This is a genomic window from Verrucomicrobium sp. BvORR034 (genome assembly GCF_000739635.1).
Lineage (GTDB): Bacteria > Verrucomicrobiota > Verrucomicrobiia > Verrucomicrobiales > Verrucomicrobiaceae > Verrucomicrobium.
Genome location: NZ_BATQ01000014.1, coordinates 1 through 57671, shown reverse-complemented (window position 1 = coordinate 57671; position 57671 = coordinate 1). Strand labels below are relative to the sequence as shown.

Sequence of the window (57671 nt, the reverse complement as noted above, 5' to 3'; positions counted from 1 at the left end):
CGACACGCATCTCCGCTGCAAAGATGGACATGGGCGGGTAATAAACAGAGCCTGCTGACAGACCGGAACCCGCGGGCGGAGCTGCGGCAGGCACAGCGTTGAGGTCATCGCCGATGTAAACTCGCAAGGGAGCCATGATCGAAAGTCCCTGGGTGAAAGGCGTGAGGTCCTGCCCTTTTCTCACAATCACACACATGTCCACGGCAGTGGGCGGCGACGAAAAGGGTCTCACTGTCAGGGGATCGGCCTCCGGGGCGGTCGAAAAATGGTAGCTGTTGTTCACGGCCACCGTCGCCCCCCCTTTTGATTGCAACCAGGCATCGACCAGCGCGGGATAGAACGTCACACAGGAGCGGTTGCTGTTGGTGAGTTCAGTTTGAAACGGCATCGCCTCCCCTCCGGCCTCAAGCAGGGTGGGCCAGTTCTGACCCCTCTGAAGAATCATCTCGGTGACTGTGCCTGCCGGGTTTGCGAAACGCACCCGAAGCTTCACAGGCGTCTGGTCATCAATGCTCACCATGGCCAGCGCCTCGACCGAAACTTTGCAGTTCCTGCCGCCACCGACATAGGTATCCCAAGTGGTCGGAGTGCCAGCAGGCCGGGTCAGGAAAGCGGGACCAGTGGGGATGGGGAAAAAGACCACCCGTCCAGAGTTCGCGGAAAGTGCCACTGGCAGCGCGCTGGTCCCCAGCTCCGCCTGCATGCGCTCCCGCACGCCGAGTTTGTCAAAGTCATCGGTCACCGCCGTACCGCCGAGGCTGGTGGTGCCCTCCACATCAATGGACCTGCGCCCTGCCACCCGGCTGGCCCCATGGTCACCATTCATCCGCAGGCTGTCGGCATACACGCCACCGTCGATGGTGATGCCCGCGCCCCAGGTCGTCCCGTCCTCATGACGCCCGATGTCGGCGAAGGTGCCCGCCTCAATCGGAAGCTGCGAAGGCACCTCGTACAGGGAAAGGATGTAGTTCTTCTTCTGCCCGACCTTCTTGCCGTAGCGGATGGAGAAGGCCCACCAGTTCCTCTTGGCCACAAACGGCGCCCCCGGGCTGGCATAGCCGAAGCGGATGTTGGGATACGGGATCAGGTTGAAGCGGGGATACTTGGTGACGTCTGCCAGCAGCCCGGGCGACTGGGTGGTGTAGATCTTGTCCAGATGCACCACGGGCCGCAAAGCGTCCACGTCCGCAAGCGACGCAGGGGCCTGCAGAAGCGGCGGCACCTTGCCCGCGAACTGGGGCCCCTGGAACACAGAGGCATACGCCGTGGTTCCAGGAGTAACGTTTCCCGCCACCCCTGTGAGGGAGGTGATCCAGCCGGCGGCTTCGGTGGTGGTGTGGTCGCCCACGTCGCCACGCCGGACCCGCGACAACCCCATGGCGGTGACGGCGACGTCCGGCAGGGACTTTTCCACCACGGCAGTGCGCAGAGCTTCGTCAAAAATGGCACGCCACGTGTGATTGTCGGAGGACGCATAGCCCGCCTTCATGCAGGCGATGGCTTTCTTCGGAAACACCGCGATGAGAGAGCGCAGCACCGCCTCCTCCCGCTCCCGGTAGTCCTGCCGCAGCTGTGCCTTGGCAGCCTGATCACGACGCAGCAGGCTGGTGCGAAACACCATCGTCACCCCCAGGAGCATGAGCAGGGAGAAGGTGGCGACCATCGGCATCGCCGCAAACCCGCGCTGAAAGGAACTGCGAAAACGCCTGCTCATTGGCTTCCTCCGTAGTAACTTATTTCCTCGCCACTGGCCCCTCTGAGCGTCACCCCCAGCACGCCTTCATTGCAATGGAAAGTGGCACCGGCCAGCCCGGTGCAGACAGTCCATGAAAACTCCGAGCCGTCCGCGCGCCGGGACCGACACACCAGGGACGTGGTGCCGCCCGCCGTATCAGATGTGATCCACTGCTCGCGGGTCTCCCCGTTGGCCGCCTCAAAGTAGAGCCGGGCAGCCTTCCCGTTCACCAGCACCGGCGGAGCTCCGGCTAGCGCCCCCGCACGAGTCTCATAGACAAAGTAGTGGTCCGCCTTCGCAAACAACCGGCCCACCAGATTCCCCACCTGCGGCGCGTCCGTGGTGAGAAATCCCTGCTGCCGGGCCAGGTTCATGAAAGCAATGTGCTGCTGGAGCATCACCAGCATCGCCAGCGCCAGAGCGAGCAGGATGCTCATCGCGGCGGAGGTCTCCAGCAGGCTGAAGCCGGCGTTTGACCTCCAGGCCGGGGTTCTGGGAGGAAGGCAGGTCATTGCACGCGGAGTGTGGAGCTGGATTTCACGTAGTCGTTCTGCCCCACCTTGTAGCGGAGGACGGAATAGAGCCGCCAGAGGGTGAGATCCGCCTCTGCGTCGTCAGTCGGTGTGGCGCTCACGCGGAACCGTGTGAGGGTGCCCGAAAGCGGGTTGCCTCCTGTCATCCTGCCAATCACCACACTCTGCCCGGTCGAAGGAATGCCCGCCGCAGCGTCCGGCCACAAGGAGGTTGCCGTAGTCAGGTCCGCAAAGGGAACCCGCTGGGCCAGCGCCGCCTCCTTGGTTAGCGCTGCGTCCGCCAACGACTGCACCGAGGCCCACTGGTTCCCGGAAATAGAGAGCAGCGAGGACTTCATAAGCAGCAAGGCCAGAATGGCCGCCGCCCCCATGGCGATGGAGGCCTCCAGCAAAAGGCTGCCCCGGCACCCGCGACAACGGCGCCCTGGTGATGCCGCTTTCATGGCCCGGTGGCCGCCCCCTCAGCGGTGCTCAGCTTGCCGCGGGAGGAGATGATGCGGTCCACCTCAAAGGTGATGACCTTGAGACGCTCCGGAGCGCGGTTGAAGAACGGGGATTCCGTCAGCACTTCCAGGGTGTAAACGCCATCGGTGGCCGTGTAGTTGGACAGAGCGTTGACGGTGACGGACAGCGTCTGCGGAACGTCCGCGCTCTCCAGCGTGGTGTCCGGGTTGTAGTACTTTCCGACACGACGTTCCGTGCCGCCCACCATGGTGCCCTTTTTCCCCAACACCGCGTTCCCGGAGTAGATCTGCGCGTAGGTGCGGGAGTCTGGATAGAGGTCCTTGAAGTTGAAGATCACCGCCGGGAGCTTGTCAATGTACACCTGGCCGGCAGTGAGGTTCTCGACGGTGACCGAGGGCACCGGCCATACTTGCAGCTTGGGCTGCGCCAGCACCGTGTCCGGCACGCCATCGGCAGCATACCGCACAAAGGTGAAAACCTGCTCCCCGCAGCCGGCGCCGCGCGTCGTGGAGTTCAGCTCATGATAAAGCGGGTACAGTGTGAGATTGACGTTCCCCAGGTTGCCCTCATGCAACATGTACAGTTCTTTCCCCAAACCGGAGTAGCTTTGGGCGTCATAGTTTCTGCCCTGAAAGGAGAAATACACGGAGTTTTCCGCCGGTTTGGTGCTGCCCCACACCAGTCCGCTGGTTTTCATCTTCAGGCGGTAGGGCCGGTCGGCCCGCGTGCGCTTCACATAGTTTGAACTGGTGGGATCGCCCCGGACATAGGTGTCTTCACTGACGATTTCAAAGCTGGCGGCAGGCGTGTAGGCACGAATCAGTTTCGTATCGAGGAGATAAACATTCGTGTCCCACGCGGTCCCCTTGGCGAACAGTTCGAAACTGTTCCCCGCCTCAGAAATGGGCAGCGGAGGAATGAAGCTGCCACCGGTGGGGGAGAGGGGGATGTCGTAAATCAACCCGTTGGCAAGGTTGGTTTCCCGCACCCAGGCTTCCTGCGCCGCTGCAGTCATGGCAAGGCCCGCAAAGATCAGGCCGGTCAGGCACGCCAGTTTCTTCATCGTTTTGTCTCCTGGTTCAGTTCGGGAGCACCACTGCCCGACTTCGTTTTACTGCTGGTTTCAGGAACAGGCTCCAGGATGGTGATGGGGCCGCCGCGATACACAGCCACCAGCACCCGGGGGTCTTTGGCCGTGGCCGTGAGAACTTTTTTGGCTGCTTCCGCGTCTCCCTCGGCCATGCGCAAGGGCACCTCCCATGCCCCCAGCCAGGCGGCATTGCGTTCGAGGAAAGCAGGCCAGAACGTGAACACCCCCACAGGCTTCTCCACCACACGGTTGCGATAGCCCGGCGGCAGTTGCAGCACAGATCCTATGGGAACCACCGTGTGCTTTTCACCATCGTAGAGGATGACCGACTTCCGGTAGAGGGAGCTCTCCATCGACGGGCGGGCTGCCACGGGGGCCTGCGTCGTGGATTTGGCCAGCATGGCCGACAGGGTGTTTCCCTGCTGGGCCAGTTTTTTGAGTTCGTCCTCCGTCACCACATCACGAGCCTGCGTGGGATTGGGAGGAGAGGTAGAGACGCCCGGTGCGACTGGTGGAACAGGCACCTGGGCTACTGCCACGCCGCTGCCTTGGCCCACGGCTGCAACCGCCAGCAACGCTGCATGCCATGCAGAAAATTTGCCTCCGATAACTTTTCTTTGGCGCGGCTTCATGGATCAATGAGTGGTTCCGTACCCGGAGAATAGGGTGGCTCAGTCGCGGGTGATCGTGGCCGTACCGGGAGGCTGCGTGCCTGCCGCGGTCAGCAACATGTCGCCGACGGCAAACTCAAGCTTTCCCACAGGGACTGGAGGTGCGAGTTGGTGCTCCCCCAGAATGTTGAAGAAGCCGTTGGGCTTGTGCGCATTGCCCTGCCCTGCCCACTCCATGCTTACGGAGATAGGAGAGCTGGTGGCCTTGTAAACGGCCTGCGTGATCAGCATGGTTTTGAGGACGCTGAGGTTGAAATCCTGCACGTCGCGGAATTCGATTTTGCCGACCTTCTCAGAACCCACGGAGGTGGACACGGTGGCGCTCAGGTGAAACTGCCCGCCGTTTCCGTTGGTGCCCGAGCTCCCCGGAGCACCCAAGGTATCGCCGCGCGCTTCGATGCCGCGAAAGACGAAGCGATAGGAGTTGGGGAGCTGATAGCTGATCTTGAACGGCACCTTGGTCGCCACCACCACGTCAACCGGAACGCCCGGCCCACCGAGCTGGATGTCAGCCATCGCCGTTCCGCTCGTGAGTGCAATCGCTGCCAAAGCAAGCCAAGGATATTTTTTGGTCATAGGTCTCCAAGGTGTTGAATTTCACGAACATTTAGCACCCACTTCAGTATCTGTAAATTATATAATTCCTATTATGGAATAAATGCTCGAACGCGCATTTATCATATTCACTGGAATTCAATCGCTCAAAAATCACCGGGGAGATGAACACAAAAAAACCCGCTCCGCCGGAGGGCGAAACGGGCTTGAAACTCGCAAGGACAAGGACTGCAGCTCAGCTTAGCCGAGCTTCACCTCAGCACGCTTCTCCAAGACTTCGGTGATCGCGGACCAGCCGTCGGTGCGCTGGAGCTGGAAGAGATTGAGGTAGAGGGCCACTTCTTCGGCGGGGTGGCTTTTCAGCATGGCGTCCACACCGGCCTCCACCTGCTCGGTAGTGAGTTCTTCCGGAAGGTCGTCCACCTGGCCTTTGCCATCGTGCTTGATGCCCGTGGCATCCAGGAAGGCGGTGAGCATGTCCACCTTGCCCTTGAGCAGCCAGAGCTGGAGAAGCTGTTCTGCCACGCCATCAAAGGTCTTGGTCTTGATCTGCTCGATCAACCAGGCACCCTGCTCTTCACGGGACTTGTTCTGGAAGTACTGGGGGCGGAGCTTCTTCTGCTGGCCCACCGAATACAGCGCCGTGCGGAAGGCTTCACGGGTCTCCTTCTGCAAATAGGAAGTGATGTCCTTCTTGAGAGCGGGGCTCAGGGCGGCAATGATTTGGTGGGATTTCATGGGAACGCGAAAACGAAAAGAAAAGGGGCGGTCAGCTAACATCGCTGCTGGGTGGGTGCAAACCTTTTTAGGACGCGGTGCGCACGGTCCACACCTTGAACGCCTCTCCTGCGCCTTCCAGCCCGGCCACAAACTGGTCGGCTCCGCTTGATTTGAGGCGCTTCTCCAGGTCCGGCACCCAAGTCTTGAGGAAGGCCGCCTGGGTCTCTACCTGGCCATCCCGCCATCCCAGAGATTCTCCCCAGTGAAGGAGATCGGAGAAATTCACATCAGCAGTGATGTCCTGACGCCCCATGTTCTGGTAGAGGTCCGGGCCGGAGAGCCGCTGATGCAGCAAGTAGGCGCGGAGGGTGCCCTGAGCACGGCGGTAGTAGAGACCCGGGAACAGATCCCCATAGTCCACTGTGAGCATGGCGCCCTGCTGCCAATGCGATGACCAGCCCTGCATCCAGTCCCGGAAGGAACGATGCAGCTCCACCCTCTGGCGGCGTTGCGGCGGCGGGTTCAAGGCATGCCACTGCGTGAGGACGGAAAAGGCGCCCCTTTGCCCCGGAGGCACCGTGAGAGCACGCAACTCCTCCCGCCATCCGGCCCGATCTGGCACCACCCAGACCTCCTGCCAGATCCCTCGAGTGGCCTCCCACTCGAGAAGCGTCACCGGAAAGGCATCCACCAGTTCGTTGTGGAAGATGATGGCCCGACCCCCGCAGACCTGCAGTGCGCTTTCCATCGTCTCATGCCAGTGCACCTGAGCCCCTTTCAGCCGCTCCTGCTGGCGAGCCTTCAGAATGGGCGACGTCTCCACCATGTGCCACGCGAGCTTCCGGCGCTGCCACCAGCCGAGAGCGCTCCGGACGCTGGCGGACAGCGAGCCATCACCACCGCCCACTTCGATGATGGCGCGCACGCCTTTTTGCCGCTCCAACTCGCTGGAGATCCAGCGTGCGATCCCCTCACCCAGGAGGTTCGAGACCGTGGCGGAGGTGGCAAAATCCCCACGACGGCCCACGGTGCGAATGCGGGCGGAGTAGTAGCCCGTGTCCGGTGCGAACAAAGCCTGCTCCATCCAGGTGGAGAAGGGGCGGACGGGGTCTTCGGGAGGCATGGCACAGCAAAGCCCCGGCAAGATAGAATGGCAAGATCGTCACTTGTTCGTCACGTAGGATTCGAGCACGAGACGCGATGCTGCCAACTTCCCCATGGTCAAAGCTCCGCGCCTGGCACCTCTTGCTCGGGCTGCTGCTGCTTCGGCTGCTGTTCCTCCCCTTTTTCTGCAGCCTCTATGATCTGGCCGGGGACGAGAGCTACTACTGGGAGTGGGGCCGCCGACCCGATTGGGGCTACTACAGCAAGCCCCCGCTGATCGGCTGGCTCATGGGTATGGTGGGTTGGCTGAGCGGGAATCAGGAATGGGGCGTGCGTCTGGCCGCGCTCATGGTGGGCACAGGATCCCTGACCCTGCTCTACCAACTGGGGAAACGGATGTTTGATGAGACGACGGGTCTCCTGGTGTTGGCCCTGGCGGCACTGACTCCGGCCAATGTCGCGCTGAACCTCTTCTTCACCATCGACTCGCCACTGGTGTTGCTCTGGTCAGCCGCGCTTCTGGCCCTCTGGTCCGCGGTGCAGAGCCCACAACGTTGGACGCGCTGGCTGATCCTCAGCCTCGTGATGGGTGTCGGCACCCTGAGCAAGCAGATGATGCTCGTCTTTCCGGTACTGATGATCGTTTTCGCCGTGTCCACCCGGGAGGCCCGCCCACTCCTGAAACGGCCCGGCTTCTGGCTCAGCCTGGTTGGGGCTTTGCTCTTCATGCTGCCGGTGCTGTGGTGGAACCAGCAGCACGGATGGATCACCCTGGAACACACAAAACACCACTTTAATACGAAAGCAGACTCCGGCCTGCTGGATCACCTCGTGCAGTTCGTCGAGTTCCCCGCCACCCAGGCCGGACTGTTCACCCCACTCACCTGGTTCGGTCTGCTTACGGTCTCGGCGGCCGCGCTCTGGCAGTGGCGGCGGCTGGGGATGAAGGAGCGCCTGCTGGCCGCCTTTTCCGCCCCGGCGCTGGTGGTGTTTCATCTCCTGGCCCTGCGCCAGAGTGTGAACCCCAACTGGCCTGCAGTGTATCACCTGGCCGCCATGGTGCTGCTGGCCGCCACGTGGACCCGCGCCTCCACCAGCCTGACCCTCTGGCCAGGGTTCATGAAACTGCAACGCCCGGCCGTTGTCGTTGCCGCGGCCCTGACCGTCCTGGCCTACCTGGTGCCGATGGGAATGTGGGCCGCCGGACGAACCGGTGACGACAAACTGGATCCCATGGCCCGCATTCACGGGTGGTCTGAAGCCGGACGAAAGGCTGGCGAATTCCTCGCCGCCACCCCACGCCCAGACCAGACCTTTCTCCTGGCCCTGGGACACCGCGAGAACGCGAGCCAGTTCGCCTTCTACACGCCACAGCATCCGCGAGCCTACCGCTGGCAGCCAGACGGCATCATCGCCTCCCAGTACGAACTGTGGCCCTCCGCCGCAGAGAGCCTGGGACGGGATGCCCTGATCCTGCAGCCGTCTGAGAAACCCCTGCCACGACGGCTGGAACGGAACTTCACCCAGGTGGAGAAGCTGGGTGAGATTCGCGTGCCTCTGGGAACCTCCGGTTCAAGAAAATGGCAGGTGTTTCTGGGACGTGAACTAAAGGCGTGGGATGCCGCTCCGTGAGCCGCTCAGGCCCTCTGACGGCGACGACGGCGCATCAGCAAGGCCGCCAGTCCACCTGCCAGGAGCATCACGCGCCCGGGCTCTGGAACGACCGTGATGGAGACATAACCCGTGGTGTAGAGTTGTGAGTAGTCCCAGGCCAGACCTTCAGCCAGCACGGGCACGTCGAACGTGGTGAAGGCTCCCGTGTACTTCTGCCCGTTGCTGACAATGACGTTCGTCCAGTCAATCAACTGCCAGGACGAGCCCAGGGTCAGCTCCGTTGCGACATCGGTGGAGTCCACAATCTTGAGCGTGCCTCCCAGCGCAATGGGCGAACTGCTGGTGAGCCCCAGCGAGTCATTGTTCCCAATCGGGTTGACCCCGCCGTTGTTGCCGAAAATGTCGAATTCTACGGTGCCGGAGAGGGTGATCACACCGCCTGCACCTGTCGCCAGCTTAAGCTGCTGACCGCTGGTGTTTCCCAACTGGCCGACAGACAGCGTGCCGCCCGATTTCACGGTGATGCTGGCCGAGCTCGTGGAAGTCCCCACCGTGCCATTGCCACCCAGTCGGGCACCGCTGAGCACGGTCACATTGCCCACCCCGGTGGCGGATCCCAGGGCATTGTTCGCCAGGAAGGTGCCTTCTTTGACGGTGGTGCCGCCGCCATAGGTGTTGTTTCCAGTGACTTCCAGGATGCCCTGGCCGATTTTCTGGAGGCTGCCCGTGGCACCGCTGATCACCCCGCTGAGTTTCCCACCCACGCCAGCGGTGTTGGCGCTCTGAACATCGATGATCTGATTGCCGCCGTTCAGATCCACGTTGTTCACGAAGTCCACCCGCTTGTCCGCATACTTGGACCCCAGAATGAGCTTGCTGCCGCTGGCCAGGAAACCTGTGGTAGTGCCCCAGACGATGTTGATGCTGTTCACTCCAGAGGTGAAGTTGACTGTCCGGTCTGCGCCAAATGCACTGAAACCACCGCCATCGCCAGCCTGAAATCCGAGCACTCCGTTGCCAGAAGTGCCGAGATTGCGTGTGAGATTGCCGGTCGCCAGTTCCAGAATGGCGCCGTTGGAGAGATTGATGAACTGGGTGCCCCCACCTGCCGTTGAAGTATTGTTCAGTGACAGCGCCCCTATGTGGCTCACTCGAACCACGGCCCCTTGAATGTTGGTGGCTCCCGTGGAGTTGGAGGCAGAGTTCCAGTCCACCAGTCCCCCTTCACCGATGAAGGCGATCGACCCGCCGCCGCTGGAGAGCTTGGCGGTAATGGTCAGCGTTCCGGTCCCATAGTGGTACATGAACAGGGCGGTATTGGTCGAGGTTCCCTCAAGAAGCCCTGTTTGACCCACGCTGGTGTCCTTGATGGTGAAGTTGTTGCTTCCATCCACCAGAAACCCCAGGTCGTTAAGCACCAGCTTGCCTCCGTTGAGGTCCAACTCGCCGGCTGCCTCGGTAGTATCCACCCGCACCACGGCCGTATTCACCGTCGCACCAGCGTTGAACTGAAGCGTGGATGACCCGGAGGTCGGTTTCAGCAAATAAGCGTTGTTGACGTTTCCTCCTGTGGAGGGCAGGGCAAGACTGGCATCCAGCCTCACCACCGAACCGCCACTGAGGGCGGCGAAGTCGTATCGGCCATTGCCATCTTTCACTGTGTAGGCAGCAAAAGCGCTCCCGACAATCATCGTGCCAGTGGTGTTCCCAGAGGAGGCGATGGTCTTCACCTCAGTGGTCGTCGGGCTCGAGTTCAGCACGCTGCCTGCGGCCGACAGGTCGATCAAAAGTGAGCTGGTACTGTTGCGGGTCCAGGTATTGCCCAGCGTCAGCGTGGTGCCCGCTCCCACCACGAGCTTGTTCAGGCCGCTGTTCGCCACCAGGGTGATGTCGCCCAGGGCTACACTTCCGCCGCCCTGGGCTTTCACCTCAATGGCCCCGCCGCTAAAAGTAAGAGCCTTGGTCGTCGGAAGGACAAAGTTACCAGTGGAATAGTCGAGCACCAGTCGCCCGCTGTTGACCGTCACGGTCCCATTGATGTTGTTCGTGCCGGAGAGCGTGACCGTGCCCATGCCATCTTTGACGACGGACAAGGTTCCGCCCACTCCAACCTGATTGATTGCATCCGCCACCACGATGTCCCCAGCGCCGCCCAGGGAGAGCACTCGCGTCCCCGTGGTGGCGGTGTTGGCGATGGCGTCCCCTGAAGCGACGTCCAGCGTCAGCGTCCCGAGATCAGAGTTGATGCGAGTGTTGGTCGCCCCCAGGGACACCAATCCTCCCCAGGTGTTATTTCCCTCGATGTTGCGCAAGGCACCCCCACCTCCCAGACCATTGCCTGAAAGGGTTAACGCCTCCGCTCCGACAGTGATGCTGCCAGCGAGTTGCAGGGAGGCGTTGGCTCCCACGGTGGTGCCCGTCTCTGTCGTCCCCAAGCCACTGCCGTGACGCAGTTCCAGTACGCCGTTGCTGACAGTGGTCAGGCCGGAATAGGTATTGTTGCCCTGGAGAACGAGCCTCCCAGTATCGCTCTTGGTCAATGCACCGAAGTTGGCGGGAGTGCTGGATCCATTAACATTAGTAGTCCGGTTGGCAATCACCCCAGCAATAGTCAGCGTGTGTCCGGCAGCCACTTCAAACGTGCCCGTCGAGGGAGCCGCCGAGGTGCTCCCTCCCGAGCCGCCGATGCCGATGCTGCGGTTCGCATCCAACGTGAAGGTCCCCTCTGCCCGAAGCGTGCCGCCCGCTGCTACAATAATCGCATCCGTCAGAGCAGACGTGGGTCCAATGCCCAGATTCCGGTCGCGGGTGATGATCAGCTTGCCTCCGGCCAGAAGAGTGCGGCCAGTGTAGGTGTTGTCCGCCGTCAGTCTCAAGCTGCCGCTCCCGACATTGAAGAACAGGCCTGTGGCCAGAGTGTTGTCACCACTGTTGTTGGCAATAACCCCGTTAATGATCGTTGTACTGCCGCTCCCAAGGATCTGCAAATAGCGCCCGGTGGTGGTATTGTCCTCGGACAGGTAAACATTGCCATTCAGCGTGAGGACATTTCCAGCACCGGAGATGTTGTTGTTCAGGATCGGAGTGGCGGAGCCGTTGACGAAAGTACCGTTGATGGTGATGGAATTGGTACCGCTAAAGGTCGAATCGGCAGTGATACGGAAACTGTTGGCGAAGCTGCGCGCACTGTTAATGGCCTGTAGAGTGCCGCCATTGAGAGCTAAGGTACTGGTTCCCAAGGCGAGGTCGTTGCCCACCTGAAGGACGCCCGCGGTGAGAGTCGTAGTGCCGGCGTATGTGTTCACGCGGTCCAGCACCAGGGTGCCTGTTCCCGTCTTGACCAACCCTTCTGCGCCTGCGGTCCCGCTATTGCTGATCAGCCCGGAAATAGTTGCCGTGCTGGCCTGCACACTGACGGTCCTGACACCACCATTGAGGTCGATTCCATTCTGGAAATCCAGAGTGCTATTCGCCGTGGAGGCATTGAGGACGAGGGACGACGGATTGAACAGGCTGCTGCCCCACTGCACCGTGGCACCCGCCCCCCCGAGATTCACAGTTAAAGCCCCATCTCGGGCACTGAACCCGCTGGCTCCACCGGTGATCTGCACCTGATTCACCCCTGTACCCAAACCTCTTGTGAAGCTGCCGGAGCTTTCCAGGACGCCTCCATTCAGCACCAGATTGCCTTCGGCCAGCCCCAAGCCGTCCGTGGCGCGGAGCACCCCTTCCAAAAGGTAGGTGGTCCCGGTGTAGGTGTTGTCTGCAGTCAGGATGAGCACTCCAGCACCTACTTTCGTCAAGGCTGTGGCGGAACCGTTGTCCGCAATGGTCGAACTGATCGTCAGCGTATTGCTGGTGTTGTTCTGCATGACCATCAGCTCGCCTCCTGCGGATCCCCGCAATGTGCCGCCCGTGATCGTTGTGGCATTGTTCGCCACATCGCTCGTCACCAGGATCATGCCACTGGCGATGGTCTGGGTGCCTGTGAGGGTCACAGTGCGTGCGGCGGCCTCTGCGAAACGCAAGCTGTTGATGCCAGCGTCGGCCCCACCGGTGGTCACGTCGCCAGTGACATTCATGTTCTTTCCTGCATCCCAGGTGGCTGCACCGGTCGCCGTATAAGTGGCGGCGGTGATGACGCCTGATTGAGCGGTCACAAAGTCTTTACGAGTGTTCATCGTTGCGCCAATGAGGATGGCATCAACTCCTGCTCCTGCCACCCCTGCTCCTGAAGGGCCATTGGTGAACACGACGGAAAATCCAGTTTGATTGGCGAAGTCCACATAGCCTCCCACACTGCGGGAGTACACAGAGCCAGACGCACCGGAGAAAGTAAGCGTGTTTGTGCCCGTGGCAGCATTGGTCGCGATGGCATTCACGCCCTGGTTCACCATCAGGCCAGCCAGGGTCTGAGCATGGCTGTTGCCCGCTGCGGCCGCAGCCAGTATCAGCCTGCCGCCGCCGTCGGCCCCGCCTAGGGTCGCCACCACCGTGTTGTTCACGCGGTCCGTCACCCCATTGTTGGAGGCTGCGGTTCCGCTACCGATCTGCAAGGTACCCCCGCCCGAAATCTGAAGACCGGAAGTAGCTGACAGCCGTCCCGCCGTGCCAGTGAGGGTAAGGGTTCCGCCTTTCACGACAGTGTTGCCGGTGTACGTGTTGTTGGCGGACAGCGCGAGTTGCCCAGCACCCGTCTTGACCAGGGTGCCGCCAGTGCCCACGACGGAGATTCCTGTGATGTTGGTGGTGCCGGATACGACGTTGAACGTCCTGGTTGCCGATCCTATGGAAAGCTCGGCGATGGCACTGCCGCTCGAAGTTCCACTCAACGCAATGTTGTTGGTCCCTGTGCCGGTGAAATCTCCATTCAGTTCGATGCGGGATCCTCTGTTCGTACCCGTGGCAGAATTGAACTGGATGGTCTGCCCGGTCATGGAAAGCCCACCCGCGCCAATGGTGAGCGTTGTCACGGCAGTGGTGCTTGAGCCGCCAACCAGAATGTTGCCGCCCACGGCTCCATTCACAGGGATGTCGACTCCGGCAAGACTCAGGGAGTTCGCCGAAAGGGTGCCTCCGCTATTGACGGTGAGCTTGGCACCGCCTCCGATGGACACTCCGTTCGTGACTGTCACCAAGGAGGCGACACCGCCCGTGTTGCCGGTGCTGAAGGTCCCGCCGGTCATGGTGATGCTATTGACCGTCTCATTTCTGCCCCCGAAGGAGACCGCTCCTGAGGAAATAACTAAATCCGACGCATCAGCAATCTGATTGTCCGTCATCAATGCCAGCGTCCCGCCGTTCACCAGGATGTTTCCAGCGATGGAGATCACATTGGCTGTCTTGTTCAGATTCAAAGTTCCCGCCGTCACCGTCGTCAGTCCGGTGTAGGTGTTGGCAGTAGTGCCGTTGAACTGAAGAGTGCCGGCCCCTGTCTTCGTGATGCCTCCGTTGGTGATGGCGATCAATTTCAGCGCAGTGGATGCATTGGGGTCATTGACGTGGAGAACACCTCCGCTTGCGATGTCAAAAGTCCGAACGCCACCGTCGAGATCGATGGTGTGGGCAACACCTGCAATGTTTGTGGTGCCGCTCATCAGAATGGTGTTCACCCCTGTTGCCGTCACATTCCCTTTGAGGAGGATCTTGGTCCCCTTGCCAGACGCGTTGGTGGTGGTGTTCATCTGGAGCGTCTGCCCGTCCAACAACAACCCTCCAGTCCCTACAGCGAAGGTCGCCACATTTGAGGTGCTGTTGGATCCGATTTGAAGCGCGGTGCCGACAAACCCGCGAAAGTCCACCGTGCCGGCCTCGGTGTAACTCGTGGAGGCACCCGCCGTGTTCACCGTATAGCCAATCGCCGTGCCGCTGTTGCTTGTCCCACCAGACACCTTGAGGGTTCCGGTGATGATGATCGAGCCCCGTGCCGTGCTCAGAATATCCCCGTTGGTCTTGGTAAGACTGGCAAGGGTCACGTCAAAGCCCCCAAAGTCAATGCTTCCGGCGCTCATGGTGAGGTTGGAAGTCGTGGCCACCTGCCCCGCCGCATTCCACTGGAGTTTTCCGGTTCCGGAAATGCTGACGTCCCCTGTCACCGCAACACCTGATGTCTTGCCCATCGCGACCGTCCCCTCACTGATGGTCGTCAATCCCGCATAGGTGTTGGCAGATCCACCGGCCAAAGTCAGCGTACCCGCCCCGCTCTTGTTCAATCCCGCGGTCCCGTTCAGCACGGATTCAATGGTTGCACTGGCATTGGCAACGATGTTGCCGGAGGTGAGGCCCAGCGTGCCGCCCGTCAGGGTATAGGCCCCGCTCCCAGGTGCATTGAAGGTGAGCGACACCGCAGAAATACCGGGGCCCAGGGTGATCACCCCCGCCGCACCGGTCGCGGAGCCAATCACCGCGTCATTGCCCGAGGACCAAGTGACGTTGGCACCCCCATCCCACCAGCGACTGGCGTCCAGCCAGTTCAGGCCCCCTCCGTCCTGCGCGCCTGAGGTGCCGGTATCGGCGTCCCAGGTCAGAGTCGCGGCACGGAGGCAGGACGGCCCCATGCCGAGCAGCAGGGCCGAGCAGAGGAGGAGGAGTTTGGAGGAAGTCATGGCGGGGATGGGGCGGGCGATGGGAACACCGGGAGATGTAAGGGATTGTTTTCAGACCGCGGAAACAGCACATCCGGCACAAAACATCCGCACCCCATCCCCTCAATGGAGGCAGCGACATGCCGACTAAAGAAATTGCTCACGGAGCTGATTCAAAGTCCCACATCGCTGGGATGCCGGACCTGCAAACCGCATCTCCCACAGTGCTCTGCGACTAACGCCGACGCTGGAACATCCTGAAAATAACATCAAAATAAGTTGACCGACTTATTCACTCCACTTACTCTCCGGCAACTTCATCCCTCCTCATGAACTCCAACTGGAACAACACCTACGCAACGCCCGCAGCCTCGTGGCTGACGCGTTCCGGCATGTTCCAGGCCATTCCCGTCGTCCGACTTGTCGCGCTCACCTGCAACGGTAGCAAACAGGCAGCGCACGAGGGAACCGGCAGGCAGATTCAGATCTGATGGATTAATCCATAGTTTTTCTGAACCCTGCCCGCCCTCAAAAGGCCGGCAGGGTTTTTTGTTTTCCGCCCTGACTTTCCCCAAGATTACCCCCCCAGAACCAAAACCAACCACTCTCAACCAGATCGGAGGCCCACCTTCTTCTAAAACACTTTCCCACTTCCTGACAGGGTAGCCATCGTCCTGCCGCCAGCTCCAACTGACGGCGGGGCAAAACCCCGGTCACCAACCTTATCCAGTCTCTCGCCGAGATGCCCAATGCCGGTGCGGCCATCAGGGTCGCCCACGAGCAACGGCTGTCAATGTTATTGTCTTTGTAACTTGGACGATAACATCAGGGGTAAGTCTGTGCCCATCTCCCACCCTGCATTTGTGCGCTTCATACTTAGCGCCCCGCCCTTCCCCTCCGGATTCTTCCGGTCCCTTTTCCCTCTCCTCAACCTCCCCTCCCATGACTTTGAAACCCTTCCCCTCCGCCCTCGATCCAGGAGTTGTCAGACGCGTGCAAAACACGCTGCAGGATCTTGAGTTCCGCCGCGGTGTGCGTGTGCTCTACGCCTGCGAAAGCGGCAGCCGCGCCTGGGGATTCGCCTCCCCGGACAGCGACTACGACGTTCGCTTCCTCTATGTCCACGAGCGCGACTGGTACCTTTCCGTTGATGAAAAGCGCGATGTGATCGAGCTGCCCATCAGCGAGGAGCTGGACGTGAGCGGTTGGGAGCTGCGCAAGGCCCTGCGCCTGCTGCGCAAGAGCAACCCCTCCCTGCTGGAGTGGCTGCGCTCGCCGATGGTGTACTGGAGCGATCCCGCGTTCCTCGAACAGTTCCGCGCTCTCTCGGAGGAGTTCTACTCGCCCAAGAAGTGCTTCGTGCACTACCTGCACATGGCTTTCGGCAACTACCGCGACTACCTGCGCGGCCGCGACATGGTGAGCTTGAAGAAGTATCTCTATGTCCTGCGTCCGCTGCTGGCCTGCCGCTGGATCGAGCGCTTCCAGTCCCCGGTCCCCATGCTCTTCCAGGAGCTGGTGGACGCCGTGCTGGATGAAGCCGACGTCCGCGAGGCCGTGGCGGAGCTGGTGGCCCGGAAACAGAGCGCTGAAGAGCTCTCTGTGGCCCCGCCGGTGGAGGTGCTGTCGCAGTTCGTGGAACTGGAACTGGTGCGTCTGGATGCCCTGAATCATCCCACGGATGTTTCGGGAGATGTGGACGAGCTCGATGCCTTTTTCCGCCTGCACGCCTTGGCCGCCTAGCTGCTGACCCCTTCCTCCCCCCCAAAACCACCGTCCGCCCTCGCGCACCCCCGCGCGGGGCGGACGGAAAACTCGTCTCCCCAATCCGCCCGGTTCAGCCGGGCTTTCTTGGTTCATGAAATCACGCGCTCATTCCCCGCCCCTTTCCCCCTTCCGATTATGTCTGACATCCTGAACAAGAGCACCGTCCTGGTGCTGAACCGATGCTGGCAGGCCATCCACGTCAAAACCCCTGCCGAAGCCTTCTGCATGCTCTCCACCGGAGCCGCCACCGGCCTCGACGTCCAGGATGATCAGTCGATCGTCCCCGTGACCTGGGAGCAGTGGCTCAAGCTGCCCGTTCGCGAAAGCGACCAGTCCATCAAGACGACCCACGGCCCCGTCCGCGTGCCGACCGTGGTGGTGGCCGCCCGTTACGACAAGGTCCCGCTCCATCGCCCCAGCTTCACCGCCCGGGGCATCTGGGAACGGGATGGCGGCGTCTGCCAGTACACGGGTCGCAAGCTGGCCCGGAACGAAGGCAACATCGACCACGTCGTGCCCCGGTCCCGGGGTGGCGCTTCGTCCTGGGAAAACTGCGTGTTGGCCGACCGGAAAATCAATACCCGGAAGGCTGACCGACTGCCCCAGGAAGCGGGCCTGCGTTTGCAACGTCCGCCCGTGACCCCCAAGGCCGTACCCGTGACGCTGCTCATCCGCAATGTCCACGACGTGCGGGACTGGAATCACTTCCTTCGACAATGATGCCCGGCTGGAAGGCACCTTTCATGGTCCCTTCCGGCCGGGCTTGTCAGGAATTGAATCGCCCTTTGTTCAGCATCACCCGCGGATGGCGGCCGCGACCATCTCCAAGACGCGTCGCAGGCCGTCATCTCCGCCCATGCTCCCCTCATGAAATCCCGTCCGGGGAATGGGCTGCCAGTTATCTCTCGAACCGTCGTACTGGAATGGCTGCGGCAGCCGGGTCAGTGCGGGGTCGTACTGGCCGTCTTTGCCACCCAGCTTGTAGATCACCAGATCCAGTGAAGGCACCACAAAGATACCGAAACCGCCCGCCCCGGATTTATAGAAGGCGTCCCGGGGCGCTCCCACCACATGCCCGTCGGCATTGTGCTCGAACTGCAGCGAGAACGGGGTGTGCGGATTGTACGGCGACGCCTGTTGGCAGAGCTTGATGTACTCCGCCGGCACCAGTTGCTGGCTCCCCCATCGTCCTTCGCGCAACAAGCAGTAGCCGAAACGCAGGGCATCCGTGGCGTGCACGGCAATGCTGCCCGCGCCATTGGCATGGGGCATGTCATAATCGCCGCGATGCAGGCAGTATCCCCAGGATTCCCAGCCCATGGGATCTCCCAGGCGCTTGCGGATGTAGTCTTGCAGCTCCATCCCGGTCACGTGCCGCAGCACGATCGAGGCAATATGCGGAGCGGGTGAGGAGTAGGAGTAGCCAGCCCCCGGATCCGTCCAGAGCGGCACCTTCAGTGACGACTGGTCCAGGTCTTTGATGTTCTGGCCCGGCACAGGTTTGAGCGGGGTGGACTTGCCCATGACGTAGCCAGACGGGGCCTGCCCCTCCCCCCAGTATCCGGCGGTCATGCAGAGCAGTTGCCCCAGTTTGATGTCCGCCTTGCGCGGATCGTTCAGAGGAAGCGCCTCAGGCAGATACTTCTCCGTAAAGACCTTGGTATCCAGGCCATCCGGGATCTTGTCCTTGAACTCATTCAGCATGATGCCGCAGGCAATGCTGGTGTATGCCTTGCCCGTGGAGGCCATGTCAGGATTGGCATTGCGATGGGCGCGGCCGAAGTACTTCTCAAACACCAAGTACCCCTTGTGCACCACGAGCAGCCCACCGTTCTGGCTGCAGCGCTCCGTGAACTCATACGCCTGATCCAGCTTGGCGAGATCCATTCCCGCCTTGTCGCGAATCTCGTCCGCCGTCTTCAGCGTCCTCCAGCCTCCCTGGCTGTCAGGCGGCGGGAAATAGTCTTCCGCGGCGGGGACGATGGGAGAGAAGACGAACGCACCAGTGCACAGCACCAGGCTTAAGTTTGAAAGGCGATGGGAGAGCATGAGCAAGGCGAGGATACGCCACAGACAACCATTTATTCACTTGAGCTTCGAATGAATTTCTGCCCATCCTCGGGGCCATGCACGCCTCCCGGAGAACTTTCCTCAAGCAGCTCGGTTCCGGTCTCGCCGCCGTTTCCTGGGCACCCAGCGCCGTCCTTTTCGCTGAGTCCAAGGCAACCTTCACGGCACTCCCCTGCAGCACGCCAGAGGCGCAGGGCGTATCGAGCGCCAGCATTCAGGCTTTCTTTGACGCCCTGGCAACGAGCAACCACGAGATGCACGGCTTTGTCATGGTGCGCCGCGGCCACGTCATCGCCAAAGGCTGGTGGGATCCTTACGCTCCGGACCTGCGCCACACGCTGTACTCCATGAGCAAGAGCTTCACCTCCACGGCGGTCGGCTTTGCCGTTGCAGAAGGCCGGCTCAAGGTGACGGACAAGGTGGTTTCCTTTTTCCCTGATGATCTCCCAGCCACCGTGAGCGACAACCTTGCGGCCCTGACGGTGCAGGACCTGCTCACCATGTCCGTGGGCAATGAGAAGGAGCCCACCCAGGCGGTGGTGAAGTCCGACAACTGGGTGCGCACCTTCCTGGCCCAGCCCATCACCCACCAGCCTGGCACGGTGTTCATGTATAACAGTGCCGCCACCTACATGTGCTCCGCCATTGTGCAAAAGCTGGTGGGGCAGCCCATTCTGCAATACCTCACCCCGCGCCTCTTCGAGCCCCTCGCCATCGCGGCCCCCACCTGGGAGAGCTGCCCCAAGGGGATCAACACCGGAGGCTGGGGCTTGAGCGTTCCCACGGGTGCCCTCGCGAAGTTTGGCCAGCTCTTCCTTCAGAAAGGCCAGTGGCAGGGGAAACAGATCCTGCCCGCCTCATGGATCGAGGAGGCAACCAGTTTCAAGATCCAGCAGCCCGAGCCCGCCAAGCCAACCCGGCCGAAAGAACAGAACGACTGGCTCCAGGGCTATGCCTACCAGTTCTGGCGCAGTCAACACGGTGCCTACCGCGGCGACGGAGCTTTCGGCCAATTCACCATCGTGCTTCCCGAGCAGGAGACCGTCATCGCCATCAACAGTGAGAGCCCCAGCATGCAGGGCCAGCTGGATCTCATCTGGGAACATCTGCTCCCCGCCCTAAGGAAGGACGCCACGCTCCCCGCCAATCCCGAGGCTGAGCAGCGCTTGAAGAGTACCTTGAGCTCCCTTGCCCTGCCTCCTCTGGTGGGCAAGAAGGCATCTTCAGATCCAGCAGGGATCAGCGGCAAGACTTATGCCCTGGAATCCAACAGCCTTGGCCTTGAGAAGGTACAGTTCAAGCTTGAGGGCGGAGAGTGCGTTTTCACCGCCCAGGCAGGCGGGAAGGAACATGTGGTGACTTGTGGCGTCGGCTCCTGGGTGAAGGGCGAAACCGGCCTGCCCGGCACCCCACCCCGCCTCATCTCCGGTGGGGCCTCTCCGGCGGGCACGCCTTTCAAGATCGCCTCCAGCGCCGCCTGGAAGGACGAGAAGACCCTGGAAATGCAGTGGCGGTACTATGAAACCCCACACCACGATTTCATCACCGCCACCTTCGAGAACGGCACGGTGAAGATCGCATTTGTGAACAGCATGAACCGGATGAAACCCAATCCCACTGATGCGCGGGGGGTGCTGACGGGGAAGGCGGTGTGATGGAGGAACGGGCGCATTCTCGAGCATTGGTAACTTGATGGCCTCCGACATCGGAGGCCATCTTGATAACGTTCATCGAACCACTCGCATCACCTGGACGCGAAGCGTCTTTGGAGTGCGCGCAGGAACCGCCGCTTTGGCGGCTCTTGTGAGTTTCTCGCACCGGGAAGTGGGAGCAGGGTGCTGCCGGGGAACGGGGCCCAGCAATCAGCAGGCCACCCATTGCATTCATCGTTCCCGCCAATCGCTGGCGAAAGCGGCGTCGAGCCGCGCGCACTCCAAGACGCTTCGCGACTATGGCAGTGCTGGAGCCAAATCCGCTTCACAATGACCGGCTGCTTTCTGGCTGGTTCATTCAACCTCGCGCCAGTGTCTTGGAGTGTCGGCGGCTCGACAACGCTTTGGCAACGTATTGTGACATCTAAAACCCTTCACCATCCGTCGGAGCCCGTCAACACGCCCCATCCAGCATCCCTTTGCACGCCTGCAAATGCTGCTGCACGGCCTGGCCTTCGCTGCCCATCATTACGAATCGCGCCCCCATACCGATCACTTCTCGTGCATCATCCGCACTCTTGGCGGGATGCCCCAACCATTTCCCCTGCCTCGCACACGCCGCTGCCACCGTCTCCACAGCGTTACGCATTTTTGTTTCCTGAAGCGACGGCTTGCAGCCCAGTCGCAATGACAAGTCCCCTGGACCAATGAACAACACGTCCACACCCGGCAAAGCCGCGATAGCCTCCGCATTGGCCACGCCTTGCGGGGATTCGATCATCAGCACCACCAAGGTCTCCGCCAAGGCATGTGCCACGTAGGCATCCTTGGCATGCGCGCCGAAATCGCCATCGACCCAGGAGCCATCCAGCCCCCGGTTGCCCAACGGCGGGTGCTTGGCGGCAGCGACCACCGCGGCCGCCTGCTCCACGGTTTCCACCATCGGCACCATGATGCCCGTGCCCCCGTCCTCCAGCACTCGTGACAACGCCACCGGTTCCACCGATGGCGTCCTCCACAAGGTGTCCACATTCGCCAACTTCGCCTGAACCAGCATCAACGACACATCCCCTGCATGCCAGGGACGATGTTCGCCGTCCAACACCACTGCATCAAATCCGGCCCGCTGCGCATGCTGAGGGAATGACTGGATGGCCGCCCCGGTCGAGCAGACCCGGGCCACACCGCCAGTGCGGAGTTTTGAAAGGATGTTGGAAGTGCGCATGGCCACCACCATGCGGACATTTTACAGGGAGGCAATGGAGATGCCGCTTCTCACATCAAGCCGGCAGATTCTTCTCCAAGAACCGCAGGAAGTTCCCGTGCATGATGTTGGCAACGTCGGTCTCGGAGTAGCCCCTCGCAGCGAGCATCGGGGGTACCTTTTGCAAATCCGCGATCGTCTCCAGATCCATGGGGGCCTGCTCACGACCGAAGCCGCCATCCAGATCCGTACCCACGCCGGCATGCAGAGAGTTCCCGGCAAGCTGACAGACGTGATCAATGTGATCCACCATGTGTTGCAGATTCACACCAGTGTCCTCCGGCCGGGTTTTGAACTTGATCCACCCGGGCACCATCATCCAGGCATCCAGGGCGGCGCCGATCACGCCGCCACGCTCAATGAGATGCTTGAGTTGCTCATCCGTGAACTGGCGCTGAGCCGGCACGAGAGCGCGGCAGTTCTGATGGCTGGCCCAGACGGGTCCTTGAAACAACTCAACCGCCTCCCAAAACGCCTCGTCAGTGAGATGCGTGGCATCCATGATGATGCCGAGCCGGTCCATCTCCTTCACCAGCTCCCGCCCTTTGGCGGTGAGCGGACCTTCCGCCTCGGTTCCAGGAGAGTACGTCCCCACGCCGTAGTGGGCGGGTCCGAGGGCGCGCAAACCGTCGGCATAAGAGCGCTCCAGATGCCCCAGGGTGATCATGGAGTCCGCCCCTTCCAGGCTGAGGATGTAGCCAATCGGAGCATCGGCCGGCGGTTCTCCCATCCAGAGATCCGCCATCGCCTTCAGCTCGCCCACCGTGCGGATCTGCTTCATCTCCCCCTTCTCCTCCATCGCCCGATACCAGGCGAGCTGCGCCTGCGTCATCGCCCAGGCAATCTCCGGGGAATGCCAGCCGGGGAAGGGGTTGGTTTCCCTCACATAACGCGCAATTTGCGTGGCCACACAAATGCCGATCCGGCCCCGGCGCATCTCTGGAAAACACACCACGCCATTGCCGCGGTCTTTCATGTCCGTCTTGCCCTGCTCCCGGCGGCGAATCTCCTCAATGGGGCGGGTCAGATCACGGTTCCACTCCATGGCATTCATGGAGAGATCAAGATGGGCGTCGAAGATGAAATGTGGAGAAGAGCTCATGGAATGAAGTGAAACAGAGGAACTAAGACTTCGTGCCTGGATCTTGCGTCAGTCGCTGGGACAGATGACGCATGCCATGCATGACGCGAAAGATGACAAGCGATTCGGATTGAATCCGGTAGAACACCAAATGAACGCGAAAGGCCCCAGGAAGCGACACGGATCGAAGGCCCTGGAGCCTGGGATCCTTAAATTTTCTGGCGATTCCACTCTCTGGAAATTCAGTCAATCGAGCCAAAGTTTGCTCAACCGCCGAAAGGTAACGAAGTGCAATCACCTCTCCAGCACAATCCGAATACCATTCGGATTGCAGCCTCAGGTCTTCTACCGCAGCGGGAAGTATGAGCACCCCATCCCTGCTCATGAAGCTTGTCCGCCTCCGACCTTTGACTCGATATTCTTCCTCAAACGGGCAAAAAGGGCTTCATTGGCAGGCACCGCCTCCTCCCCCAATGCACCGAGCAACTCCTGCTCGAGCTCAGGGGACTCAAATCCATCGCGCGTCAACACGTCCAGATGACGATGACACATCCAATCCATTAGCTCGTAGAACTGACCCGGGGGAAGGGTCAGGATGGTATCCTCAATTTCTTGAATGGTAGCCATGGGTGGAGTCTAAGAGGTTCCCATCATTCCTGCAACGTCACACGGTAATCACCCGCTCCCGGCCCGCCACCTTCCAGGTGCCATCCGCGCGGCCATCCCGCACGACAAACGCGTGGGAGTGCAGCGCCACGGTGGGACAGATGTGCCAGGGCACGCCGTACACGACGCTGCCCACGGGGAATTCACCCGCCTGCGGCGTCTCCACCGCCAGGTGTTCCTCGCTGTGCATCACCGCTTTGGCATCCGGCAGGTTCAGGAGATAAACCCTGGGATGCGGATTCTCGGCAGCGATCGCCTTGTGCCCCAGATCCAAAGTCAACCGCTCGGGAGCCGGTTTGCTGATTACTCGTGTCACCACCAGTGCGGCGTGCAGGAAGTCGAGATCCGGGTGCTTGGTGCCGTATCCCCAGTCCCAGAGCACGCAGGTGCCGGGGCTGCATTCATAGGTGCCACGCCGGGCATGGATGCCAAAGGTGGGTGTGCCGCTCACCACGTAGTGCGGCACGATCAGACCGAGCGCCAGCAGACGATCCCGCAAGGCTTCCACAGGCTGATACGCCGCTTCCACTGCCGCGGTACGGGCCGCCAGATCGTGATCGTGAATATGGCCGTCGTAGGCATGGATCCCAGCCACCTGCACGTTCGGCAGAGTGGCGAGTAATTGATAAAGCTGGATCGCTCCATCACCGGGCTCAATACCCGTCCGGGCCATGCCGCAGTTCACCTCCAGCATCACCTCCACCGTCACGCCTTCTTTTCCAGCCGCCGCAGAGAGCGCTCGGGCGGCGTCTGGATCATCGGCGACGGCGCAGAACCGGGTTTGCGGGTACTGCTGCTTCAGCTTCAAAAACCGGGCAATGTTAGGCCCCACCAGTGGGTAGGCCAGCAGGATGTCCTTCGCCCCAGCCTCAGCCGTCATCTCCGCCTCGGCAATGGTAGCGCATTTGAACTTGGAGATGCCAAGCACGAGGTGCAGCTTGATCACCTCCGGCATCTTGTGGGTCTTCATGTGCGGCCGCAGCCGTTGCACATCTCCCACCATGGCAATCATCCGCCGCAAATTCTCCTCGATCCGGTCCGGATAGACCAGCAGGGAGGGCGACGGAACTTCGTCGATGTTCTCAACAGCGTACCAAGGCAGGGCGGCAGACATGCGCCTCAACTTGAACAAAGTCCGTCACTGCCTGCAAGGCCGGAGAATGATACAAACGTGTCGGATCAACCCTCACTTGGTCGATCCGATTCCGGGATTAATGGAAGCCGAAGACATCCAGCAGCTTCAGCAGCCAGTAGCCGAGGATGCCCGTGATGGGCAGGGTCAGCACCCAGGCCCACACGATGCGGTGCACAATGCCCCACTTCACCGCGCTCAGACGGCGGGTGGCCCCCACGCCCATGATGCTGGTGGAGATGACGTGCGTGGTGGAAAGGGGGATGCCCATGTGGCTGGCAGACTGAATGATAACCGCCGCCGTGGTCTCGGCAGCAAAGCCGTGCACTGGCATCAGCTTCACCATCTTGTGGCCCATGGTCTTGATGATGCGCCAGCCACCGCCTGCCGTGCCGGCAAACATGGTGATGGCACAGACAATCACCACCCAGGGGGGGATTTCAAATTTCTCCGACTTCAGGAAGCCCAGCCAGCCGGGCAGTTCATTGAAGGCACCCGCTTGCGTGCCGGTGTACATCGCCAGCGCGATGATCCCCATGGTCTTCTGCGCATCGTTGGTCCCGTGACTCAGGCCCATGAAGGCAGCACTGACGATTTGCAGCCGGCCGAAGACCCGGTTGATCCATGAGGGCTGCGCCTTGAAGAGCGCCAAATTGAGCAGCATCATGATGATGGCCCCGAGGATGAAGCCGATCAATGGAGACAGGATCATGGGCTTGATCAGCTTGGGCCACAAGCCCGTGCCCCAGAGCAACACATCCCACCCTTTGGGAGAGGAAGCGATGCCCGCACCGCAGAGCCCACCCACCAGCGCGTGGCTGGAGCTGGACGGGATGCCAAACCACCAGGTGATCAGGTTCCAGATGATAGCACCGAGCAAGGCTGCCAGCACCGTCGCCATGGTCACGGCACTCACGTCCACGAAGTCCTTGCCCACCGCCTTGGCGACGGCTGTGCCCATGAGCGCTCCAAAAAGGTTGCACACCGCGGCCAGCATGATGGCCTGCCGGGGTGTCAGCACCTTCGTGGACACCACGGTGGCAATGGCGTTCGCCGCATCGTGGAAGCCGTTGATGTACTCGAAGGCCAGCGCTGCGATGAGTACGCAGAGGAAAAGCGTCAGCATGGGCGGGAGTGGCGGATCAGGAGTACTTCAGCACCACTTGGAAGACCACGTTCCCGGCGTCGCGGCACCGGTCAATGGCCCGCTCCAGCAGTTCGTAGAGGTCTTTGAGGATCAGCACCTCGATCGGGTCCGCCTTGCCGTTGTAGAGCTGGCGCAGCAGATCCATGAGCATCTTGTCGCCATCGCCTTCAATGTGCTGCAGACGGTCCTGCATGTCCTGGATGTGCTCCATGCCTGCCTTCTTGCGCAGGGCACCCACCATGTTCACCACTTCCACCGTGCCCAGGTCCAGCAAGTTGATCTGGCGGGAAACGATGTCGTTGGCGTACTGCACGGGGCAGAGCGCGAGACGTTCCGCGATCTTCTCCACCGTCTTGGGAATCTTGTGCAGGGCACTGCTGAGATGCTCGATGTCTTCGCGGTCCAGCGGCGTGATGAAGGTCTTGCACAGACGCTCCGTCACCTCCTGGGTCAGACGCTTATGCTTGCGCCGGCTCTGATGGATAGCATCGAGCTGAGAGCTGGTGTCGGCACCCATATGGGTCATCACATCCTTGAGAAGGATCGCGCAGTTGCGCGCTTCCGCGGCACTGGCCTCCAGCAAAGTGTAAAACGTGTCGTCGCGTTTGAAGAGACTGCTGAACATGCGGGAGGGGATAATGCCTGAGAGCGCGTCAAGTGACATTAGGTGACGTTCTTGGCAAGTTCGATTTGCCTCAGACCCTCGCGAATCTGGACAAAGTCGGCCCGGCTAGCACAAAGAAGACGCCCGACTCCCCCACAAGCCGCCCCCGACGTTGACATAAAAATCGGACCGGAGAGGATGGACCCCACACGCCACCGTTCATCTCCACCCCAACATCCGCATGAGCGCCCTCATTTACGACCCCGCCGACCTGAAACCCTCCACGCCCTGGAGCGACACGGTCTGGGCCTGGACCAGCGAGGAAGAACTGGTGGACCACTCCACCAAGGCCCGCCTCTGCGTGGCCGCCCTGCTCCCCTTTCAGGACCAGAAGCCTGACTGGGACAGTTTCGTCCGCAGCATCGACTGGATGCGCCGCTGTGCCGCCCGCTATGGGGTGGAAATCGACTTCGTGCTCAATGCGGACACCGGCTACATCTTTGACCTGACGTTGGAGGAATATCGCGAAGTCCTCCAGCGGTTCCGTGCCGCCTTCCCTGACCAGCGCTTCATCGCCGGCGTGACCGGCAAGGACCTCGGCCACAACGACTTCAAGGCGGAGCGCTACTTCCCCATGATCGATGCGGTGCAGGAGCACGACAACTGCGAGGTCATGCTCATGACCTCCCGCACGCTCAACTCCCTGGGCACCGAGGCCCGTCGGGATGCCTATTATGAGCTGGCCGAGCACCTCATCCGCCCTGGCATTGTCCACGCGCTGGAGCCTTCTTTCGTCCCCTGGGCCACCCCCTACGAGCCCTGGCTGCTCCATGAACTGGCCAAGCACCCTAAATTCGTCGGCGGCAAAATCTCCACGCTGGATGAGCCGCACTTCCTCTACTGGGCCGCCATGTGCAAATCCCTGAAGCTGGACTTCGCTCCGCACAGTGGGGATGACTTCGGCATCTGCACGGCCATCCGACTCGGATTGCCTCTGCTCATCGGGGCCGGCGTCAGCGCCTGCCCGCTTATCTGCGCGGCCAAAGACATGTGGCTGCTCGACAGCGTGGCGGAAAAGCAGTTCAAGACCGGCACGGGCCGCTTCGACACCCGGGTGTACAAGGTCTTTGAGGCCATCCAGTCCTTCGAGGATCTGGTGTTCCGCCTCGACGACAAGATGAGCGCCTCCGCCTACAAACACAGCACCGCCCACGTGCTCACCCTCCTGGGTCACATCGCCACCTCAGAAGCCCACCCCCGCTGCCAGGATCTGCGCGGCGATGACGAATCCCAGCGTATGGCGGAAGCACTGCGACGTCCTTTGCGGATGGCTGAGCGTATTGGTTGTAAAGACCTGTTCCACTTGCCCAAGTAAAGGCGGAAAACAGGCAGCTTAGACAACCGAAAGGGGCAATCCGTTTAATAGACAAATCATAGACGGTGTTAAAAAAATTGTAGACAAAAGCTCAACACATGGAATGTTGTCATTGTGAAAACGATGATTGCAACGAACCGTCGCACTCGGAACACAACCCCTGCTGCTCCGGCTGCCCCTACCGCTGAGGAAGTCGATGCGGACATGGCCCTGCTTCAGCGCATCGGCCAACGCGATGTCGCCGCCTTCCAATACTTCTACAAGAAGTTCAGTGGCCTCCTCTACTCCACGATCCACCGCGTCCTGAACGACCACCAGGACACTGAGGACATCATGCAGGAGGTTCTCGTCCAGATTTGGCAGAAAGCCCACCTTTACGAACCCACCAAGGGCAAACCCCTGACTTGGGTGACCACGATGGCCCGCAACCGCGCCATTGACCGGATCCGCGCCAAACAGCGCCGCAGTCGGCTCAATGACGACTTCGAATCGGAGTCCCGCACGGCCCAGCCTGAATTCGTGGATGACACCAGCGATGTCCTTATCGCCAAGGAGAGCGACGCTGCCGTGCAGAGCGCCGTTCTGGAACTCACGCCTGAACAGCGTGAAGCCATCCAGATGGCCTACTTCGGCGGGCTGACCCAGAGCGAAATCGCAGAACGTCTCAACGAGCCACTTGGCACGGTGAAGGCCCGCATCCGCCGCGGTGTGCAACGGCTCGAGCAGGTGATCAAGCGCCGTATCTAACCAGGCCTGAACCTGGCACCGATCTCAACCCATTAAAAAAGGGAGGCTCCGGCCTCCCTTTTTCGTGGTTGGATCTGATGACGAAGTACGACGATCAGTTCGCCGGAACGGGAACAGATGCCTTCTCCTTGGTGGCACCTTTCTTGCCCTCAGCCTTTGGTTGGGCTGCCTTGGCTTTTTCCTTTTCCTTCCGCTCCTTCTCAGCAGCGACCGCCTTGGCCTGCATCTCCGGCGTCCAGTCCAGGATCTGGTGATCCTTCAGAAGACGCTCACGCAGCTTGGCGTAGGGCACTTTCTGCACCGTCAGGCTGTCATCGATGGCAATGGAAGCCGCGGTGGCTGCGGACTGGCCCAGCAACAGAAACACGGGCTCCATGCGGATGCTGCCGTAGGCAATGTGGGAGCTGGAGACACAGACACCCACCAGGAGGTTGCTGCACTCGCTCTCCTTGGGTACCATGGCCCGGTAGCTCACGGGGTACGGCGCGGGGGTGGGCTTCTCCACATTCCCCTCGGCCTTCACTGCGCCATCCACCACCACGCGGGAGGTGTGGTGGGAGTCCATGGTGTAGCTCGCCAGGCCCACGCTGTCTTCCGGCACCACCTTGCCGGTGCAGTTGTGCTCGGTCATCACGTAGTCAGAGATCATGCGACGCCCTTCGCGGACGTACAGCTCGTGCGGCCAGCCGCCAGTTTCAGGAAACTGGTCCTTGGGCAGGCCGAAGGTTTTCACGAAGTCACGGAGCCGCTGCGGCACCGCCTCGTCATTGGCCAGGAACCACATCATGCCCTGCTGGTAGGTCACGTGCGCCTGGAAGATCTTTTCGCGCTTGGCCTGGTCAGCCTCGGGCCATTCGTTGCTGCCGCCGATGAAGTCGGTGGAGATGGGACCGGCGTTGTTGCAGTCACCCAGGTTCAGCTTGATGGGGCCGTACTTGTACGTGAAGTCCCATGGGAAGTCGGGCTGGGTCGTGATGTAGCGCAGCAGCAGCGCGTAGTCATCCCGGTTGTAGTTGGCCGGCTTGGGGTAGGCCGTACCCTGATCGGCTTTGGTCAGCCACATGCGGAAGTTATAGGCCTGAACCCACTTGTCACCCGAACCCGCCTGACGCGGAGGCCCGGGCTGAATACCTGGCAAAAGGCCGCTGGAGGGATCTCCCGCCTTCACATAGGGGTCCACATCGAAACGGAACTGGTGCTTGTCCGCCACGAAGTAGCCGTTCACCGTCTCGCCGTACACGGAGTTGTCCTCACGCCCCACATGGTAGGAGACACCGGCCCCGGCGAAAAGGTCGCCCTCATACGTGGCGTCCACGAAGAACTTGGCCTCGATCCGGTTGCCGTTCTCAAACTCCAGCGCCGTGATGCGGTTGCCGTCCTTCACCACCTTGGACAGGCGGTGCTCGTAGTACACGGGCACATCCGCCTCCTTGAGCATGGCGCGGAAGACATTCTCCGCATCGCCCGAGCGGAAGCCGCTCCATTTCCCCATTCGTTTGAGGAACTCGGCAGCCATGCCCCCGATGGATTCCTTTTTTCCCAGATCCACGGCCGTCAGCCCTGCGGAGGTGAGACCACCCACGTGGCGGCGATGGACAGCCAGGGCCGAGGTCTTGCCCAGGCGGCGGGCCTGCACGGCCGCGCCGATGCCGGCCGGGGTGCCGCCATAGACGCACAGGTCCACCTTGATGACCTGAGGCGGATCGGCCTTCGGCACTTCGTAGTGGTAGCGCAGACCGGGATTGGGAGTGGAGGGACCGTCTGCAGCCACAGCCAGGCTGGTGGCCAGCGGAATCGCCAGCAGGGGGAGAAAGCATCGGTGCATCCGCAAGTTCTAGCTGGCTGGCGGTCAAATTGCAAAGTCAGAAGGCAAAGTTGGCCATCGGGCGGCGAACAGGTCCAAAAAACAACCCGCCCATGCAAGAGATTGCCGAATGCGCCCGCAGAGTTACTCGTCTACCTTGTAGAATCCTGCGCACCCCCACCTGACAACCGAGATGATTTGCCCCCCTGCCCCCTCTCCCAGCCCGGCCCAGCCCGGGGCAGGAGCATGGCGGGTCTCCGGCCGCTGGTTCCGGGAGGCAACGGGGGCAAAAGTGTACCTGCGCGGCGTGACCTATGGGCCCTTCAAGCCCAACGCCCAGGGTCTGCCCTGGCCCGAGGAGGCTCGGTTGCAGGATGATTTCCGCAAGATGGCCGCACTCGACTTCAATACGGTGCGGGTGTATGAGCCCCCCACCGAAGCGGTGCTCCAGGCCGCACGCGACACGGGCCTGCGCCTGCTGGTGGGCATCCCGTGGACCCAGCATGTGGACTTTTTGAGTGAACCCGCCATTCAGGCGGAGGCGATCACCCGCGTACAGGATGCCGCCCGACGTCTAGGCAGGGATCCCGTGGTCGCGGGTCTTCTGGTCGGCAACGAAATCGAAAAGACGCTCGTGCGGTGGATGCGCCCGGAACCCGTCCGTCGTTTCCTGGAAAAGCTCATCGCCACGGTCAAGACAGAAGCGCCGGATCTCCCCGTCGCCTATGCCAGCTACCCGTCCACCGAGTACCTCGTCCCGCGAAACGCTGACTTCGTGGCCTTCAATGTCTTCCTGGAAGACAAGGATCGGTTCGAAGCCTACCTGAAGCGCCTTCAGATTCTGGCCGATGGCAAGCCGCTGGTCATATCGGAGTTCGGGCTCGACTCCAAAAAGCATGGCGAAGCCGCCCAAGCCCGTACGCTGCAATGGCAGCAGGAGGCCGTGCAGCGCTCGGCGGTGGCGGGCAACTTCTGGTTCTCCTTTACGGACGAATGGCACCGCGGAGGCGAGGAAATCACGGGATGGGAGTTCGGCCTGGTCACGCGTGATCGTCAGCCCAAGCTGGCCTCCGAAGGGCTCGCCGCCATCCCTCAGGGACCACCCCAGTCACAACCTCGGATCTCCGTCATCGTCTGCACCCGCAATGGCTCCGCCACGTTGCGCAACTGCCTGGCCGCCCTGGGCACCCAGACGTACTCCAACTACGAAGTGCTGGTCATCGATGATGGCTCCACGGACCAGACCCCGGGGATTGCACGAGAGTTCCCGTTCGTGAAGTACCACCACCAGCCCCCTGGAGGCCTCAGTGCCGCGCGGAATCACGGCATGCGCCTGGCTACCGGGGAAATCCTGGCCTACACGGACGACGACTGCATTCCGGATGAAGACTGGCTGAGGTATCTGGCCCCGGCTTTCGACGAGCCCTCCTGGGTCGCCGCCGGAGGGCCCAACCTGCCTCCGCCACCGCGCAGTCTCACCGAGGCCTGTGTCGCCGCCGCTCCAGGAGCGCCGGCTCATGTGTTGATGGGCAACGAAGAAGCCGAGCACCTGCCCGGCTGCAATCTGGCCATTCGCAAAGCCGCCCTCGAAGCCATCGGTGGATTCCGCGTGGAGTTCACCACAGCTGGCGATGATGTGGACGTCTGCTGGCGTCTCCAGGAGCAAGGCGGAAGACTGCGTTTCGTCCCCGCGGCTGTCGTCTGGCACCACCGGCGCTTCACGGTCAGCGCCTACCTGCGGCAGCAGACCGGCTACGGTCTGGCTGAGGCCCTCTTGATTGGCCATTTCCCCAAGCGTTTTGCCTGGCTGGGCGGCGCTCGCTGGCGCGGGGCCATCTATGGAGACGAAACGTATCATGGCGATCTGGAGCGACAGCACATCCACTTCGGCTCCCATGGGCTGGCTCCCTTCCAGTGCATCTACACCGGCAGCGGCGACACCCTGGCCCATTGGATGAGCGGCCTGCCCTGGCTGGTGGGCAGCGTTGCCGCCCTGGCGCTTGGATTCCTGCACCTGGCCTGGTTGGTGGTGCCGGCGCTCATGCTCGTGTTGTCCATCCGTGTGGCCAGCAAGCGTGCCGCCATGAATGACTTCATGCTCATCGCCCACACCTGGCGGCACCGGGCGTTGTTGTGGACGCTTTGTTTCATCCAACCCGTGGTCCGCGACTGGGCCCGGCTGCGAGGCATGATGCGCTACCATGCCCTGCCCAAGGGCAAACTTCAGTGGCCTTGGAAGACAGCGCCTCTCACCCTCACGCCTGAGCGAGCGGAAGGCGCGCAGTTTGCCTTCTGGAGCGCGGATGGGGTGGGCCGAGAGGCTTGGCTGGAAGCCTTTGCCAAAGAGTTGCAGGAGACCCACGACCTGCGCTGCCGCCCCGCAGGGGACTGGAGCCTGTGGGATGGCAGCTTCGCAGACTCAGGCACCCGGCTTCGCTACGTGACCGTGACTGAGTACCACGGAGGCGGCATGTGCCTGACGCGGGTCAAAGCTTCGACTTGGAGCCCCGGCATCCCCTTGTTCTCCGCGTTGTTTTACCTTTCTCTGATTCTCGTGCGCTACCTGAATTGGGGAGGAGGGCTCCTCCTGCTTTCCATGGTGGTGCCCTACCTCATCCTGGTACTCGGCAGCATTCTTGTCCTACGCCGGTACAAAGTGGCTGCTCAACAGGCCGCCAAATCGGTTGGCATGGTGCCCATCACACCCAAACAGGCGCCCTCTTTGAAGTCCCGCAATCTGCACCTTCCTGCGACGGCGCTTGATTCGCGCTGAGATTTCTGTGAACTAGTCGGCATGACGCGCCGCCTTCCCATCCTGCTCACCTGCCTCGTTGGCCTGGGTCTGGCCCTGGGGCTCCCCTCCTGTGAAAAGCCCAAGGAGTTGCCGTACAAGGAGCTCAAGTACCTCAACAACGCCTTTGCCGATCCTCAAACAGGCAAGGCCTTCACGGGGATCTCCAAGGACTACTACAAGGACGGCAAGTTGAAGGCGGAGTACCCGATCAAGAACGGCTACTACGAAGGCACCGTGAAGGAGTGGCACCCCAATGGCAAGCCCCTGGCCGAGACGGACTTCGTCAAAGGCGAACGCGTCGGCAAGAACCGCGAGTGGACCGAAGCCGGTCTCCTCTACCGCGAGCGGGTCTATGATCACGACCGCATCGTGTCCGAGAAGAACTACGAGGCCGGGAAGTAGCTCAAGGGTGCCAGGTTAGGGGCCTGAGGCTTCAAAGCGTTTCTTATAGGTGGGCGCCCGGTGAGACATCACCAAAGGCCTGTAGTCCAAGGAGCGGCGGTTTGTGCTTGCACAACCGCCGGACGCGTCCGGAGGACGAGTGCCCCCAAGCCAACAAACAGCGACGAGGTGGCGTAAGATGAAGGGAATAGGGCAGCCAATCGCTCCGCTCTCCCCCGGCGGTTGTGCAAGCACAAACCGTCGCTCCTTGGACGCATGGGTTGGCGCAATCCCTGGCCCTTGGCACGAGGAAAACATCTTTGCTTTCATGAAATAGGCCGGAACCCTCACGCCAACGGCGTGATACAAAACAGCCCGGGGTCAGACTGCGAAGCAGTCGCCACCCCGGGTAGCGCGTGGTAGCGATAGAACTCCAAGGGAGTTCAACAAACCGTCCAGATCACCCGGAGACGACCATCCTGCATGCGGTGGACACCTCAGGGGTGCAGCCGCAGTTTGTAGAACTCACTTCGGAGTTCTGGTTCACTTGCCCGCGTACCCAGGGTGGCGGCTCGTGCCTCGCCTGACCCTGGGCTAACTTGTACCACGCCGTTGGCGTGAAGCATCCACACAGACGGCCAGCAAGTTTACGCAGTACGCGGAAACAAATTCACGCGCCGCAAAAAAAGGCTGCATGCCTTGCGACATCCAGCCTTTGAAGTTGATCTCCAGATCAATCTGCGTCCACGAATCAGTGACCGCCGCCCTTCTCGGCACCGAGGCCGGTGTGGGCGCGAACCTTGAGCTCCGAGAATTTGGCCTCAGCTTCCGGGTCCTCCTTGGTCAGCACAGTACCCAGAAACGCCGCCAGGAAACCGAGGGGGATGCTGACAATGCCCGGGTTCTCCAGCGGGAAGATGGCTCCAGCCTTGCCGAAGATCCCGTTGGGGCTGATCATGATCAGGAGGATCGAGGAGGCGAGACCACCCACCAGGCCGCTCACGGCGCCAGCGGTGTTGAAGCGCTTCCAGAAGACGGAGAAGAGGATCACTGGCAGGTTGGCAGACGCCGCCACGGCGAACGCCAGGCCCACGAGGAACGCGGCATTCACCTCCGGTCCGAGAGCGATGGCGATCCCGATGCTGACCGCTCCCACCACAAAGGCGGTGATGCGGGCCACGCGCACTTCCTCACCTGCGGTCTTCTCTTTCCCGTGATGGATCACGTTCGTGTAGAAGTCATGCGCAAAGGAGGTGGAGGCGCTCATGGTGAGGCCGGCCACCACCGCGAGAATCGTGGCGAATGCCACCGCACTGATGAAGGCGAAGAACAGGTTCCCACCGAGGGCCAGCGCCAGAATGGGTGCCACCATGTTGGTGTCAGGCTTGCCTGCTGCTGTGGTGATGGCGGATTTTTCAAGAATGGTGGCGGCACCGAATCCGAAGAACGTGGTGAGGATGTAGAACACCCCGATGATCGCCATGGCCCAGACCACGCTGGAGCGGGCGGTCTTGGCATCCGGCACAGTGTAGAAGCGCACAAGGATGTGTGGCAGACCGGCCGTGCCCAGCACCAAGCCCATGGCCAGTGAGACAAGATCAAGCGGCCCCCATGGACCCGCGGCAGCGACGCCATACTTCAAACCCGGTTCCAGCAGGTTTTTCGGCGCGGCAGTGCCGCCGTAGTCGGCACGCGACACGTGGTCAAAGAAGTTCGCCATGCTGAAGCCATGGTGCTGAAGCACGAGATAACTGAGGAAGAAGGCACCCGCCATGAGGAGGATGGCCTTGATGATCTGCACCCAGGTGGTGGCGAGCATGCCGCCAAAGACCACGTACACCAGCATGAGCACGCCCACCCCGATCACTGCGGGAGCGAAGCTCAGACCGAGCAGGCTCTTGATGATGACCCCGGCACCGACCATCTGGGCGATCATGTAGAAGGTGGAGACCGTGATGGTGCTCAGTGAGGCCATGGCCCGCACCGGGCGGGGGCTCAGGCGGTAGGCCAGCAAGTCGGCCATCGTGTACTTGCCCGCATTGCGCAGCGGCTCCGCCACGAGGAAAAGCACGGTGAGGTAGGCGACCAGGAAACCGACGGAATACATGAAACCGTCATAACCCAGGAAGCAGATCATGCCGGAGATGCCCAGGAAGCTGGCGGCGCTCATGTAATCGCCGGCCACGGCCAGACCGTTCTGCCAGCCAGTGATGCTGCGGCCCGCAGCAAAGTAGGCGGCGGAACCTGTGGCCTTGCGGGCACTGAAGAATGTGATGACCAGCGTGAGAACCACGAAGACGAGGAACATGCCCAGGGCGGTGTAGTTCACACCTCCAGTATGGGCAGGGGCAGGACTGGCGCTGGCACTGGCCGCCTGGGCCAGGAAGAGGGAGAGGGCGCTCATGTGTGAGAGATGGTCGTAAGGGAGAAGTGAGGTGAGGGAGGACCGGGGGCCGGGTTATTTCTCAAGGTGTGCCTCGGCCAGGAGCGCGGCGTTCATCTTGTCCCACTTGGCCGCCTGACGGACATAGAGAGCAGCAAGAATCCATGCCATGAAGAACTGCGACAACGCGAAGAGATAGGCCAGGTTCACCTTGCCAAGGACCTCCTTCTTCATGAACTCCGGGAACCAGCCCACGGAGATGGGAAGGGCAAAAAAGTAGATCAGGAAGAAGACCGTCATCTTGGTCAGGAACCGCGTTTTCACGCGAAGCAGTTCCTGAAAGGCGGGTCGGGCAGCGATACTGTCCCAGTCAGGGGCAGCCGTCTTATGGACATTTGGGTTCTCCGAAGGCATGGCGCAGAGGCTAGGGTATCCTCATACGCCGTGGCAAGCGCGGAATTGCGGCAATCTTCGGGCATCTTAACCCGATGAAAGCGGGTGCGACTCAACGCACCACAACCTTCTTTTTCCCGAGAAGCTTCCAGCCGTAGTAGGCGGCTCCAGCCAGCACCACAATGCACAACAAGATGATCGCCCAGGGCTTGGAATTGACGAGGCTGGTCACCTGGGTGGGCTTCTGGCTCAGCACATCCGTCAGCTTGTAACGGAAGCGCACATCCTGGCCATGGCTGTTGTAGTGGCCGGAGTTCGTACCGCCGATGGTGCCGTCGAAGTGGGTCTTGTACTGCACATAGTTGAAGTCGCCCAGTTCAGCCTTCGGTTCACCCTGGCCGAGCTTGCGCTCGATGGTGGTCTTGTCCGCCTCCTTCTTCACCGTGAACACGCCGGCCACGATGGCGGCGGGAGCATTCTTCGCGATGGCTTCATTGAGCTTCTCGATCGACTTGAACTTCAGCTTCAGCTTGGCCACCGGCTTGCGGTCTGCGCTCACTTCGTAGGACACCAGCGTCACTCCGTCCAGATCGTCAAAGCGCTTCTGGATCTTTGCCGGGGCGAACTCGGCCTGGATGGGATCATACTTGGACACCAGCGAGTCCGGCAGGTTGATGGTGACGAGAGCCTCACCCGAAAGGTCCTTGTGAATCACCATGTCCTCTTCGTAGTCCAGGCACGAGGAGAGCAGCATCGTAACGGCGAGCGCCGCAAAAACAGAGGAGAGGCGGTGAAGCATGCGCGATGGTGAGAGGAGAACGCCCTCGCCGTCAAGTGGAAGCATCGTTTGACACCACGGGAGTCGTTTATTAGGTGCGTGCCCAGTCGGCCCCTTTGCATGAATCCGTCCCTCCTGGAGGAACTCGCCTCCCCTGAATCCGAGCAGCTTCAACGCGTGAAAGCCGTGCGGGCAGCCATGCCAGAGGGCGGCATGTTTCGAGACAAGGAATGGCAGGTGTCCCCCTCTGCCCTGCCGCTTCCGGCAGACGTGGTGAAGCGCATTCATGCACTCGGTCCGGCCACGGCCGCGTTTCAGGCGGCGTGCAACCGTCTTTACCAGGAGGCCGTGGACACTCCTTCCCTCCATTGGGCGGCCCACGTTCTCGATCAGGGCAAACCAAAGCGGATGGTTGCCTTGGGCCGCAACGCCCGCTGGAAGGACGCCCTGCCCCGCGTGATCCGCCCGGATCTGGTGTGGACAGACACAGGGCTCAGCATCACCGAGCTGGACAACCTGCCGGGCGGCATCGGCCTCACCGGATGGATGGGCCAGACTTACTCCGCCATCGGCGAGGACGTGCTGGGCGGTCCCGCGGGCATGCTGGACGGCTTTGACCGCGTCTTTCCGGAACATGACATCCTCGTCTCCCGCGAAGCCGCAGACTACGAGCCGGAAATGGCGTGGCTGACCGGTCAGCTCAATGCACGAGACGGCGGAAGGCGGCGCGTCCTCAACCCCTGGTCCATCCAGCCCCAGGATCTGAAAGGCCGGGACGTGTATCGCTTCTTCGAGCTGTGGGACACCGACAATGTGGAACACGCCGAGACGCTGCTGAGCATGGCGGAGGCGGGCGAGTTGCGCTTCACGCCACCCATGAAACCTTATTTGGAGGAGAAGCTCTGGCTGGCCCTCTTTTGGTCGCCCGCCTTGCGCCGGTGGTGGGAGGCAGCGCTGAGCGCAGACCACCTCCAGCTTCTGAAGGAATCGATTCCCTACGGTTGGACCCTCGATCCCGCCCCTCTGCCCCTGCATGCGGAATGGCCGCGCCTGGGTATTCACGACTGGCAGGAGATGAAACGCTTCGGCAGCCGGGAGCGCGAGCTGGTGGTGAAGATCAGCGGATGGTCAGAGAAGAGCTGGGGCTCTCGCGGGGTGAAGATCGGTCATGACCTGCCCCAGGACGAGTGGGCGGAGGCGATCGATGAGGCCTTGGACTCCTATCCCTCCAATCCCTACCTGCTCCAGAGATTTCACCGGGCCCGGGTGCTTACCCACCCCAGGCATGACCAGGCCAGCGGCCGCATCGTCCCCATGCAATGCCGCGCCCGGCTTTGCCCGTATTACTTTGTCCATGAGGGCGAGGTCACCCTCGGCGGGGTGCTCGCCACCATTGTGCCCGCAGACAAGAAGCTGCTCCACGGTATGCGGGATGGCGTCATGATCCCTTGCAAAGCCAAGTAGGCCCACCCGCCTCAGATTCTTCGTTCAACCTGCGGCATCGGTCGGCGGCTCCGCCACCTTGACCCACAGCCCCTGGAAGCGAGGAGCTCCCTCTGAATCCACAAACGCCTGCAACCGCACCAGCACGTAGCCTTTCTTCAGCAGGCTCACGTCGTTCTGCTTGTGGGCCGCCTCGTTCTCGGCCGTGCGACACCACACGCTCATGCCAGGCAGCTTTTTCTTGAAGGCCTTCTGATACTGGTCGGCTCCACTGTGCACGCGTCCCTCGTTGCGCACCGTCGCGTACCCGTCCTTCGTGTGTTTGGACCAGGCCTGGCTGTCGGAATTCAGGTCCGTCCACTCATTGACCACTGCCCCTTTGGTGTCGTCAAAGAAGGCCAGCATTTCCGTCGGCGTGGCAGCTTTTTGCCCTTTGGCGGGCTCAGCTCCTGAGACGGGCAGGAGTCCAAAAATGCCAGCCAGTCCACCAACTGCCAACGCCTTTCTGCAAAGAGACAACGAACTCATGGCTCGGGATTGTTCCAGAGAACCGCAGGATGGACAAGCCTGAATCCGGGCTCCTGCGCTTCAATCCTACCTCCAACCTGCTCGCCCGAACAGTCCGTTTGGTTCATTCTGGAGCTTCACTCGTCGCTTGAGTGCCCTGCGGTCCGTGCTACGCTGAACGTCCCTATGGCCAAATTCCACATCCTCGTTGCTGATCCCATTTCGCAGACCGGCATTGATTTGCTCCAGGCAGAGCCGTCCTTCGAAGTCGTCGTGAACCTTGGCCTGAAAAAAGAGTCCGACTTCTGTGAGGCAGCCAAGGATGCAAACGCGATCGTGGTGCGCAGCGGGGTGAAGGTGACCGCCAAGGTCATGGAAGCCGCCCCGAACCTGAAAGTCATCGGCCGTGCGGGCGTGGGCGTGGACAATATCGACGTCCCGGCCGCTTCGAAGCGTGGCGTGGTGGTGATGAACACCCCTGGCGGCAACACCATTTCGACCGCGGAGCACGCCTTCGCGCTCATGACCTCCCTGGCCCGCAAGATCCCCCAGGCTCACGCCAACGTGGCGGGCGGCAAATTTGACCGCAAGACTTTCCAGGGCACGGAACTCAACAAGAAGACCCTGGCCGTGCTCGGCATGGGCCGCATCGGTGCGGAGTTCGCCAAGCGCGCCCAGGCCTTCGGCATGCGTGTGGTGGCCTATGATCCCTACCTCAGCGCCAACCGCGCCGAGATGCTCAAGGTGGAACTGGCCGACAATCTGGATGACGCCGTGAAAGACGCGGACTTCATCACGATGCACATGCCGCTGACCCCGGAGACCAAGCACATGCTCAACGAAGAGCGCATGCGCAAGATCAAGAAAGGCGTCCGCATCATCAATTGCGCCCGCGGGGGTCTGGTGGATGACAACGCCCTGGCCAAGCTCTTGGAAGAAGGTCACGTGGCCGGTGCCGCCCTCGACGTGTACGAAGTGGAGCCTCCCCCCGCTGACTACCCGCTGCTGAAGGCCCCGAACGTGGTCTTCACTCCGCACCTCGGCGCTTCCACGGATGAAGCCCAGGAGTCGGTGGGCATCGAGATCGCCGAGCAGGTGAAAGCCAACCTTCTGGAAGGCACCGTGGTGAACGCGGTGAATATGCCCAACGTGGATCCCAAGACGCTCGCCGCCATCGGGCCAGCTCTTCGTTTCGGTGAAATCCTGGGCCGTCTTATTTCCCAGATTGCTCCTGCCCGCGCCGAGAAACTGCGCGTGAACTACAGCGGCAAGCTGGGTGAGATGGACACCACCCTCGTCTCGCGTGGCGTGCTGAAAGGCTTCCTCGAGAAGCCCATCGGTGCCGATCAGGTGAACCTCATCAATGCCATCGGCACGGCCGAAAACCTCGGCCTGCGCTTCACAGAAAGCCGCGTGCCCGGACCGACCGAGTTCACCGACCTCATTGAGGTGCAAGTGGGCTCGGGCGACCAGACCGCCGTCATCGCCGGCACCTTCTTCGGTGGCGATCCGCGCATCGTGAAGATCAACGGCCGCCGTGTGGAAGCCAAGCCGGAAGGCACGCTCCTGCTGCTGGAAAACGACGACCGCCCCGGCATGATCGGTGCCTACGGCACGATCCTCGGCCAACACCAGGTGAACATCGCCAACATGTCCCTGAGCCGCAATGAAGAGGGCGGCACGGCATTGACGCTGCTCACCCTCGACTCCGCCCCGGCTGACGTCGTGATCAGGGATCTGGAAACCATCCCCGGCGTGAAAAGAGTGTACTGCATGGTGCTGGATTCGTAATCCTGCACAGTCCCTGCTCTCCTTTCTCGGTCCTTTTCGCCTGCCGGATCCTCCGGCTCCCATCCCCATGTCCCATCCCTTCCTCGACGACTCGTTCTATGTACGCTGGTCCACCCTCTCCCCGGAGGTGGTTGAGCCCGACATCACCAAAGCGCTCGAGGAAGCGGAGGTCCGGCTCAATACGGTGATCGGCCAGCAGCGGGGCGGGCTCACGTTCGACAGCGTGATGCTCGGCTACGAAGAAGCCCTTCGTGAGCTGAATGAGTCCTGGGGTCTGGTGACCCACCTGGTTTCAGTATGCGACTCCCCCGCGCTGCGGGAGGCTCACAACGGCATGCTGCCAAAGGTCAGCGCGTTCTTCGCCAAGATCCCGCTCAACAGCGAGCTCTGGGATCTCATCCTTACCTACAGCAACACGGATGAAGCCCGTGGTCTGACCGGCCTGCGCCGCCGCACGCTGGAGGAGACGCTCGCCTACTTCCGCCAGCACGGGGCAGAACTGCCGGCCGAGAAGAAGAAGCGGCTTGAGGAACTGGAGTCTGAACTCTCCCAGGCCACCCAAAAGTATTCGGAGAACGTGCTCGACTCCACGAACGCCTGGGAACTGGTGTTCGACGACGCCGAGAAGCTTAAGGGCCTGCCAGAAACCGCCCTGGCCGCTGCCAAAGCAGATGCCCTGGCCAAAGGGCTCGGCACCGAAGAATCCCCTAAGTACCGTCTCACGCTCAAGGCCCCGTCCATCATCCCCGTGATGGAGCACCTCGAAGACGACGCCATCCGCAAGCAGGTCTGGACAGGCAGCTGCTCCATCGGCAACGGCGGCCAGTACGATAACACTGATCTCATCTGGACGATTCTGCGTCTGCGGCATGAAAAGGCGCAGCTGTTGGGCAAGGCCAACTTCGCGGACTACATCCTGGAGCGGCGCATGGCCAAGACCGGTACCACCGCCCTGCAGTTCACCGAGCGCCTGCACACCCGCGTGAAGAAGGCCTTTGACCGCGAGGTTGTGGATCTTCAGGAGTACAAGGCCGACCAGGCCGGCTCCGACGTCAAACTCCTCGAACCCTGGGAAATCGCCTTCTGGAGCGAGAAACGCCGCCAGGAGCGCTATGAATTCGATTCCGAAGAGCTGCGCCCTTACTTCCCCGTCGTGGGCGTGCTGGACGGCATGTTCAAGCTGGCCGAGCGGTTGTTTGAAATCACCATTACCGAGCGCCCGTCCGTGTTTTACCCCGTGGGCCAGACCCCGGCTGATGCCGCCGCTGGCTCTCCGGTAGAAGTGTGGCACCCCGAGGTGAAGCTGTACGAAGTGCGCAACAAAGAAGGCGTGCAGACCGGCAGCTTCTACGCCGACTGGCACCCGCGCGATTCCAAACGCGGTGGGGCCTGGATGAACTATCTCAAAGGCGGCTGGCCCGGTGACAGCAGTCGCGAGCGCCGCCCCCACCTGGGCCTGATGTGCGGCAACATGTCCCCGCTGGTGGAGGGCAAGCCCGGCCTGCTCACGCACGATGAGGTCTGCACCGTGTTCCATGAATTCGGCCACCTGCTGCACCAGCTTCTGGGCACCGTGGAAATCCCAAGCATGAACGGCGTGAACGTGGCCTGGGACTTCGTGGAGCTGCCCTCCCAGCTCATGGAGAACTTCTGCTGGGAGCGCGAGAGCCTCGACTTTTTTGCCAAACACCACGAGACCGGCGAGCGGATCCCGGACGTCCTCTTCAAGAAGATGTTCGCCGCGCGCAACTACATGAGCGCCGTGGCGATGATGCGCCAGCTCTCCTTCGGCAAGTTGGACCTCGAACTCCACATGCACTACGCCACGGAGCAGGCCGCCGATCTCGATGCGCTCACCCGCCGCATCGTCAACGACTACACCTTCCCCACCGAGACGCGCCCGCCCACGATGGCCCGCCGCTTTGGCCACCTCTTCAGCAGCCCCGTCGGTTACGCCGCCAGCTACTACAGCTACAAGTGGGCCGAGGTGCTCGATGCCGATGCCTTCACCCGCTTCCAGCACGAAGGCGTGCTCAACCCCGTGGTCGGCCGCTCCCTGCGCGACTGCATCCTCAGCAAGGGCAACAGCGAAGATCCCGCGAAGCTCTTCCGCGACTTCATGGGTCGTGACCCCGATCCGGATGCGCTGCTCGTGCGCGCGGGGTTGGCGTAGCCCGGGCCCGCTGCGCGGGAGACACAAGACTTCAAGACGAAAGACTCAAGACCTGAGCTCTCGCCCAGGAGGAGACGCACCACGCGTTGATTAGTAAAAGGAGCGAGGGACATTCTTGTCCCTCGCTCCCATTACTGAGCGCTCCGTTGGAATTCTCAAGTCTGGTGTCTTCATCCCTCCCCCTCCTCTTTCCCGATCGACTCCGTCGGACAATGCTCCATCGCCTCGTTCACGACCGACCTTTCTTCCTCCGTCTCCGGCTGCCGCATCACATAAGACAGCCCGGTTTCTTCATCGAACCCGAAGTGCCGCGGAGCGATCTCCCGGCAGCCGTGGCAGTCAATGCAATCAGTGTCCACGTAGTACGGCCCTTCGTGGTTGGCGGGAACTTTTGAATGGGGATTGGGCATGGTCTCAGGCGGTTGAAGGTGATTGTTTTAGTTTTGATGTTTGGATTTTGAAGTTTGACCCAAAGAGTTTGCTCCTTCGTCTCCCCCACGGTTCCTCATCCTGCCCATTGCTAGAAATTCATTAATGTCATATACTCATGCTCATGAGGCATGAATACCTGGCCACTCGCCCTGTGGATCTGTATTCGATGCACCTGTTTGAGCTGGTGGCGATTGAAGGCAGTTTCACCCGGGCGGCCGGCATCGCTGGTGTATCCCAGAGTGCCGTGACCCGTCAGATTCAGGGCATGGAAAACCGTCTGGGGGTCACCCTGCTGGAACGAACCACCCGCAAGGTCACGCTGACGGATGCGGGCCACGCGCTCCTGGCAGAAGCCCGCCAGCTAAACGGCTCTCTGGAGGCGAGCCTGCGGAGGTTCAAAGAAGAGCACGTGGATGCCACCAGGACCGTGCGGGTGGGATTTTCCCGCTCTGTTGGTCTGGCCTCGTTGCCGGGATTCCTCCTCCCGTTCCACCGGAAGTCGCCGGAGGTTCGGCTAAAGGTCTCGCATGAACCCGGGGTGAGCTTGCTGGCGGCCCTGCTGGACCACCGCCTGGACATCGCGATCCTGACCGCCCCGGAAAAGATCAATCCCGCGCTTCAGGTGCAGCACAGCTTCGCGGATGAGTTCGAGCTCATCATCGGAGCCCAGGCCGCTCTTCCGCCAGGCCCTCCTCCTTGGTCATCAGCGACGCTCCAGGCGTGGCTCGATCTCCAGACCTGGATGCACCTCAGCCAGCAGAGCCATACTGGACAGAAGCTGGCAGCCTGGCTCAAGGAGCAGCACTACCCTCACACCCCGGCCATGGAGCTGGACAACTTCGAGATCCTCATCCAACTCGTGGCGATGGGCCTGGGGGCCAGTTGGGTGCCGCGTCGTGCCCTGGCGGCGTATCCCAGAAAGAAGGCCCTCCAGCGGGTGCCGCTGCCCCGCCGGTTTGAGCGTCAGATCGTGATGGTCACCCGTCGCACGCATACGCTGCCAAAACACATCCAGGACTTGATCGAAGGAGTGCTCTTTAGCTAGACTCGAAACTCACCATGGACATGGACACCGACCCCACCGCCTCTGAAGCTGAATCCCAAGTCGAAGCCCCGACGCTCATCCCTCTCACTGCGGAGCAGGTCCGGGTGCTGGGCTGCTTGATTGAGAAGGAGGGCACCACTCCCGAGGCTTACCCTCTGACGCTGAACGCCCTCGTCAACGCCTGCAACCAGACCACGAACCGCGAGCCGGTGGTGCGCTACGATGAGGACACAGTGCTGGAGGCGCTGGACGGTCTAAAACGCCGGGGTTATGTCCTGCAACTCACCCTCGTGGGCGCGCGGGTCCAGAAGTACAAGCACACCCTGGGTTCCAAGTTTGGCTTCCTCACCAAACCCGGCATCGCTCTGCTGGCGGTCCTCATGCTGCGTGGGGTGCAGACCTCCGGCGAGTTGCGTCAACGCACGGAGCGACTCCACACCTTTGCCGACATTCCCGCTGTGGAGCATGAGCTGCACAAGCTCATCGACTACCCAGGCCATCCGCTGGCGGTGCAGTTTGCCCCCGGTGGCGGACGCAAGACGGTGACCTTTGCCCATCTGCTTTCCGGTTTGGTGGAACCGGGCACCGTCAGCTCGTCTGGCCCCGCCGTGGCGGCGGTGACCGCTTCACCCGCAGCCGTGTATGACGCGGACTGGCGCGGACGCATGGAACAGGAACTGGTGGCCCTCCGGGCCGAGGTCGCAGAGTTGCGGGCGATCATTGCGCCGGGCTCAGTTCCCGCCCCGCAGGAGGAGATCGACACCGGCTCCCGCTACATTCCGTAGGGGAGCGGTGATTTCAGCGATACGAACTCAGGGCGTCGTGGTCTTCGTGGCCATGACGTCCCCCATCCGGGCATACATCTCGATGCCCTTGGCACTTTGTTCTAGCAAGTCGGGTGAGAACTTGATCCGCCCTGGCTCAAAGATAGTGATGACGCAGGAACCGCCAAACGTGAAATAACCCTTTTCTTCGCCCTTGGCCACCTCCGCGCCGAGACGGTAGGTCTGGTGGGTGGAGCCGACGCAGGTCGCACCGATCTCAAGGCACAACACCTCACCAAACTCCTTGGTCTTCACCACCGTGACGTACCGTTTGTTCTCCCACAGGAGTGTGGGTCGCTCCCGCAGGGCGATGGGGCTCACGGAGTACAGGGGGCCATTGATGAGCCGGGCCTTGCCGGGAAGGCCGCTTACGGGGAAATGGAAACGGTGGTAATCCACTGGGCACAGTCGGGAGATGAGCAAGGAGCCTCGCAGGTACTTCTCCGCCAGGGCCGCATCGCCCAGCAGGGCCGTAAGATCGAACGACACGCCTTTGACAAAGATGCCGTCATTGGTGCCGATGTCTGGGATGGCAAAGTGTCGCCCATCCGCAGGAAAGGCCACGTCTTCAGGCTCTGGCGTGATGGGCCGGGCCTCCGGCTTCAGCCGCCGGGCGAAGAAGGCATTGAAGCTGGGGAACCGCTGCGGATCGCCCGCCATCTCCTCCACGGAGATGTGATACTTCTCGATGAAAGGCTGCACCCGTTGCCGGCTCTTCCACTGGCTCATGCGGTGTCCATACCACTTGGAGAAAAGGGAGCGCTTCACCAGCGCCCACACGGCTGCCCGCCCCAGGGGCTTTTCATAAGCCCAGCGCAAGAACCCTTCACCATAGATGGTCTCGGTCTCCGTCTGTCGGGTATAGCGGTTGTAGTAAGTGACTGGCTCTGACATGCAATGGGTTCTAGTGGATGGGAGCGGACTCCATGCCAAGTCTGCGCAACGCGGCTTCCCGGCGGCCCGCGTCGAGCTCCGCCTTGCTTTCCGTGCCGCCTTTCTGAAGCGCAAGGATCTGGAAGGCGTGACCGAGGTGCCCAGGATGGGTGAGCGTTTGAAACTGGCGCATCCAGGCGGGATCCGGTGAAAATCCAGGCTGGCGGAGCAAGCGCGCCGCAACGTGCGTGAGAAAGCGGCCCTGCTCAATGAATTCCGTCACGGTCATGCCCAGTGCGACGGCCTGCTCGGCAAGGCGGGTGAAGTTCACATGGGCTGTGAGGTCTGCTTCACCAAGATCCTCCAGTACCCGATCATCTGTCCGGTGTTGATAGTAGCGCCGGAGGGTGCCTCCGTTGCGCTCCGGGATGTAGTACTCCCTCGCGGCATGCCCGTAGTCCGCCAGCAGTATCTCGCCGGTGAAGGCGCTCTGAGAGACCTCCTCAAGCCAGCCCAACATCGCCACATTCAGCTCAGTGACAAAGCCTGCGGGGAAATCGTTGCCGAGACGCTCCAGCTCGACCTGCAAGGCCGACGTAGAGGGCACCTCCTGCACAAACTCGAACGTCCCATCCTCCCGAGTGGTCACATGCAGCTCCCTCCACCCCTCGGAGGTGAATTCGATCCGATGGACGGCAAAGGCATCCAGCAACTCATTGCAGATCAGGAGTCCCTGGATTTCCGGGACCTGTGCCCAAGTCGCGGCGTGGATCAGATGAGCCGACAATTCCGGTCCCAAACAGGCCTGCTGAGCCTCCCGGAGGGTCTCGTCGGGCTCGATGATCACGTATGTAAGCCTGGCCGCCAGCTCAGGATGGCGGCGATGGATGGCCTCCAGAACGTCCCTCGCCAGCGTGCCATCATGCGCCCCCTGTTCGAGGATCGCAAACCGCTCCGGACTCTCCGCCGCTGTCCACACTCCCGCGGCATGCTCTGCAAACAATTCGCCATAGAGCGGGCCCACGCTGACGCTGGTGTAAAAATCGCCCGCGCGGCCGATCCGGCGCACCCCCTGGCGATAATACCCCGCGAGAGGCTCATACAGAGCGAGTTGCATCACCTCCGCCCAGGAGACAGCCTTTCCCGGGGCACAGGCCAGCCGTTCAAGAAGCAGTTCCGGGACCCGAGGGATTGCATTCGCCATGTGAGATTTGGCCGCTATACTGCTTTCTCCCCTCAACGTAAACTGCCGAAATGTCCGATCAGGAAGTCAATCCCATTGCCCGCAGCTTGATGAAGAGCACGTCCTCCCGCCCACCGGGCAAAGGGGGTAACGTCCGGCGGCGAGTGCCCATCTACAAGCGCGGTTGGTTCGGCGCCCTCGTGGTGGTGACGCTGATCATCGGTGTGACGGCCTTCGGCATGATCATGGCCATCCTGGCACCGCTCCAGGAGCAGGCAGAAGAGCTGGACATCACGGATCTGCAGAAGATCGAAGTCGCCAGCCGCATCATGGACCGCAAGGGCGAAGAACTGGGCAAGATCTACGTGCAAAACCGCACGCCCATCAAGGTGGACGACGTGCCGATGCACTTCATCCAGGCTCTAACCTCCGCGGAAGACTCCCGGTTCTTCCAGCACAGCGGCGTGGACGTGATGGGCATCCTGCGTGCCATCTGGCTGAATTATAAGGCGGGTGAAGAGAACCAGGGGGCAAGCACCATCACCCAGCAGCTGGCGCGTGGGGCATTCGACCTCAAGAAGATGGAGACCACGGACAAGAACTCCCGCTATCAGCGCAAGATCGTGGAGTGGTTTGCGGCGGAACGCATCGAGAAGAAATACTCGAAATCGGAGATCCTGGAGATGTACCTGAACCGCATCTACTTCGGTGCTGGGTTCTACGGCATCCAGGCGGCCTCCAAGGGCTACTTCGGCAAGGAGGTGCGCGACATCACCCTTCTGGAAAGCGCCACTCTCTGCGGTCTGATCAAGAGCCCCAACAATCTGCAGCCTCTGCGCCACCCGGAGCGCTCCAAGAAGTCCCGCAACCACGTGTTGGATCGCATGTACGAGGAGGGCTACATCTCCAAGGACGAGCGCGACACCTACTCCGCCCAGCCGGTCGTGACCTCACCCCGCACCACGGACAACCGTCTAAGCTACGTCTATGAAGAAATCCGCCAGCAGGCCATCGCCATCATTGGCGAGGAGGCGGCTCAGATCGGCGGGTTCAACATCTACACCTCCATTGACGGCCAGCTCCAGCGGACCGCCGAGGCTTCCGTCAAGAAGCGCATGGAAGAGGTGGAAAGCACCCCCGGCTACAAGCACCAGACCTTCTCCTACTACCGTGCTCTCCTGGAGGAGTACAAGAAGCGGATCAATGCCAAGACGATTCCGGAAGATACACCCAAACCCCAGCCGGAGTATCTCCAGACAGCGGTGCTGGCGATCGACAACCGCGATGGTGGCGTGCTGGCCATGGTGGGTGGACGCGACTTTGTGGACAGCATGTTCAACCGCGCGGTGCAGTCCCGCCGCCCAGCCGGAACAGCCTTTCTTCCCTTCGTGTACGCCACGGCATTCCAGAGCCCGGACTACTTTCCTCCGCAGCGGCTGAAGGACGGCCCGTTGGACAACCGCTACGTCATGATCGGCGGCCTTCAAGGCATCTTGGGCGAGTGGGGCACGGAGCAGGATGCCCGTCTGGTTTATGGCACGAGCATTTCCGCCCGCGAGGCCCTGAGCCAGAGCCGCACAGCGGCGACCGCCCGTCTGGGACTGGAACTGGGGCTCCCCGCAGTGAAAGAGCTGGTGGCCAAGGCTGGCATCAAGTCCCCTCTCCGCGACTACCCCAGTTCCTTCCTCGGAGCCAGTGAGGTGAAGTTGGATGAAATGTGCCTGGCCTACAGCGCCTTCGCCAACAAAGGCATGCGTCCCAAGAAGATTTCCATCATCCACCGCATCACCGACCACGCTGGCAAGGTGATCTTCCAGGTGAAGCAGGATGAAGAAGTGCTGACCGAGGCCATGGACGAAGTGGCCGCCTATCAAACCCACTCCTGCCTCGTGGACGCGCTTCGCCAGGGCACCGGCAAGAAGGCCTACGACGAGTATGGCCTCAAAGACTTTCCCGCAGCGGGCAAAACGGGCACTCACTACGAGTTCAAGGACCTCTGGTTCGTGGGCTACACCAGCGCCGTGACCTGCGGTGTGTGGTGCGGCTTCGACCAGCAGAAACAGATCTACGAAGGGGCCTTCAGCAACAAGGTGACCCTGCCCATGTGGGCGGACGTGATGAATGCCTCCATCAAGGACTACAAGCCGGAGGAAATCCAGCCGCCCCACGACATGCAGATGGTGGAAGTGTGCCGCCGCAGCGGACTGCGTGCCCTGGATACCTGCTACGACAAGATCCCTGACCCGGCCACCGGCAAGATCCGCGCCGTGCGCAACACCTACCGCGAGGCCCTGCGTCAGCGCTCCAACTTTGACGTCTTTTGCGACCTGCACCGCAGCGGCGACAGGGGCGAAGACATTCCGGGCCTCGGCTCCGCCTCCATCCAGGAGCAGCTCGTCACCCAGGCCCCCGAGGTGGCCAATGTCTCCCCTGTGCGCATGAAGGGCCTGACCGTGCTGGGGGCCGACCCCTACAACACCCTGCAACCAGTACTGCGAGCTGAGCCCGTGCTGGAAGACGGCTCCACCGTACAGCGGGCCATTCCGGTCGAAGACCCCCAGGAAAAGACGACGCCCATCAAGCTGGCCCCGCCCCCGCCGATGAAGCTGGACTGATGCATTTCGGAGGCAAGTTTACCCCTCGCTCCCCTGATGAGGTCGCCGGAGACGACATAAAAGTACCGCTTTCTTAAAAAGATTGTCAATCCAGGGCCGTTTCCGGGCCCTGAGGAAAGAGCGGGGTTGGAGGGTCGTAGTTGAACGCATCGGGCCATGTGGCCCAGGCGTTCATGTCCCCGTCTCTCCCCCTCCTTCATCACCGTCAGATTGTCGTGCTCGCCGTTGTGGCAGCCTCCAGTCTGGCAGGATCGCTGCTCCATGCTGCGGCCCCTGCACCAGGGTCCCGGCCAGGCCAGAGCCTGACCTATGAGAAGGATGTGCGCCCGGTCTTGAAGGCGCATTGCTTCCACTGCCATGGGGAGGACGGCGAGGTCAAAGGAGGCCTGGACGTGCGGCTCCGTCGTTCTCTCGCCCAGGGGGGCGACACCGGCCCCGCGATTGTGCCCGGAAAAGCCCATGAAAGCCTCCTCCTGGAGATGCTGAAATCCGGTGAGATGCCCAAAGGGGCCAAGAAGCTGAGCGACGCGGAGATTGCCATCGTGGAACAGTGGGTCAATCAGGGCGCGAACACCGCCCGGCCAGAACCGGAGAAACTGGGACCGGAATACGCCTTCACCGATGAGGAACGCGCCTGGTGGGCCTTCCAGCCGATTCAGTCACCCCGGGTGCCCGACATGGGGCCAGAGGCGGAGAACCCCATCGACGCCTTTCTGCTCTACCGCTTGCGCCAGCAGGGCCTGGAGTTGTCTCCGGAAACCAGCCCTGCCTCCCTGGTGCGCCGTGTGACCTTTGACCTGACCGGCCTGCCGCCCACCCCGGAAGAGGTGGCCGCCTACGTGGCAGACACCCGGCCAGGCGCTTATGACCGGCTCATCACCCGCCTGCTGGAGTCACCTCACTATGGCGAGCGTTGGGGCCGCCACTGGCTGGATGTAGCGGGCTATTCTGACTCTGACGGCTACACGGAAAAGGACACGGAGAGACTTCACGCCTTTCGCTTCCGCGACTACGTCATCAAGTCTCTGAATCAGGACAAGCCCTTTGACCAGTTTGTCCGCGAGCAGCTCGCCGGGGATGAAATGGTGCCCCAGCCCTACCGCAACCTCTCTGCAGACGCAGCGGACAAACTGGCCGCCACCGGCTTCCTGCGCATGGCTGCGGATGGCACAGGTGCCATGGACGACAAGACCTCCCGCAACGCGGTGCTGGCCGATACCATCAAGATCATGGGCAGCGCCCTCTATGGCATGACCATCGACTGCGCCCAGTGCCATGACCATCGGTACGACCCCATCACCCACGCGGACTACCATCGCATTCGCGCACTCCTCGAACCCGCCCTGGACTGGAAAAAGTGGAAGGCCCCCAATGCCCGTCTCGTCTCCCTGATGAGTGACACTCAGCGCGCCGAGGCTGCTGCCATCGAGGTGGAGGCGAAGAAGCTGGACGATGTCCGTCTTGCCAAGCAGGCCGAATTCATTGACGCCACCCTGGAGAAGGAACTCGCCAAACGTGAAGAGGCCCTGCGTGATCCGCTACGCACCGCTTACAAAACGGAGGCGAAGAAGCGCACGCCGGAGCAGGTGAAGCTGCTGGCCAAGCACCCCAGCATCAACAAGCTCAGCGGCGGATCGCTCTATCTCTACGACACGACCTACAAGACCAAACACGCCGCCGATCTGAAGACCATGGCGGATGCCGCCGCCGCCGTGCGGGCGAAGAAGCCGAAGGAGGAGTTCGTCCAGGCTCTAACCGAGCCCGTGGGGGCCACCGTGCCGGTGACATACATCTTCCACCGGGGCGATCCCGACCAACCAAAGAAAGCAGTAACCCCGGGTGACCTCACCGTCCTGGGCGGCAGCAGGAACGTGGATGTTCCCGTCAAAAACAACAGCCTGCCCACCAGCGGACGTCGCCTGGCCTTTGCCCAGTCGCTCACCGATGGCACCCATCCCCTGCTGGCTCGCGTGATGGTCAACCGCGTGTGGATGCACCACTTCGGCCGCGGCATCGTCACCAGCGCGGGGGACTTCGGCCATCTGGGACAGCTTCCGAGCCATCCCGAACTGCTGGACTGGCTGGCAGACCGCTTCATGAAGGAAGGCTGGAGCATGAAGAAGCTGCACCGGCTGATCATGACGAGCCATGCCTACCGCCAGGCCTCCACGCGGGATGCGAGGAAAGAACAGCTCGACCCCGACAACGCGCTGGTGGGCCGCATGAATGTGCGCCGCTTGGAAGCTGAGTCCCTGCGGGACGCCATGATCACGGTGACAGGCAAGCTCACCCCCAAGATGTTCGGCCCGCCTGTGCCCATCATGTACAATGAAGAAGGCCAGGTGGTGGTGGGCATCGACACCGCCGACACGGCAGGGCGGCAGACCGGCAAAATCATCCCGCTGAACGGCGAGGAATACCGGCGCAGCATCTACATCCAGGCGCGCCGCACCCGGCCTTTGGGCATGCTGGAGACCTTTGACGCTCCCAGCATGATGGAGCCAAACTGCGCGGAGCGTCCCCGCACCACGGTGAGCCCGCAGTCTCTGTTGCTCATGAACAACGGCTCCATGCGGGAGTACGCCCAACTCTTCGCCAGCCGCCTGCAAAAGGAACGCCCGGCCGATGTGATCGCCCAGGTGCGCCGCGCCTATGAACTGGCCTACGGCCGCCCGGCCGTGCCGGAGGAGACCGCCCGCGCCGTGGAATTTGTGACCGCCCAGATGGCCTTTTACAAGGATCATCCTGCCCCGCTGGAATACGCCGTGGGACCGCCATCCAAGACCAACGCCGACCCCGCTCTGCTCAGTCTGGCGGCCCTCTGCCACGCGCTCATGAGCGCGAATGAATTCCTCTACGTTGACTGACCGATTCCCCCTTCCGGAACCCCTATTTTCTGCCCTTTGCCCCATGAACACTGGAGCCTGCAATCCCTTCTCCCGCCGCCACTTTCTTTCCTCGAACGCCTACGGCATCGGATCCGTGGCGCTGGCCTGGTTGTTGAAGCAAGAAGGCCTGCTGGCCTCCAGCGAGCGGCTCAAGGCCCAGCACTTCGACCTGTTGGCCAAGCCCGCCCACAAGCCGCCGCAAGCCAAGGCCATGATCTCCATGTTCATGCAGGGCGGCCCCAGCCACATCGACCTCTTTGACCCCAAACCCGAGCTCACCAAACACGACGGCAAGAGCTACACCGGCGAGATCAAACAGGATGATGCCGCCGGTGCCAGCCTGGAGATGATGGGCAGCCCCTGGAAGTTCAAGAAACACGGCCAGAGCGGCATGGAGATGTCGGAACTCGTGCCGCACATGGGCAGCATCGCCGATGACATCACGCTCATCCGGTCCATGCACACCGGCGTGAACAATCACGGCCAGTCCATTTACGCCCTCATGAACGGCCGCATCGTCGGCGGCCGCCCCACCCTGGGGAGTTGGGTGACCTACGGGCTTGGCTCTGAGAACCAGGATCTCCCTGCCTATGTTGCGCTCACCGACCCTCGCGGGGTGCCCGTGCTGGGCGTGGACAACTGGTCCAACGGCTGGTTGCCTTCCCTCTACCAGGGCACTGTCATCCGTCCCCGCGAGCCCCGCATCCTCAACCTCGACGCCCCCATGTCCCTCCGTGGCGAGGCCCAGGACCGCTACCTCGGTTTCCTCGGCCAGCTCAACCAGCAGCACCTCGCCCGCCGTCCCGGTGAGTTCGACCTTGAAGCCCGCATCCAGAGCTTCGAACTGGCCGCCCGTATGCAGACCGCAGCCAAGGAGGCGCTCGACATCACCAAGGAGAGCGAGGGTACAAGGAAACTCTACGGCATTGACGATCCCGCCACCCAGGAGTTTGGCACCCGCTGCCTCATCGCCCGTCGCCTTGTTGAGCGCGGTGTCCGCTTTGTGAGCCTCTTCACGGGCAACCAGACCTGGGACCACCACGCCTCCATCGGCACCAGCCTGCCCGCCGCCTGCAAGTACGTGGACAAGCCAGCTGCCGCCCTCGTCATTGATCTCAAGGACCGCGGACTGCTGGACAGCACGGTCGTCCACTGGGGCGGAGAAATGGGCCGCCTTCCCGTCATCCAGAACCGTGCCGGTGGCAACAACGACCGCAGCAAGGTCGGACGCGACCACAACACCTACGGCTTCAGCATGTGGGTCGCCGGCGGCGGTTTTAAAGGCGGCCACGTCCATGGTGCCACCGATGAGTTCGGCCACCACGCCGTCGAGAACGTCGTGAATCACTACGACTACCACGCCACCCTCCTCCACCTCTTCGGTCTCGATCCAAAGAAGCTCACCTACAAGCGCAATGGCACTGATCAAGTGCTCGTGGAAAACGCCGAAGCAAGAGTGGTGACGGAGCTGCTGGCGTAGGGGCAGATCGCCCTAGCCTGGTTGCAGCTATTTCAAGTATTCGCGAGAATGCGTTCAGGTGGATAGCTTGGTCTTGTGAGAGACAAGCGACGTCCTGACCGCGTTTTCACAAACGCAGCCACGAGTTGCGTCTGCGGCGGTGCGGGAAGGAAACTCGTGGATGCATTCGTAAGAATGCGTTCAGGTGCGGGCGGCCGGGATGGGTGGCTTGGTCTTGCAGAGGCAAGCGACGTCTTGACCGCGTTTTTACAAACGCAGCCACGGGTTGCGTCTGCGGCGGTGTGGGAGGGACGCTCGTGGATGCATTCGGGAGAATGCGTTCAGGTGCGGGCGACCGGGCAGATAACTTGGTCTTGTCAGGGGCAAGCAACGTCAGAGCTCATAGTGGCCAAGGCATTTCAACATCCTTTAGAGCAACTTCCGCCGTTCTATCAGAGCGGGGCGAAACTTGCAAGCAAGGGATACGGTCACTCACTTCTAAGGCTCACCGAGATGGGCCTCGATCGTCCTCCGGGTCTGCTTGAGATGTCCAAGCAAATCACCGCTCTCCTGCAACATCCGGTCACAATAGTCCACGGCCTGATCATAGGAGACATATCGGTAGTCCTGCCTGCCCCGGACCACAGGGTAGATCTGCTGCACGGCGCTGAGTGGCAGGCCGCGGTACACGACCACGCCAATCTCCGACACCTCTGTCGGGTCGCCCGATCCCTGGGTCTCCCACTGGGGCCATTCGTAACCCAGCAACTCGTAGGCTGCCGCCTGCGGACCAAAGTCCTTGTACCTGAGCACCACTGTTCTTCCTGGGTTCGCCTCGTCCTCCGTGCCGACACAGGAGGCAAGGACCAGGCCAACCAAACTCGCGACCACACTGACTACTGACCTCAAGGACTTCATACGCGTTGGAAGGCTCCTTTTAACATCACTTGGGCGACCGGTCAAAACGACCGGCGGCGGCTGGCTCCGGTCAAATCACGATGCCGGCCCCGCACGGAGGCGCCCTTGTTTCCTGAACTCAGGCTCCTCCCCGTCGCGAGCCAGCGGACGCACGCGCTGCCCCCAAAAGCCTTTGGGCCAAAAATGGGCACTTACTACAGGGATTCAGCCTATCCCTCCGGAGGCGAGTAGGGGATAATAGAAGGCTGTCCCTGCCTCGCGACATTTCGAAATTGTAGCGAATTTTCGTTACACTCGTCCTGCCGGGAACATTTGTTGAAGTGATAGTTTGAACGCCCAGGCCCCTTATTAGCTTCTTTCAGCGCGCATGAGCTCCGCCATACCTGCCCCCCTCTGCCGTTTGCTTCCCCTGGCCCTGCTGGGAGCACCCGTTCTCGCCCTGGCCGAGGAGAATCCTCATGGTGATGTGTTTAAGAACCTGCCTGTCCCAGCGGTGGTGGACTTCAACAAGGATGTGCGCCCGATCATCTCTGCCAAGTGCTACCACTGTCACGGGGCGGACGAGGGATCCCGGAAGGCGAAGCTGCGGCTGGATCTGCGCGCTGAAGCCATCAAGGACCGGGATGGCGTGCAGGCCATCAAACCCGGCGATGCCGGGGCCAGCGACATCATGGCGCGCATCCTGACGACCGATCCCGATGAGGTCATGCCCCCGCCAAAAGAGGGGCACGCGCTCACCTCCCGCGAGATCGAGGTGATGAAGAAGTGGATCACCCAGGGGGCACCCTACGCGGAACACTGGGCTTTTCAGAAGCCCGTGAAACCCACTCCGCCCACGGCATCAATGGCTCCTGTGGACGCGTTTGTGCAGAAGCATCTCAAGGCTGAAGGGCTGACCCCTGCACCGCAAGCCGACCGCCACACGCTTATCCGCCGCGTCGCTCTGGACCTCACCGGCCTGCCGCCTTCTCCGGCTGAAGTGAAGAGCTTTGTCGATGACCAGCGCCCCGATGCCTACGAGCGCATGGTGGACCACTACCTGGCCCAACCGGCCTACGGCGAACGCTGGGCTCGCGTCTGGCTCGATCTGGCGCGCTATGCTGACTCCGCTGGATACGGCAGCGATCCTCTGCGGCTGAACATCTGGCCATATCGCGACTGGGTGATCGATGCCTTCAATCGCAACGAGCCCTATGACCAGTTCACCCGGGATCAACTGGCGGGCGACCTCCTGAAAAATCCCACGCAAGAGCAGCTGATCGCCACCGCCTTTCATCGCAACACGATGACCAACACCGAGGGCGGTACGGATGACGAGGAGTTCCGTGTGGCCGCCGTGAAGGACCGCATCGGCACCACCATGCAGGTGTGGATGGGGCTCACCCTGGGCTGCGCGCAATGCCACACGCACAAGTTCGACCCCATCACCCAACAGGAGTACTACGAGTTCTTCGCCATCTTCAACCAGACGGCGGACAACGACCGGGCGGACGAAACGCCCACCCTGGCCGTGCCCGACCCCGCGCAGCGGGATCGCATGGAGACCTTGCAGAAGGAGATCCTGGCGCTGGAAACCCAGTTGAAGGCACCAGCCCCGCCTGCACTCGTGGAAGAACTGGCCGCATGGGAGGCAACGATGAAACAACCCACGCGCTGGCAGCCGGTGGAGCTCGCCTCGGCCCGCTCAGAGAAGGGCGCGCGCCTGGAGAAGCAGCCGGACCATTCCCTGCTGATTGAAGCGGCGGAGTCCGACACCCACCAGCTGGAGGCCGTGGCGCCAGGAGGCATCACCGGCATCCGCATAGAAGCCCTGCCTGATGACCGGCTGCCTGGCAAAGGCCCCGGCCGCTCGGGAGGAGGCAACTTTGTGCTCAGCGAGTTCAAGGTGCTCGCCGAAGCCGCCACGCCCGAAAAGGGCCGCCCCAAGGCCCGCTTCGTTCGCGTCACCCTACCAGGGAAATCCCGCATTCTGCATCTGGCAGAGGTGCAAGTTTACTCCGCAGGAAAGAACCTGGCTCCCGCAGGGCTCGCCACGCAATCCTCCACCGGATTCGAAGGGCCGGCCAAGCTGGCGGCGGACGGCAATACCGACGGCGACTATGCGAAGAAGTCCGTCAGTCACTGCTCCCAGCAGGACGATCCCTGGTGGGAGGTGGACCTCCATCAGGAAGTGCCGGTGGACTCCATCGTGGTGTGGAACCGCACCGACGGCAACACCGGGTCCCGCACGGCGGGTTTCCAGGTGGTGGCGCTGGATGCGGGTCGCAAAGAAGTCTTCCATCGCGATGAAGCCTCCGCCCCCCAACCCAGCACCACGCTGAACGTGGGCGGCCCGGTGGACATCCGGTTTAAGGAAGCAACCGCCGACTTCGAGCAAAACGGCTTCACCGTGGCCCACGCCATCGACGGCA

At 61.7% G+C, this 57671-nt stretch carries 43 protein-coding genes (1 of these 43 running past the window's edge); 18 read left to right on the top strand and 25 right to left on the bottom strand.

The window, feature by feature from the left end; genetic code table 11:
• The 8 genes from BV034_RS03050 to BV034_RS03015 form a co-directional block, all read right to left on the bottom strand.
• Nucleotides 1-1714: the 5' portion of a hypothetical protein gene (locus tag BV034_RS03050; protein ID WP_265592559.1), read on the bottom strand. Its footprint begins 227 nt before the window's first position; 1714 of the gene's 1941 nt are visible here — the first part of the coding sequence; its start codon is at nucleotides 1712-1714; the stop codon falls past the left edge of the window.
• On the bottom strand, nucleotides 1711-2247 hold the full coding sequence (locus BV034_RS03045) for a hypothetical protein (RefSeq protein WP_050023998.1): 537 nt from the start codon (nucleotides 2245-2247) through the stop codon (nucleotides 1711-1713). Before BV034_RS03045 ends, BV034_RS03050 begins: the two co-directional genes overlap by 4 nt.
• On the bottom strand, nucleotides 2244-2711 hold the full coding sequence (locus tag BV034_RS03040; protein ID WP_265592558.1) for a hypothetical protein: 468 nt from the start codon (nucleotides 2709-2711) through the stop codon (nucleotides 2244-2246). The genes BV034_RS03045 and BV034_RS03040 overlap by 4 nt, the downstream gene beginning before the upstream one ends.
• Nucleotides 2708-3796, bottom strand: coding sequence for a hypothetical protein (locus tag BV034_RS03035; RefSeq protein WP_050023995.1), 1089 nt, complete (start codon nucleotides 3794-3796; stop codon nucleotides 2708-2710). Before BV034_RS03035 ends, BV034_RS03040 begins: the two co-directional genes overlap by 4 nt.
• On the bottom strand, nucleotides 3793-4455 hold the full coding sequence (locus BV034_RS03030; protein ID WP_050023993.1) for a hypothetical protein: 663 nt from the start codon (nucleotides 4453-4455) through the stop codon (nucleotides 3793-3795). Before BV034_RS03030 ends, BV034_RS03035 begins: the two co-directional genes overlap by 4 nt.
• Nucleotides 4456-4494: 39 nt before the next feature.
• Nucleotides 4495-5010: a hypothetical protein gene (locus BV034_RS03025; RefSeq protein ID WP_265592557.1), complete on the bottom strand. Its 516-nt coding sequence runs from the start codon at nucleotides 5008-5010 to the stop codon at nucleotides 4495-4497.
• Between the two features lie 279 nt (nucleotides 5011-5289).
• Nucleotides 5290-5787 carry a hypothetical protein gene (locus BV034_RS03020; protein ID WP_050023989.1) on the bottom strand — a complete coding sequence of 166 codons (498 nt, stop codon included), beginning with the start codon at nucleotides 5785-5787 and terminating at the stop codon, nucleotides 5290-5292.
• A gap of 67 nt (nucleotides 5788-5854) precedes the next feature.
• Nucleotides 5855-6892: an SAM-dependent methyltransferase gene (locus tag BV034_RS03015; protein WP_050023987.1), complete on the bottom strand. Its 1038-nt coding sequence runs from the start codon at nucleotides 6890-6892 to the stop codon at nucleotides 5855-5857.
• 77 nt (nucleotides 6893-6969) lie between these two features.
• Between BV034_RS03015 and BV034_RS03010 the strand changes: the two genes are divergently transcribed.
• Nucleotides 6970-8505 carry a glycosyltransferase family 39 protein gene (locus BV034_RS03010; RefSeq protein ID WP_050023986.1) on the top strand — a complete coding sequence of 512 codons (1536 nt, stop codon included), beginning with the start codon at nucleotides 6970-6972 and terminating at the stop codon, nucleotides 8503-8505.
• A gap of 5 nt (nucleotides 8506-8510) precedes the next feature.
• On the opposite strand, the gene BV034_RS03005 is transcribed toward BV034_RS03010, so the two are convergent.
• Nucleotides 8511-15092: an autotransporter-associated beta strand repeat-containing protein gene (locus BV034_RS03005; protein ID WP_050023984.1), complete on the bottom strand. Its 6582-nt coding sequence runs from the start codon at nucleotides 15090-15092 to the stop codon at nucleotides 8511-8513.
• Between the two features lie 308 nt (nucleotides 15093-15400).
• Between BV034_RS03005 and BV034_RS35570 the strand changes: the two genes are divergently transcribed.
• The 3 genes from BV034_RS35570 to BV034_RS02995 all read left to right on the top strand — a co-directional run bounded on the left by BV034_RS35570 (nucleotide 15401) and on the right by BV034_RS02995 (nucleotide 17558).
• Complete coding sequence (locus tag BV034_RS35570; protein WP_265592556.1) at nucleotides 15401-15562, top strand: hypothetical protein; 162 nt, start codon at nucleotides 15401-15403, stop codon at nucleotides 15560-15562.
• A 451-nt stretch (nucleotides 15563-16013) separates the two neighbouring features.
• Nucleotides 16014-16814: a nucleotidyltransferase domain-containing protein gene (locus tag BV034_RS03000; protein ID WP_050023982.1), complete on the top strand. Its 801-nt coding sequence runs from the start codon at nucleotides 16014-16016 to the stop codon at nucleotides 16812-16814.
• Between the two features lie 159 nt (nucleotides 16815-16973).
• Nucleotides 16974-17558: an HNH endonuclease gene (locus BV034_RS02995; RefSeq protein WP_050023980.1), complete on the top strand. Its 585-nt coding sequence runs from the start codon at nucleotides 16974-16976 to the stop codon at nucleotides 17556-17558.
• Nucleotides 17559-17633: 75 nt separating this feature from the next.
• On the opposite strand, the gene BV034_RS02990 is transcribed toward BV034_RS02995, so the two are convergent.
• On the bottom strand, nucleotides 17634-18887 hold the full coding sequence (locus BV034_RS02990) for a serine hydrolase (protein ID WP_050023978.1): 1254 nt from the start codon (nucleotides 18885-18887) through the stop codon (nucleotides 17634-17636).
• Nucleotides 18888-18964: 77 nt separating this feature from the next.
• Here BV034_RS02990 and BV034_RS02985 point away from each other — a divergent pair, with 77 nt between their 5' ends.
• Nucleotides 18965-20563, top strand: coding sequence for a serine hydrolase (locus tag BV034_RS02985; protein ID WP_050023976.1), 1599 nt, complete (start codon nucleotides 18965-18967; stop codon nucleotides 20561-20563).
• A gap of 451 nt (nucleotides 20564-21014) precedes the next feature.
• Here BV034_RS02985 and BV034_RS02980 read toward each other — a convergent pair whose 3' ends face one another.
• The 6 genes from BV034_RS02980 to BV034_RS02955 form a co-directional block, all read right to left on the bottom strand.
• Nucleotides 21015-21785 (bottom strand): aldolase/citrate lyase family protein, encoded by a 771-nt coding sequence (locus BV034_RS02980; protein ID WP_081887544.1) that lies wholly within the window; start codon nucleotides 21783-21785, stop codon nucleotides 21015-21017.
• 55 nt (nucleotides 21786-21840) lie between these two features.
• The gene (locus BV034_RS02975) at nucleotides 21841-22926 is read right to left on the bottom strand and encodes a membrane dipeptidase (protein WP_050023971.1); all 1086 of its coding nucleotides are present in this window, start codon (nucleotides 22924-22926) and stop codon (nucleotides 21841-21843) included.
• A gap of 360 nt (nucleotides 22927-23286) precedes the next feature.
• Nucleotides 23287-23532, bottom strand: a complete 246-nt coding sequence (locus tag BV034_RS02970; protein ID WP_050023969.1) for a hypothetical protein — start codon at nucleotides 23530-23532, stop codon at nucleotides 23287-23289.
• 37 nt (nucleotides 23533-23569) lie between these two features.
• Entirely contained in the window at nucleotides 23570-24685 is a 1116-nt protein-coding gene (locus BV034_RS02965) for a D-TA family PLP-dependent enzyme (protein ID WP_050023967.1), read from the bottom strand.
• A gap of 97 nt (nucleotides 24686-24782) precedes the next feature.
• Nucleotides 24783-25829: an inorganic phosphate transporter gene (locus BV034_RS02960; protein ID WP_050023965.1), complete on the bottom strand. Its 1047-nt coding sequence runs from the start codon at nucleotides 25827-25829 to the stop codon at nucleotides 24783-24785.
• A gap of 16 nt (nucleotides 25830-25845) precedes the next feature.
• Nucleotides 25846-26475, bottom strand: a complete 630-nt coding sequence (locus BV034_RS02955; protein ID WP_050024025.1) for a DUF47 family protein — start codon at nucleotides 26473-26475, stop codon at nucleotides 25846-25848.
• 220 nt (nucleotides 26476-26695) lie between these two features.
• Here BV034_RS02955 and BV034_RS02950 point away from each other — a divergent pair, with 220 nt between their 5' ends.
• Together BV034_RS02950 and BV034_RS02945 are read left to right on the top strand one after the other, a co-directional pair.
• Nucleotides 26696-27829: a hypothetical protein gene (locus tag BV034_RS02950; RefSeq protein ID WP_050023963.1), complete on the top strand. Its 1134-nt coding sequence runs from the start codon at nucleotides 26696-26698 to the stop codon at nucleotides 27827-27829.
• Between the two features lie 123 nt (nucleotides 27830-27952).
• Entirely contained in the window at nucleotides 27953-28576 is a 624-nt protein-coding gene (locus tag BV034_RS02945; RefSeq protein WP_050023961.1) for a sigma-70 family RNA polymerase sigma factor, read from the top strand.
• Nucleotides 28577-28670: 94 nt separating this feature from the next.
• On the opposite strand, the gene BV034_RS02940 is transcribed toward BV034_RS02945, so the two are convergent.
• Nucleotides 28671-30401, bottom strand: coding sequence for an FAD-dependent oxidoreductase (locus BV034_RS02940; protein WP_265592555.1), 1731 nt, complete (start codon nucleotides 30399-30401; stop codon nucleotides 28671-28673).
• 172 nt (nucleotides 30402-30573) lie between these two features.
• Between BV034_RS02940 and BV034_RS02935 the strand changes: the two genes are divergently transcribed.
• Together BV034_RS02935 and BV034_RS02930 are read left to right on the top strand one after the other, a co-directional pair.
• A complete protein-coding gene (locus BV034_RS02935) occupies nucleotides 30574-33153 on the top strand; it encodes a glycosyltransferase (protein ID WP_050023957.1) in 2580 nt (859 codons plus the stop codon).
• Between the two features lie 21 nt (nucleotides 33154-33174).
• Nucleotides 33175-33576 carry a hypothetical protein gene (locus BV034_RS02930; RefSeq protein WP_050023955.1) on the top strand — a complete coding sequence of 134 codons (402 nt, stop codon included), beginning with the start codon at nucleotides 33175-33177 and terminating at the stop codon, nucleotides 33574-33576.
• A 730-nt stretch (nucleotides 33577-34306) separates the two neighbouring features.
• Here the strand turns inward: BV034_RS02930 and BV034_RS02925 are convergent.
• The 3 genes from BV034_RS02925 to BV034_RS02915 all read right to left on the bottom strand — a co-directional run bounded on the left by BV034_RS02925 (nucleotide 34307) and on the right by BV034_RS02915 (nucleotide 37130).
• On the bottom strand, nucleotides 34307-35884 hold the full coding sequence (locus BV034_RS02925; RefSeq protein WP_050024023.1) for a sodium/solute symporter: 1578 nt from the start codon (nucleotides 35882-35884) through the stop codon (nucleotides 34307-34309).
• 129 nt (nucleotides 35885-36013) lie between these two features.
• On the bottom strand, nucleotides 36014-36352 hold the full coding sequence (locus tag BV034_RS02920; RefSeq protein ID WP_050023953.1) for a DUF485 domain-containing protein: 339 nt from the start codon (nucleotides 36350-36352) through the stop codon (nucleotides 36014-36016).
• Nucleotides 36353-36443: 91 nt separating this feature from the next.
• Nucleotides 36444-37130: a hypothetical protein gene (locus tag BV034_RS02915; RefSeq protein WP_050023951.1), complete on the bottom strand. Its 687-nt coding sequence runs from the start codon at nucleotides 37128-37130 to the stop codon at nucleotides 36444-36446.
• Between the two features lie 99 nt (nucleotides 37131-37229).
• Between BV034_RS02915 and BV034_RS02910 the strand changes: the two genes are divergently transcribed.
• On the top strand, nucleotides 37230-38573 hold the full coding sequence (locus BV034_RS02910) for a hypothetical protein (protein WP_081887538.1): 1344 nt from the start codon (nucleotides 37230-37232) through the stop codon (nucleotides 38571-38573).
• 24 nt (nucleotides 38574-38597) lie between these two features.
• On the opposite strand, the gene BV034_RS02905 is transcribed toward BV034_RS02910, so the two are convergent.
• Entirely contained in the window at nucleotides 38598-39080 is a 483-nt protein-coding gene (locus BV034_RS02905; RefSeq protein ID WP_265592553.1) for a hypothetical protein, read from the bottom strand.
• A 165-nt stretch (nucleotides 39081-39245) separates the two neighbouring features.
• On the opposite strand from BV034_RS02905, the gene serA reads away from it, so the two are divergent.
• Both serA and BV034_RS02895 read left to right on the top strand, forming a co-directional pair.
• On the top strand, nucleotides 39246-40850 hold the full coding sequence (gene serA / locus BV034_RS02900; protein WP_050023948.1) for a phosphoglycerate dehydrogenase: 1605 nt from the start codon (nucleotides 39246-39248) through the stop codon (nucleotides 40848-40850).
• 67 nt (nucleotides 40851-40917) lie between these two features.
• Nucleotides 40918-43023, top strand: coding sequence for a M3 family metallopeptidase (locus BV034_RS02895; RefSeq protein ID WP_050023947.1), 2106 nt, complete (start codon nucleotides 40918-40920; stop codon nucleotides 43021-43023).
• A gap of 170 nt (nucleotides 43024-43193) precedes the next feature.
• Here BV034_RS02895 and BV034_RS02890 read toward each other — a convergent pair whose 3' ends face one another.
• The gene (locus BV034_RS02890) at nucleotides 43194-43433 is read right to left on the bottom strand and encodes a ferredoxin (RefSeq protein WP_050023946.1); all 240 of its coding nucleotides are present in this window, start codon (nucleotides 43431-43433) and stop codon (nucleotides 43194-43196) included.
• 143 nt (nucleotides 43434-43576) lie between these two features.
• Between BV034_RS02890 and BV034_RS02885 the strand changes: the two genes are divergently transcribed.
• On the top strand, nucleotides 43577-44500 hold the full coding sequence (locus tag BV034_RS02885) for a LysR family transcriptional regulator (RefSeq protein WP_063768661.1): 924 nt from the start codon (nucleotides 43577-43579) through the stop codon (nucleotides 44498-44500).
• 20 nt (nucleotides 44501-44520) lie between these two features.
• The gene (locus tag BV034_RS02880) at nucleotides 44521-45285 is read left to right on the top strand and encodes a YceH family protein (RefSeq protein WP_081887541.1); all 765 of its coding nucleotides are present in this window, start codon (nucleotides 44521-44523) and stop codon (nucleotides 45283-45285) included.
• Nucleotides 45286-45312: 27 nt separating this feature from the next.
• On the opposite strand, the gene asd is transcribed toward BV034_RS02880, so the two are convergent.
• Both asd and BV034_RS02870 read right to left on the bottom strand, forming a co-directional pair.
• Nucleotides 45313-46218 (bottom strand): archaetidylserine decarboxylase, encoded by a 906-nt coding sequence (gene asd, locus BV034_RS02875; protein WP_050023939.1) that lies wholly within the window; start codon nucleotides 46216-46218, stop codon nucleotides 45313-45315.
• A gap of 10 nt (nucleotides 46219-46228) precedes the next feature.
• Nucleotides 46229-47314, bottom strand: a complete 1086-nt coding sequence (locus tag BV034_RS02870; protein WP_265592552.1) for an SAM-dependent methyltransferase — start codon at nucleotides 47312-47314, stop codon at nucleotides 46229-46231.
• Nucleotides 47315-47451: 137 nt separating this feature from the next.
• On the opposite strand from BV034_RS02870, the gene BV034_RS02865 reads away from it, so the two are divergent.
• The 3 genes from BV034_RS02865 to BV034_RS02855 all read left to right on the top strand — a co-directional run bounded on the left by BV034_RS02865 (nucleotide 47452) and on the right by BV034_RS02855 (nucleotide 54363).
• On the top strand, nucleotides 47452-49995 hold the full coding sequence (locus tag BV034_RS02865) for a transglycosylase domain-containing protein (RefSeq protein WP_050023935.1): 2544 nt from the start codon (nucleotides 47452-47454) through the stop codon (nucleotides 49993-49995).
• Nucleotides 49996-50168: 173 nt separating this feature from the next.
• Nucleotides 50169-52862 (top strand): PSD1 and planctomycete cytochrome C domain-containing protein, encoded by a 2694-nt coding sequence (locus BV034_RS02860; RefSeq protein WP_050023932.1) that lies wholly within the window; start codon nucleotides 50169-50171, stop codon nucleotides 52860-52862.
• Nucleotides 52863-52905: 43 nt separating this feature from the next.
• Nucleotides 52906-54363 carry a DUF1501 domain-containing protein gene (locus BV034_RS02855; RefSeq protein WP_050023930.1) on the top strand — a complete coding sequence of 486 codons (1458 nt, stop codon included), beginning with the start codon at nucleotides 52906-52908 and terminating at the stop codon, nucleotides 54361-54363.
• A gap of 477 nt (nucleotides 54364-54840) precedes the next feature.
• Here BV034_RS02855 and BV034_RS02850 read toward each other — a convergent pair whose 3' ends face one another.
• Nucleotides 54841-55260: a hypothetical protein gene (locus tag BV034_RS02850; protein WP_050023929.1), complete on the bottom strand. Its 420-nt coding sequence runs from the start codon at nucleotides 55258-55260 to the stop codon at nucleotides 54841-54843.
• Between the two features lie 367 nt (nucleotides 55261-55627).
• On the opposite strand from BV034_RS02850, the gene BV034_RS02845 reads away from it, so the two are divergent.
• The coding region (locus BV034_RS02845) for a DUF1549 domain-containing protein (protein WP_265592551.1) at nucleotides 55628-57671 on the top strand (2044 nt) is incomplete at its 3' end.

Coding starts and splice junctions, on each gene's coding strand:
- BV034_RS03045 (WP_050023998.1), bottom strand. CDS start 2,247: ATGACCTGCCTTCCTCCCAGAACCCCGGCCTGGAGGTCAAACGCCGGC.
- BV034_RS03040 (WP_265592558.1), bottom strand. CDS start 2,711: ATGAAAGCGGCATCACCAGGGCGCCGTTGTCGCGGGTGCCGGGGCAGC.
- BV034_RS03035 (WP_050023995.1), bottom strand. CDS start 3,796: ATGAAGAAACTGGCGTGCCTGACCGGCCTGATCTTTGCGGGCCTTGCC.
- BV034_RS03030 (WP_050023993.1), bottom strand. CDS start 4,455: ATGAAGCCGCGCCAAAGAAAAGTTATCGGAGGCAAATTTTCTGCATGG.
- BV034_RS03025 (WP_265592557.1), bottom strand. CDS start 5,010: ATGGCTGACATCCAGCTCGGTGGGCCGGGCGTTCCGGTTGACGTGGTG.
- BV034_RS03020 (WP_050023989.1), bottom strand. CDS start 5,787: ATGAAATCCCACCAAATCATTGCCGCCCTGAGCCCCGCTCTCAAGAAG.
- BV034_RS03015 (WP_050023987.1), bottom strand. CDS start 6,892: ATGCCTCCCGAAGACCCCGTCCGCCCCTTCTCCACCTGGATGGAGCAG.
- BV034_RS03010 (WP_050023986.1), top strand. CDS start 6,970: ATGCTGCCAACTTCCCCATGGTCAAAGCTCCGCGCCTGGCACCTCTTG.
- BV034_RS03005 (WP_050023984.1), bottom strand. CDS start 15,092: ATGACTTCCTCCAAACTCCTCCTCCTCTGCTCGGCCCTGCTGCTCGGC.
- BV034_RS35570 (WP_265592556.1), top strand. CDS start 15,401: ATGAACTCCAACTGGAACAACACCTACGCAACGCCCGCAGCCTCGTGG.
- BV034_RS03000 (WP_050023982.1), top strand. CDS start 16,014: ATGACTTTGAAACCCTTCCCCTCCGCCCTCGATCCAGGAGTTGTCAGA.
- BV034_RS02995 (WP_050023980.1), top strand. CDS start 16,974: ATGTCTGACATCCTGAACAAGAGCACCGTCCTGGTGCTGAACCGATGC.
- BV034_RS02990 (WP_050023978.1), bottom strand. CDS start 18,887: ATGCTCTCCCATCGCCTTTCAAACTTAAGCCTGGTGCTGTGCACTGGT.
- BV034_RS02985 (WP_050023976.1), top strand. CDS start 18,965: ATGCACGCCTCCCGGAGAACTTTCCTCAAGCAGCTCGGTTCCGGTCTC.
- BV034_RS02980 (WP_081887544.1), bottom strand. CDS start 21,785: ATGCGCACTTCCAACATCCTTTCAAAACTCCGCACTGGCGGTGTGGCC.
- BV034_RS02975 (WP_050023971.1), bottom strand. CDS start 22,926: ATGAGCTCTTCTCCACATTTCATCTTCGACGCCCATCTTGATCTCTCC.
- BV034_RS02970 (WP_050023969.1), bottom strand. CDS start 23,532: ATGGCTACCATTCAAGAAATTGAGGATACCATCCTGACCCTTCCCCCG.
- BV034_RS02965 (WP_050023967.1), bottom strand. CDS start 24,685: ATGTCTGCCGCCCTGCCTTGGTACGCTGTTGAGAACATCGACGAAGTT.
- BV034_RS02960 (WP_050023965.1), bottom strand. CDS start 25,829: ATGCTGACGCTTTTCCTCTGCGTACTCATCGCAGCGCTGGCCTTCGAG.
- BV034_RS02955 (WP_050024025.1), bottom strand. CDS start 26,475: ATGTTCAGCAGTCTCTTCAAACGCGACGACACGTTTTACACTTTGCTG.
- BV034_RS02950 (WP_050023963.1), top strand. CDS start 26,696: ATGAGCGCCCTCATTTACGACCCCGCCGACCTGAAACCCTCCACGCCC.
- BV034_RS02945 (WP_050023961.1), top strand. CDS start 27,953: ATGATTGCAACGAACCGTCGCACTCGGAACACAACCCCTGCTGCTCCG.
- BV034_RS02940 (WP_265592555.1), bottom strand. CDS start 30,401: ATGCACCGATGCTTTCTCCCCCTGCTGGCGATTCCGCTGGCCACCAGC.
- BV034_RS02935 (WP_050023957.1), top strand. CDS start 30,574: ATGATTTGCCCCCCTGCCCCCTCTCCCAGCCCGGCCCAGCCCGGGGCA.
- BV034_RS02930 (WP_050023955.1), top strand. CDS start 33,175: ATGACGCGCCGCCTTCCCATCCTGCTCACCTGCCTCGTTGGCCTGGGT.
- BV034_RS02920 (WP_050023953.1), bottom strand. CDS start 36,352: ATGCCTTCGGAGAACCCAAATGTCCATAAGACGGCTGCCCCTGACTGG.
- BV034_RS02915 (WP_050023951.1), bottom strand. CDS start 37,130: ATGCTTCACCGCCTCTCCTCTGTTTTTGCGGCGCTCGCCGTTACGATG.
- BV034_RS02910 (WP_081887538.1), top strand. CDS start 37,230: ATGAATCCGTCCCTCCTGGAGGAACTCGCCTCCCCTGAATCCGAGCAG.
- BV034_RS02905 (WP_265592553.1), bottom strand. CDS start 39,080: ATGAGTTCGTTGTCTCTTTGCAGAAAGGCGTTGGCAGTTGGTGGACTG.
- serA (WP_050023948.1), top strand. CDS start 39,246: ATGGCCAAATTCCACATCCTCGTTGCTGATCCCATTTCGCAGACCGGC.
- BV034_RS02895 (WP_050023947.1), top strand. CDS start 40,918: ATGTCCCATCCCTTCCTCGACGACTCGTTCTATGTACGCTGGTCCACC.
- BV034_RS02890 (WP_050023946.1), bottom strand. CDS start 43,433: ATGCCCAATCCCCATTCAAAAGTTCCCGCCAACCACGAAGGGCCGTAC.
- BV034_RS02885 (WP_063768661.1), top strand. CDS start 43,577: ATGAGGCATGAATACCTGGCCACTCGCCCTGTGGATCTGTATTCGATG.
- BV034_RS02880 (WP_081887541.1), top strand. CDS start 44,521: ATGGACACCGACCCCACCGCCTCTGAAGCTGAATCCCAAGTCGAAGCC.
- asd (WP_050023939.1), bottom strand. CDS start 46,218: ATGTCAGAGCCAGTCACTTACTACAACCGCTATACCCGACAGACGGAG.
- BV034_RS02870 (WP_265592552.1), bottom strand. CDS start 47,314: ATGCAACTCGCTCTGTATGAGCCTCTCGCGGGGTATTATCGCCAGGGG.
- BV034_RS02865 (WP_050023935.1), top strand. CDS start 47,452: ATGTCCGATCAGGAAGTCAATCCCATTGCCCGCAGCTTGATGAAGAGC.
- BV034_RS02860 (WP_050023932.1), top strand. CDS start 50,169: ATGTCCCCGTCTCTCCCCCTCCTTCATCACCGTCAGATTGTCGTGCTC.
- BV034_RS02855 (WP_050023930.1), top strand. CDS start 52,906: ATGAACACTGGAGCCTGCAATCCCTTCTCCCGCCGCCACTTTCTTTCC.
- BV034_RS02850 (WP_050023929.1), bottom strand. CDS start 55,260: ATGAAGTCCTTGAGGTCAGTAGTCAGTGTGGTCGCGAGTTTGGTTGGC.